General features: G+C 57.5%; 53 protein-coding genes and 1 pseudogene (2 of these 54 only partly in view). 31 read left to right on the top strand and 23 right to left on the bottom strand.

The window, feature by feature from the left end; all coding sequences use genetic code 11:
* A protein-coding gene (locus tag FHW74_RS14855; protein WP_183171173.1) for a Gfo/Idh/MocA family protein crosses the window boundary here: on the top strand, window positions 1–319 show its 3' end. The gene continues 803 nt to the left of window position 1, outside the view; only the last 319 of its 1,122 coding nucleotides appear in the window; its start codon lies off the left edge, out of view; it ends in the stop codon at window positions 317–319.
* Between the two features lie 51 nt (window positions 320–370).
* Here FHW74_RS14855 and FHW74_RS14850 read toward each other — a convergent pair whose 3' ends face one another.
* Genes FHW74_RS14850 through FHW74_RS14840 form a run of 3 tightly spaced genes read right to left on the bottom strand, consistent with a single transcriptional unit; the run spans window position 371 to window position 6,859 of the window.
* Window positions 371–2,530, bottom strand: a complete 2,160-nt coding sequence (locus FHW74_RS14850) for a virulence factor SrfC family protein (protein ID WP_183171172.1) — start codon at window positions 2,528–2,530, stop codon at window positions 371–373.
* Complete coding sequence (locus FHW74_RS14845) at window positions 2,521–5,508, bottom strand: virulence factor SrfB (protein WP_183171171.1); 2,988 nt, start codon at window positions 5,506–5,508, stop codon at window positions 2,521–2,523. The genes FHW74_RS14850 and FHW74_RS14845 overlap by 10 nt, the downstream gene beginning before the upstream one ends.
* A gap of 4 nt (window positions 5,509–5,512) precedes the next feature.
* The gene (locus FHW74_RS14840) at window positions 5,513–6,859 is read right to left on the bottom strand and encodes an SrfA family protein (protein WP_183171170.1); all 1,347 of its coding nucleotides are present in this window, start codon (window positions 6,857–6,859) and stop codon (window positions 5,513–5,515) included.
* Window positions 6,860–7,038: 179 nt separating this feature from the next.
* Here FHW74_RS14840 and FHW74_RS14835 point away from each other — a divergent pair, with 179 nt between their 5' ends.
* A complete protein-coding gene (locus tag FHW74_RS14835; protein ID WP_183171169.1) occupies window positions 7,039–7,284 on the top strand; it encodes a DUF2526 family protein in 246 nt (81 codons plus the stop codon).
* Here FHW74_RS14835 and FHW74_RS14830 read toward each other — a convergent pair.
* Window positions 7,281–7,730, bottom strand: coding sequence for a DMT family transporter (locus FHW74_RS14830; RefSeq protein ID WP_183171168.1), 450 nt, complete (start codon window positions 7,728–7,730; stop codon window positions 7,281–7,283). The genes FHW74_RS14835 and FHW74_RS14830 overlap by 4 nt on opposite strands.
* Entirely contained in the window at window positions 7,727–8,245 is a 519-nt protein-coding gene (locus FHW74_RS14825; RefSeq protein WP_183171167.1) for a GNAT family N-acetyltransferase, read from the bottom strand. The genes FHW74_RS14830 and FHW74_RS14825 overlap by 4 nt, the downstream gene beginning before the upstream one ends.
* Window positions 8,246–8,284: 39 nt before the next feature.
* Between FHW74_RS14825 and FHW74_RS14820 the strand changes: the two genes are divergently transcribed.
* From FHW74_RS14820 to FHW74_RS14810, 3 genes are all read left to right on the top strand, one after another.
* Window positions 8,285–8,869: a helix-turn-helix domain-containing protein gene (locus FHW74_RS14820; RefSeq protein ID WP_183171166.1), complete on the top strand. Its 585-nt coding sequence runs from the start codon at window positions 8,285–8,287 to the stop codon at window positions 8,867–8,869.
* Between the two features lie 146 nt (window positions 8,870–9,015).
* The gene (locus FHW74_RS14815; protein WP_183171165.1) at window positions 9,016–9,684 is read left to right on the top strand and encodes a GntR family transcriptional regulator; all 669 of its coding nucleotides are present in this window, start codon (window positions 9,016–9,018) and stop codon (window positions 9,682–9,684) included.
* A gap of 96 nt (window positions 9,685–9,780) precedes the next feature.
* A complete protein-coding gene (locus FHW74_RS14810) occupies window positions 9,781–9,954 on the top strand; it encodes a hypothetical protein (protein WP_183171164.1) in 174 nt (57 codons plus the stop codon).
* A 115-nt stretch (window positions 9,955–10,069) separates the two neighbouring features.
* Here the strand turns inward: FHW74_RS14810 and pqqU are convergent, their stop codons facing one another.
* Complete coding sequence (gene pqqU, locus FHW74_RS14805; RefSeq protein ID WP_183171163.1) at window positions 10,070–12,187, bottom strand: TonB-dependent receptor PqqU; 2,118 nt, start codon at window positions 12,185–12,187, stop codon at window positions 10,070–10,072.
* A 246-nt stretch (window positions 12,188–12,433) separates the two neighbouring features.
* Here pqqU and FHW74_RS14800 point away from each other — a divergent pair, with 246 nt between their 5' ends.
* Window positions 12,434–13,492 (top strand): YncE family protein, encoded by a 1,059-nt coding sequence (locus FHW74_RS14800; RefSeq protein WP_183171162.1) that lies wholly within the window; start codon window positions 12,434–12,436, stop codon window positions 13,490–13,492.
* Between the two features lie 14 nt (window positions 13,493–13,506).
* Here FHW74_RS14800 and FHW74_RS14795 read toward each other — a convergent pair whose 3' ends face one another.
* The 4 genes from FHW74_RS14795 to ansP all read right to left on the bottom strand — a co-directional run bounded on the left by FHW74_RS14795 (window position 13,507) and on the right by ansP (window position 18,701).
* Window positions 13,507–14,640 carry an MFS transporter gene (locus tag FHW74_RS14795; RefSeq protein WP_183171161.1) on the bottom strand — a complete coding sequence of 378 codons (1,134 nt, stop codon included), beginning with the start codon at window positions 14,638–14,640 and terminating at the stop codon, window positions 13,507–13,509.
* Between the two features lie 144 nt (window positions 14,641–14,784).
* Window positions 14,785–15,885 carry a mechanosensitive ion channel family protein gene (locus tag FHW74_RS14790; protein WP_183171160.1) on the bottom strand — a complete coding sequence of 367 codons (1,101 nt, stop codon included), beginning with the start codon at window positions 15,883–15,885 and terminating at the stop codon, window positions 14,785–14,787.
* 130 nt (window positions 15,886–16,015) lie between these two features.
* The gene (locus FHW74_RS14785; RefSeq protein WP_183171159.1) at window positions 16,016–17,062 is read right to left on the bottom strand and encodes a DUF1176 domain-containing protein; all 1,047 of its coding nucleotides are present in this window, start codon (window positions 17,060–17,062) and stop codon (window positions 16,016–16,018) included.
* Between the two features lie 136 nt (window positions 17,063–17,198).
* Window positions 17,199–18,701, bottom strand: coding sequence for an L-asparagine permease (gene ansP, locus FHW74_RS14780; RefSeq protein ID WP_183171158.1), 1,503 nt, complete (start codon window positions 18,699–18,701; stop codon window positions 17,199–17,201).
* Window positions 18,702–18,961: 260 nt separating this feature from the next.
* On the opposite strand from ansP, the gene FHW74_RS14775 reads away from it, so the two are divergent.
* From FHW74_RS14775 to norR, 3 genes are all read left to right on the top strand, one after another.
* On the top strand, window positions 18,962–19,579 hold the full coding sequence (locus FHW74_RS14775) for a glutathione S-transferase family protein (protein ID WP_183171157.1): 618 nt from the start codon (window positions 18,962–18,964) through the stop codon (window positions 19,577–19,579).
* A gap of 49 nt (window positions 19,580–19,628) precedes the next feature.
* Complete coding sequence (gene pptA / locus FHW74_RS14770; RefSeq protein ID WP_183171156.1) at window positions 19,629–19,859, top strand: tautomerase PptA; 231 nt, start codon at window positions 19,629–19,631, stop codon at window positions 19,857–19,859.
* A 99-nt stretch (window positions 19,860–19,958) separates the two neighbouring features.
* Complete coding sequence (gene norR / locus FHW74_RS14765; protein WP_183171155.1) at window positions 19,959–21,512, top strand: nitric oxide reductase transcriptional regulator NorR; 1,554 nt, start codon at window positions 19,959–19,961, stop codon at window positions 21,510–21,512.
* On the opposite strand, the gene FHW74_RS14760 is transcribed toward norR, so the two are convergent.
* On the bottom strand, window positions 21,469–22,389 hold the full coding sequence (locus FHW74_RS14760) for a LysR family transcriptional regulator (protein WP_183171154.1): 921 nt from the start codon (window positions 22,387–22,389) through the stop codon (window positions 21,469–21,471). The genes norR and FHW74_RS14760 overlap by 44 nt on opposite strands.
* Window positions 22,390–22,520: 131 nt before the next feature.
* On the opposite strand from FHW74_RS14760, the gene FHW74_RS14755 reads away from it, so the two are divergent.
* The 6 genes from FHW74_RS14755 to umuD all read left to right on the top strand — a co-directional run bounded on the left by FHW74_RS14755 (window position 22,521) and on the right by umuD (window position 28,633).
* A complete protein-coding gene (locus tag FHW74_RS14755) occupies window positions 22,521–23,822 on the top strand; it encodes an MFS transporter (protein WP_183171153.1) in 1,302 nt (433 codons plus the stop codon).
* 24 nt (window positions 23,823–23,846) lie between these two features.
* Window positions 23,847–24,914 (top strand): tartrate dehydrogenase, encoded by a 1,068-nt coding sequence (locus FHW74_RS14750; RefSeq protein ID WP_183171152.1) that lies wholly within the window; start codon window positions 23,847–23,849, stop codon window positions 24,912–24,914.
* An 11-nt stretch (window positions 24,915–24,925) separates the two neighbouring features.
* Window positions 24,926–26,197 carry a glycerate kinase gene (locus FHW74_RS14745; RefSeq protein ID WP_183171151.1) on the top strand — a complete coding sequence of 424 codons (1,272 nt, stop codon included), beginning with the start codon at window positions 24,926–24,928 and terminating at the stop codon, window positions 26,195–26,197.
* A 72-nt stretch (window positions 26,198–26,269) separates the two neighbouring features.
* A complete protein-coding gene (locus tag FHW74_RS14740) occupies window positions 26,270–27,097 on the top strand; it encodes an arylamine N-acetyltransferase (protein ID WP_183171150.1) in 828 nt (275 codons plus the stop codon).
* Between the two features lie 100 nt (window positions 27,098–27,197).
* On the top strand, window positions 27,198–28,007 hold the full coding sequence (locus tag FHW74_RS14735) for a Cof-type HAD-IIB family hydrolase (RefSeq protein ID WP_183171149.1): 810 nt from the start codon (window positions 27,198–27,200) through the stop codon (window positions 28,005–28,007).
* 200 nt (window positions 28,008–28,207) lie between these two features.
* Window positions 28,208–28,633 carry a translesion error-prone DNA polymerase V autoproteolytic subunit gene (gene umuD, locus FHW74_RS14730; protein WP_183171148.1) on the top strand — a complete coding sequence of 142 codons (426 nt, stop codon included), beginning with the start codon at window positions 28,208–28,210 and terminating at the stop codon, window positions 28,631–28,633.
* A gap of 32 nt (window positions 28,634–28,665) precedes the next feature.
* Here umuD and FHW74_RS14725 read toward each other — a convergent pair.
* Window positions 28,666–29,447 (bottom strand): annotated as a pseudogene (locus tag FHW74_RS14725) (glutamine amidotransferase).
* A gap of 243 nt (window positions 29,448–29,690) precedes the next feature.
* On the opposite strand from FHW74_RS14725, the gene umuC reads away from it, so the two are divergent.
* The 6 genes from umuC (at window position 29,691) to FHW74_RS14695 (ending at window position 34,740) form a co-directional block, all read left to right on the top strand.
* Window positions 29,691–30,953, top strand: a complete 1,263-nt coding sequence (gene umuC, locus FHW74_RS14720; RefSeq protein WP_183171146.1) for a translesion error-prone DNA polymerase V subunit UmuC — start codon at window positions 29,691–29,693, stop codon at window positions 30,951–30,953.
* A 236-nt stretch (window positions 30,954–31,189) separates the two neighbouring features.
* Window positions 31,190–31,966 (top strand): EAL domain-containing protein, encoded by a 777-nt coding sequence (locus tag FHW74_RS14715; RefSeq protein ID WP_183171145.1) that lies wholly within the window; start codon window positions 31,190–31,192, stop codon window positions 31,964–31,966.
* A 48-nt stretch (window positions 31,967–32,014) separates the two neighbouring features.
* On the top strand, window positions 32,015–32,287 hold the full coding sequence (locus FHW74_RS14710; protein ID WP_183171144.1) for a hypothetical protein: 273 nt from the start codon (window positions 32,015–32,017) through the stop codon (window positions 32,285–32,287).
* Entirely contained in the window at window positions 32,281–33,546 is a 1,266-nt protein-coding gene (locus FHW74_RS14705) for a sensor domain-containing diguanylate cyclase (protein ID WP_183171143.1), read from the top strand. Before FHW74_RS14710 ends, FHW74_RS14705 begins: the two co-directional genes overlap by 7 nt.
* A 133-nt stretch (window positions 33,547–33,679) precedes the next feature.
* The gene (locus FHW74_RS14700; RefSeq protein ID WP_183171142.1) at window positions 33,680–34,165 is read left to right on the top strand and encodes a cold-shock protein; all 486 of its coding nucleotides are present in this window, start codon (window positions 33,680–33,682) and stop codon (window positions 34,163–34,165) included.
* A 35-nt stretch (window positions 34,166–34,200) separates the two neighbouring features.
* A complete protein-coding gene (locus FHW74_RS14695; protein WP_183171141.1) occupies window positions 34,201–34,740 on the top strand; it encodes a DUF2058 domain-containing protein in 540 nt (179 codons plus the stop codon).
* Between the two features lie 85 nt (window positions 34,741–34,825).
* On the opposite strand, the gene pmrB is transcribed toward FHW74_RS14695, so the two are convergent.
* Genes pmrB through eptA form a run of 3 tightly spaced genes read right to left on the bottom strand, consistent with a single transcriptional unit; the run spans window position 34,826 to window position 38,207 of the window.
* Complete coding sequence (gene pmrB / locus FHW74_RS14690) at window positions 34,826–35,899, bottom strand: two-component system sensor histidine kinase PmrB (RefSeq protein WP_183171140.1); 1,074 nt, start codon at window positions 35,897–35,899, stop codon at window positions 34,826–34,828.
* The gene (gene pmrA / locus FHW74_RS14685) at window positions 35,896–36,576 is read right to left on the bottom strand and encodes a two-component system response regulator PmrA (protein ID WP_183171139.1); all 681 of its coding nucleotides are present in this window, start codon (window positions 36,574–36,576) and stop codon (window positions 35,896–35,898) included. Before pmrA ends, pmrB begins: the two co-directional genes overlap by 4 nt.
* A complete protein-coding gene (eptA, locus tag FHW74_RS14680; protein ID WP_183171138.1) occupies window positions 36,573–38,207 on the bottom strand; it encodes a phosphoethanolamine transferase EptA in 1,635 nt (544 codons plus the stop codon). The genes pmrA and eptA overlap by 4 nt, the downstream gene beginning before the upstream one ends.
* A gap of 150 nt (window positions 38,208–38,357) precedes the next feature.
* Between eptA and FHW74_RS14675 the strand changes: the two genes are divergently transcribed.
* Entirely contained in the window at window positions 38,358–38,762 is a 405-nt protein-coding gene (locus FHW74_RS14675; protein WP_183171137.1) for an NUDIX hydrolase, read from the top strand.
* On the opposite strand, the gene FHW74_RS14670 is transcribed toward FHW74_RS14675, so the two are convergent.
* Window positions 38,759–39,166: an ASCH domain-containing protein gene (locus tag FHW74_RS14670; protein WP_183171136.1), complete on the bottom strand. Its 408-nt coding sequence runs from the start codon at window positions 39,164–39,166 to the stop codon at window positions 38,759–38,761. The two genes, FHW74_RS14675 and FHW74_RS14670, sit on opposite strands and share 4 nt — an antisense overlap.
* A gap of 472 nt (window positions 39,167–39,638) precedes the next feature.
* Between FHW74_RS14670 and mdtJ the strand changes: the two genes are divergently transcribed.
* Both mdtJ and mdtI read left to right on the top strand, forming a co-directional pair.
* Window positions 39,639–40,001 carry a multidrug/spermidine efflux SMR transporter subunit MdtJ gene (mdtJ, locus tag FHW74_RS14665; RefSeq protein WP_183171135.1) on the top strand — a complete coding sequence of 121 codons (363 nt, stop codon included), beginning with the start codon at window positions 39,639–39,641 and terminating at the stop codon, window positions 39,999–40,001.
* Entirely contained in the window at window positions 39,988–40,317 is a 330-nt protein-coding gene (mdtI, locus tag FHW74_RS14660; RefSeq protein WP_183171134.1) for a multidrug/spermidine efflux SMR transporter subunit MdtI, read from the top strand. The genes mdtJ and mdtI overlap by 14 nt, the downstream gene beginning before the upstream one ends.
* Before the next feature lie 26 nt (window positions 40,318–40,343).
* Here the strand turns inward: mdtI and FHW74_RS14655 are convergent, their stop codons facing one another.
* The 3 genes from FHW74_RS14655 to FHW74_RS14645 all read right to left on the bottom strand — a co-directional run bounded on the left by FHW74_RS14655 (window position 40,344) and on the right by FHW74_RS14645 (window position 44,226).
* Window positions 40,344–41,162 (bottom strand): serine protease, encoded by an 819-nt coding sequence (locus tag FHW74_RS14655; protein WP_183171133.1) that lies wholly within the window; start codon window positions 41,160–41,162, stop codon window positions 40,344–40,346.
* A 308-nt stretch (window positions 41,163–41,470) separates the two neighbouring features.
* Window positions 41,471–42,955 carry a carboxypeptidase M32 gene (locus FHW74_RS14650; protein WP_183171132.1) on the bottom strand — a complete coding sequence of 495 codons (1,485 nt, stop codon included), beginning with the start codon at window positions 42,953–42,955 and terminating at the stop codon, window positions 41,471–41,473.
* Between the two features lie 71 nt (window positions 42,956–43,026).
* Window positions 43,027–44,226, bottom strand: coding sequence for an MFS transporter (locus FHW74_RS14645; protein ID WP_370528040.1), 1,200 nt, complete (start codon window positions 44,224–44,226; stop codon window positions 43,027–43,029).
* 150 nt (window positions 44,227–44,376) lie between these two features.
* Here FHW74_RS14645 and FHW74_RS14640 point away from each other — a divergent pair, with 150 nt between their 5' ends.
* From FHW74_RS14640 to bioD, 3 genes are all read left to right on the top strand, one after another.
* The gene (locus FHW74_RS14640) at window positions 44,377–45,297 is read left to right on the top strand and encodes a LysR family transcriptional regulator (protein WP_183171130.1); all 921 of its coding nucleotides are present in this window, start codon (window positions 44,377–44,379) and stop codon (window positions 45,295–45,297) included.
* Window positions 45,298–45,403: 106 nt separating this feature from the next.
* Window positions 45,404–46,621, top strand: a complete 1,218-nt coding sequence (gene mlc / locus FHW74_RS14635; protein ID WP_183171129.1) for a sugar metabolism global transcriptional regulator Mlc — start codon at window positions 45,404–45,406, stop codon at window positions 46,619–46,621.
* A gap of 123 nt (window positions 46,622–46,744) precedes the next feature.
* The gene (gene bioD, locus FHW74_RS14630) at window positions 46,745–47,425 is read left to right on the top strand and encodes a dethiobiotin synthase (protein WP_183171128.1); all 681 of its coding nucleotides are present in this window, start codon (window positions 46,745–46,747) and stop codon (window positions 47,423–47,425) included.
* A gap of 35 nt (window positions 47,426–47,460) precedes the next feature.
* Here bioD and osmV read toward each other — a convergent pair whose 3' ends face one another.
* From osmV to osmY, 4 genes are read right to left on the bottom strand one after another with little or no spacing between them, the layout of a single operon-like run.
* A complete protein-coding gene (gene osmV / locus FHW74_RS14625; RefSeq protein ID WP_183171127.1) occupies window positions 47,461–48,606 on the bottom strand; it encodes an osmoprotectant ABC transporter ATP-binding protein OsmV in 1,146 nt (381 codons plus the stop codon).
* Window positions 48,606–49,253: an osmoprotectant ABC transporter permease OsmW gene (osmW, locus tag FHW74_RS14620; RefSeq protein ID WP_183171126.1), complete on the bottom strand. Its 648-nt coding sequence runs from the start codon at window positions 49,251–49,253 to the stop codon at window positions 48,606–48,608. The genes osmV and osmW overlap by 1 nt, the downstream gene beginning before the upstream one ends.
* Before the next feature lie 12 nt (window positions 49,254–49,265).
* Complete coding sequence (gene osmX / locus FHW74_RS14615) at window positions 49,266–50,168, bottom strand: osmoprotectant ABC transporter substrate-binding protein OsmX (protein WP_183171125.1); 903 nt, start codon at window positions 50,166–50,168, stop codon at window positions 49,266–49,268.
* Between the two features lie 22 nt (window positions 50,169–50,190).
* Window positions 50,191–50,871 (bottom strand): osmoprotectant ABC transporter permease OsmY, encoded by a 681-nt coding sequence (gene osmY / locus FHW74_RS14610; protein ID WP_370528039.1) that lies wholly within the window; start codon window positions 50,869–50,871, stop codon window positions 50,191–50,193.
* A gap of 524 nt (window positions 50,872–51,395) precedes the next feature.
* On the opposite strand from osmY, the gene FHW74_RS14605 reads away from it, so the two are divergent.
* From FHW74_RS14605 to murP, 4 genes are all read left to right on the top strand, one after another.
* On the top strand, window positions 51,396–53,288 hold the full coding sequence (locus FHW74_RS14605) for an FAD/NAD(P)-binding protein (RefSeq protein WP_183171123.1): 1,893 nt from the start codon (window positions 51,396–51,398) through the stop codon (window positions 53,286–53,288).
* A gap of 4 nt (window positions 53,289–53,292) precedes the next feature.
* Entirely contained in the window at window positions 53,293–54,441 is a 1,149-nt protein-coding gene (locus FHW74_RS14600; RefSeq protein WP_183171122.1) for a cytochrome c, read from the top strand.
* Window positions 54,442–54,717: 276 nt separating this feature from the next.
* Window positions 54,718–55,620 (top strand): N-acetylmuramic acid 6-phosphate etherase, encoded by a 903-nt coding sequence (gene murQ, locus FHW74_RS14595; RefSeq protein WP_183171121.1) that lies wholly within the window; start codon window positions 54,718–54,720, stop codon window positions 55,618–55,620.
* Window positions 55,621–55,638: 18 nt separating this feature from the next.
* Window positions 55,639–56,808, top strand: the 5' portion of a protein-coding gene (gene murP / locus FHW74_RS14590; RefSeq protein WP_183171120.1) for a PTS N-acetylmuramic acid transporter subunit IIBC. The gene runs 276 nt beyond the window's last position; the window shows 1,170 of its 1,446 coding nt (coding positions 1–1,170); it begins with the start codon at window positions 55,639–55,641; the stop codon falls past the right edge of the window.

Here is a 56,808-nt window from a genome sequence, read left to right as displayed (position 1 = left end):
TAGCCTCGCCAGCCTGAGCTTCCATCAGCAACACCCCGAACAGCTGGTGATCCATCCGCAAGGCGCCAGTAGTTACACTGTCACGCGTAACGGACCGGACAACCGCGATGAAACCCGCGCGCTGTGCCGCACGCCTGCCGGGCATCCGGAAGGGTATCTGGAAGGTTTCGCGCAAATCTATCGCGAAGCGGCGCAGTTGATTCGCGGCGAGAACGACGCGCCACTGCTGCCTGGCATAGACGCCGGTATCGCCGGGATGAAGTTCATTGAGACGGTAAAAGCCAGCAGCGCCAGAGGGGGCGAATGGTTGGCGTGGTAGTCGCCTGAGAGAGACAGAAAAGCCAGGCGCTGCCGCGTCTGGCTTTTTTGATTAAACGAGTGGTGAAAGCAACGTTGCTAACCTTTCCTGATCCTGAGCTTTCAGCGCTTCGGGGTGCTGATAACCCTGATTCCCACGCGCCTGATGGTACAACATCACCAGCCAGTCATAGACATAGCCGGTCGCGGCATGCGCCGGTTGTTCGCTGAGTTTGGTCAAACGCGTATTACAGCCAGGCTGTGGCGCGAATACCGGTTTGCCGGCGTTCACGCGGCTGGCCGGGCGCGCGTCCGGCGGTAGATCGTTGACGCCGAGCCATGTAATAAAGTTGCCCAGCCCCGCATACAGCAGCGCGCCGCAGACGCCTTCTTCACGGGCGATGGCATCCAGCTGCGCGTCCAGCCGCAGCCGATAGCTGGTGACAATCAGGGTTTCCCCCAGCCAGGCCAGCACTGCCGGCTCCAGATCCAGCAGGCGCGCCTGCTCCGGCTGTTGGCTCCACAGGCGGACATGATTAATCCACAGCTGATGCGTCCGGGTGGCAAGCGTCCCCTGAGTCGCGGTTGCGGATGAATCGCCCGACTGCGGCTCAGCGAACAGATCGATATGCTGATCGAACAACCCCTGCGTATGGGTAACCGGCGCGCTATCCGGCGTGTCGCACAGCGCCTGTAGCGTGGCGACCGGCGGCAGCAGCGCCGCCAGGATATCGCCGTGCCGAGCCGCCTGGCGTTGCAGCGCGCGGATCGCCTGCTCGGCATCGACGGCGGCGGTGTTGTCGTCATGATAAGGAGCGAAGGCATCCTTCAGCGCCTGGCGCAAACGCTGTTGCTGCGCCGCGAGACGCTTCGCGCGCCGTTGTTCGCTCAGCGCTTCCTGCATCCACTCAATCAGGCGCGGCAGGCTGCGATTATCCAGCGCCTGTAGCGTGCCCCAGCGCTGCCCCGGTTTACCCAGCAACCGCTGCACGCCGTCATCCAGATGCTGTTCGCCGCTGAACCGCGCATCGCCAGGGGTGATCGCCCACACCAGGCCCGGTAGCGTATCGTCCTGTACTGGATGGGTTTCCTGCGCCCAGCGCAGCAGCGTGCGAGCAATGGCGGGCGTCGAGACTCGGTCCGGCGTCGCGCCGCACATCACCAGCAGATCGATAGCCGCCTGCTGGCGGTAGCAGTCCAGTAAAAATGCGCGTTTGGTCTGCCACAGCGGCGCGCCGGCAGAAAATGCCGGAGCCGGCAGGTCGAGCAGGTCCACATCCCCCAGTGCGCACGGGCTTTCCAGCGGCAGCGTCAGCTCAGCGCACAGTAGCGCCAACTGGTTCACCGCTACGCTGAGCGCGGGTTGCAGCGCGTCGCCGTTGATGGCGCACACCAGCACGTCCCGGGCGCTGGCGTTGTCCTGGTGTTCGCACAGTAAGAAGCCTTCTTCAGGCAGGGAAAAGTTGTCCACCAGCAGGCTGAGCGGCGCGGCGACGCTGCGGTGATAACCCAACAGTTGCAGCGTTTCCGCGAGACTCAGCCACTGCGCGGTGAACTCGCGCTGATCGCCCCACAGCAGCGCGTACAGCTGGCTGCGTTCGCTAAGGCCCAGGTGCGGGATCAGCGACGCAAAGCGGTGCCAGGTTTCCATCTGGACGCTGCGGGCGCGCGTTCCGGCACGACGAGTAAAAGTGTCGATCACCACAGCCAGGCTGGCGGTGGTGATGGCGCTGTCTGCCAGCGGCTGGCGCAGCGCCTGTAGCTCATCCAGACGCTTACGCAGCAGCGCATCGTCCACGCCGCGCGGATTCGGCTTGTGATGATAATGTTCGATAAACAGCGTCACCAGTTCCGCTTCGCTCAGCAGGCGTAAGGTCAGCGGAAACGCCTCGCTCAGCGATGCGCCCGCACTAAAACGCAGCGCCATGGCGCAGGGGTTATGGCCAGGGTTGATATGCGCAAGGTAATCAAGATGCTTGCCCGGCGTGACCGGTAACCGGCCCTGTTCGCCGCCGCAAAACGCGCTCAGCAAAAACGCTTTACTGGCCTGGCCTGCGCCGCACAGCGCGAGGGTGCGTGTTGATTCGGCCTGATTGTTCTGGGCCTCGGCACGGGCGTTCAGCCGGGCGAGGGCGAGTTGCAGTACGCTAGCCTGCGCGTCCAGTAGCGCCGAACGCTGACGCGCCTGCGCCAGCCAGTTTTCCAGCGCCGGAAGTGAGGAAGTTACAGACATTTGAGGTACACACTCCCGCTATCAATCCAGTAGTGGCTGCCGCTGCTGCGACGGTCCGCCAGGGTATTCAGTTTGAACGTCAGTTGATCCACCGGCACTTTGCTGCCATCGGAAAGCCAGGCTTCCGCCAGGGTAAAACCTTCCGGCGGGCGCGATTTTTCGCCGTGCAGCGCCAGGCGGACGTTGAGCACGCCATCCCCGGCGATGGCTTTCGCCAGCGAGGTCGAGTTGACCGCCACGGTATACAACGGCGTGGCGGGCCAGCGGGCGTTATCCAGTTGGCGGAAACCGAGCGTGACGTTGCCGCGCAGCGGGAAATGCAGTTTGGCATTGAGCTTCTCGCCCGGGTTATCGAGGTCGATATCCCGGTACCAGATATTCTCGTCGCGCAGCGTATTGGCTTCATTGTCCAGTACGCCGAGGTAGCGCACCGTGGAATAGGCACCGATATCGGCTGCTTTGAAGTTGAAGCGCGGCAGGCGCAGATCCAGGGCCAGGGCGCACAGCATCGCCCCCACGGCGGCGGTGGATTTGGGATTGCCAACGCGCCCCTGTTTGCTGAACGGATACCATTCGTGTACTTCGTAATTTTCCAGCCACACCATGCGGCTAACCGGCACCGGTTGCAAATGGCGGATCAGCGCCTGGACGCCCGGCAAACAGCCCGGACGCCCGGTAACCAGCAGCACGTCGCAGCGGTAATGGGAAATCACTTCGCACAGCGCGTGCAGCGGGGCGCACAGCGAGAATTTACCGGCAAAAATCTGCTCCTGAAGTTCGCTGAAGCGGATTTGCAGCGGCGCGGCGAACAGGTCGTAACCGCTGGCATCGGCGGGCAGCGCCAGGGCGATCGCCTGATTCAGATAGTTCAGAACGTTGACGCTCGGGCGTTTGCTCAGCAGATCGCCGACGCTGGCGTACAGCCCGGCCAGCTCGTCGGCCGGATCGCTTTGCTCCCAGGCCTGCAATATCGCATGGCCCAGCGGCATCAGCAGTTGCAGGGTGGTTTGCTGGCGCAGGATCGCCTGGGTGTCCATGCGTCCGGAATCGCCAAACAGCGAACCCAGCAGCGCGGCGGCGTCGGCCACGCCCGCTTTTTGCAGATCGGCTTGCAGCGCGGGCAATACGCAGCGCTGGATAATATCCAGCAGCAAATCGTCGCCGGCGACTTTAAAACCTTCGCGGAACAGCAGCGTCGGGGAAATTTTGACGTTGCTGCCGACGCCGTCGTCGAGGCTGTAGCGGGTAATCGCCATATCGGTGGTGCCGCCGCCGATATCAATCGAGGCGACGCGCAGGGTGCGGCCCGGCGCTTCGCCGGGTTCCGGCAGGCGGTCATTGCGGGCAAAGCTGTTAAAGCAGGCTTCGGTCTGCCCGCGAAAATGCACCATGGCTTCGTTATACAGCCATACCAGTTGGCCGCAGCTGGCCTCATCCCACTCCATATGGATATGTGGCACCGGAATGCGGCTCTGGCGTTTGCCCTGTTCGCTGGCAAAGTCTTCATCCTGCGGATGCCAGCCCAGCGCTTTCCACACCAGGGCGATGGCTTCCTGCATCCGGCGGCGGAAAATCTCCCGCTCCTGGCCTGGCATCGCGGAGGGCAGGGTCAGGATCAGGTTGCGCAGGTGGCGCGGCGAATTGCTGAACCCCATACGCTGGCGGCTGGCGACGCTGTTGATCTGCACCAGCGCCTGGGCCAGCAGTTCGCACAGCATCTGGGTCATTAGCGAGCTGCGGCTGTACTGCGGCGAGAATACCGGCAGGCGCTCGTCGGCGGGCAGCTTCCACAGCGGTTCGCCGTCGTCGTTCATCAGGTTCATCAGCGGCCAGGCGGTAGCCAGCGGTTCACGCTGGGTTTTCGGCGTCAGCAAGCTGAAGCGCCACGCCTGGCTGGACGGGGTTTCGTCCCATAAGTAGCGGCGCGGGCTGGAGATGCCGCTGTGGCCCTCGCTGCCCAGACGTTCGGTGGCGAGCTTGCGGGCTTCATCGCCGACACGCACGATGGAGGGCCAGACAAAAGCGTCGTCGCGGCCGCTTTCCACCGAGAAGTGCTGTTTGCCGAAGCGTGCCTGAGAGAACTCAAGGCGGCTGGTAAACAGCGGCGAGTTAAGAAACTGCGGTTCGCTCAGCGAACGCACCTGGAGCTCCATAGTCTGGCGCAGGCCGTCATTGGCTTCGCCATGATCCTCGATAATCACGCCGCAGGTATGGGTGTTGCCCACATCCAGGATCAGGTCGACGTTAATGGCGGCGGTGCCCAGGGTTTCGGTGACGATTTTGATCTCCGGCACCTGTAACTGTTCGCCCAGCATGGTCAGCAGGTTCAGCCAGTGCGCCTGATATTCAAAGTTTTTTAGCGCTTTCGCGCTGTCGCCCTGGGTGCGGTTTTCATGGGTGGCGAGGTAATGGGTAAAACTCTCCCGCAGCCAGCCGTCAACCCAGGTGTGATCGAGGAAATCACCCACTTCATCATCGCGCCAGGCGAGGGCGAAACGGCTGCCGTTGCGCACGTCATACTGCGAAGGTGCCAGCAGCGAAGCGCTATCGTCGTCGCTGAGATGGGTATCGAACGCGAAGGTGACGCGGTGGGTATTTCCGGCGCTGTCAGGCTCCGCCAGGCGGCGAATTTGCACCCGCGCCCAGTTATCCGGGCCGGTGGTGAAGGTGCGCGGCGGATTGAAACGTAGCACCGGCACCGGCAGCCAGACGCCATCCAGCACGCTCAGCGAATAGCTCAGCAGATGGGCGCTTTCCGGTTTCACCACTTCCGCCACGCCGCCGTCGCGGGCGGGGAGCGCGTATTTATCGCTGGCGGCCAGATAGTCGAGGCGCAGCAGCGGGCCGTTAGCGGTTTTACGCACAAAGCGGCCGCCGTGTAGCGGCTCTTGCGGCGTCAGGCCGAAATCAAGGAACTGGACGCCGCTGTTTTCAATCAGGGCTACGTTCTGTTGGTAATCGCACAGGTTTGCCAGCATAGGATCAGGCGCTCGCTTTCTTAAACGTCAGGGGAAGCAGGGTGTTCGCGTCATAACGCGCCGTACACTGAGCGACGCTTCCCTCTCCCGATTTACAGGTGATTTCCGGCAGCGGGAAGCGCGAGCCGTCGGTACAGCGCGCGCTGCCGCGGGTTTTGATCATCAATTCACCGCTGCTGTGCAGGCCGGAGAACACCTCGCCGCGGCAGACGATGTTGTCGCCATGGGTGACGCGCACGCTGCCTTTGTTGTTTTTGATGTCGTAACGCAGCGACGGCGGTTTGCCGGTAATGGGATCGCGGGATTCCACCTGAATCCGCCAACTGCCGTTCAGGAAGCGGGTGGAACCGATTTTGACCTGATCGGCATCCATTATCATGGCGTTACGGGTCTCTTCTGGCGGCACGGAGGCGGGCGGCGGCGTAACTACCGGTTCTGGCTGCGCAATACTCGCCTGGGCCAGCGGTAGCGGCGGGGCTTCAACCATCGGCGCGGGTTTCACTTCCGCCGCCACCGGCGTTGGGTTTTCCAGCGCACGTACCGCAGCGATTTTGTCTGCGGCGGCTTGCGGCGCGGCGGCAACGGTCGGGTTTTGCAGATGAGTCCACAGCACCGGGCCAGCAATGGCGGCAATCACCGCTGCGGCGACCGGCAGCAGCCAGACGGATTTGCGTCGGGTTGGCGCAGGCGCTGGCGCGGCGGGGGCAGGTTGAATTTGTGGAGCCGGTTCACTGACGGGCGCGATAACCGGCATCGCCGCGGGCTCCGGCGCGGGCATCAGCAGCGGCGCGTCGGGTTCGCTCAACTGCGGTTTGATAACGGGCGCTTCAGGCTCGTCGACAGGCAGGGTGTCAATCACCGGCGGCGCGGGTTCCACGTCATTCAGGCAGGCCAGAATATCGTCGCGTAGGCCTTCATTAATACTGACGAAGCCCCAGAACGTGATCACCGGTTTGCCGTCCACCAGCCAGACGTGGTTGGCGGCCGGGAACTGGAGCGCTTTTTCCAGCAGCGCGCCAAAGTGGGCCAGCGCGGTTTTATCGCTCTGGCGGCAGCGCTGGCTTAATGCGCTGGCGCTGGCAAGGGCGCTCTCCAGCAGGCGGCGCGCCTGTTTGCGCTGGGCATCGCTGGCGGCCAGCCAGGAGGTCGCTTTACCCTCTAACGGCGCATACCAGTCCACCCGATCGCCATCGTCATTACGCTGCGGAATAGCGAGATAGTCCACCAGCGGCTGCTTGCGCAGGCGCAGGGTTTCACGAATTTGCAGCGCAGAGTCAAAAACGGATTGCCCGTTATCGCCGACAGCCTGGAAGTCATCCAGATTTCCGCTGCGTAAGAGAGTTTTTGCCACGTGTTGTTCCTGCCCATCTTCTTTTACCTGTCTACTTTACCGCGCCGGGCGGCAAGCAAACGGCAGAAGAAAAGCGAAATCCTATGAATTATCGGGGCATTGACACGCCAGAGGCCATTAGCCTGGTTTGTGGTGTGCGGGCGCGCTAAGATTGAACAAAACCACATTAAGGAGGGGCGATGTCTCATCTGGATGAAGTGATAAGCCGCGTCGATGCGGCGATTGCGCAAAGCGTCATAGCGCCAATGAATGAATTGCTGATTGAGCTGAGCGACGATAACGAACTGAGCCGCGAGGAGCGATATCAGCAGCAGCAACGGTTACGCACCGCCATCGCCCATCACGGGCATCACCAGGCGCAGGAGCGCCAACAGGCGGAAAAAGCGCGGCTGGATCAGTTGACGCGCGGCGGCAGTATTCTCTAAAACTGCCTTTTTGCCACCAGCCAGGCGCCGATCACCAGCAGCACCGCGCCAATGGCTGGCCCAATCATCGCCCGCAGCGGGACGCCGTGGCTGCGGGCGATATCCATCACCAGCCCGCCGATTAACTGGCTGGCCACCAGCACTGCGATAGTAGTGGCCGCGCCGACGTTCTGATAGCCGGTAATACTGGCGAACACGAAAAACGAACCCAGCAGGCCGGGGATTAACGTCCACCAGCGCACGGTGGCGACCAGTTCCTGAACCCCGGCGAGGCCGTTGCGCGCCAGCAGGATGCCGGTAAACAGCACAATCCCCACCAGCGAATTTAGCAGCATGGCGATCAGGATGGTCGAGGCGGACTGGGTAATGCGCACCATAATGGTGTTTTGCACCACCAGGCCGATCCCTGCGGCGGTCAAAAATAGCAGGGTGAGGGAACTGTTCATGCCGGGAGATCCGGCTCGCTGCGGTCGTCGAGCTGGAGCTGCATAAAGGTCAGATCCAGCCAGCGGCCAAACTTGGTGCCAACCTGAGGCATTTTTGCGCTAATAGTAAAGCCCAGCTTATGATGCAACGCGATGGACGCCGCGTTTTCTGATTCAATTCCCGCCACCATCACATGCTTATGGCAGGCGCGCGCTTCATCAATCAACGCCAGCATCAGGGCTTTGCCGATGCCTTTGCCGTGGTGGTCCGGGTGGACATACACCGAATGCTCTACCGTGTGGCGAAAGCCTTCAAACGCCCGCCAGTCGCCAAACGAGGCGTAACCGATAATCTCGCCGTTCTCTTCGGCCACCAGTACCGGGTAGCCCGCATTGCCGCGCTGATAGAACCAGGCGAGGCGATTGTCGGTGTCTACGGTGCGATCGTTCCAGATAGCCGCAGTATGCAAAACGGCGTAGTTGTAGATACCCGCAATGGCTTCACAGTCTTCTGCGCGGGCGCGGCGAATCTTCATGGTTGAACCTCGGAGGGGTGTTTACTATATTGATACGCTATGAATAATATAATCGACACATTAAATCAACGGATCAGTGGCAGAATCCGCCTTGAGCGCGAATCACGCGGCTGGTCGTTAAGCGATTTGGCCCAGCGAGCCGGAGTTTCCCGCGCCATGATCCACAAAATTGAACGCGGCGAGAGCAGCCCGACGGCGACGCTGCTGGCGCGGCTTTCCGGCGCGTTTGGTATCAGCATGTCGACGCTGATTGCCCGGGCGGAAGCGCCGTCCGGGCGGCTGCTGCGTTATGCCGATCAGCCGCTGTGGCGCGACCCGCAGAGCCACTATTTGCGCCGCCATATCTCACCGCAAAATGATTTTCCACTCGATTTAGTCCAGGTCGAACTGCCTGCCGGCAGCAATGTCCCCATGCCCGCCTCGGCCTACGCGTTTACCCGCCAGCTCATCTGGCTGCAGCAGGGCGAACTGGTGTTTTTAGAAGGCGATGTGCGCCACGAAATGCATCAGGGCGATTGCCTGGAGCTTGGACCGCCCAACGATTGTCACTTTATTAATGAAAGTGATGCATTGTGCGTGTATTTAGTCGTGCTTATTAACAAGAATTCGATTAGCATTTCTTAACGATTTTGCTGGCATCTTATCCAAATATCGCTATTTTCTTAAGTGCACCTGAAAACTATAAGGCTATTAATTATACAGGCCTGAGTAGACGGTGCCTGAAGGACAGTAACAGGAATATGACATCATTGAGTGAGGCAGGAAATACCATGCTTGATCTGGAAAGGGCGCAACGGATGAGTTTAACCACGCAAGTGGAGGTAAGATTAAAAAATGCGTTGATCATTGGTAGTTTGAAGCCTGGTTCGCGTCTTGTCACGAAAGACCTCGCTGAGCAGTTGGGGACCAGTATTACCCCGGTGCGTGAAGCCTTGTTAAGGCTGGTTTCATCCGGTGCGCTGGTGGCGACGCCAGCCCAGGCGTTTTTGGTGCCGGAAATAAGCGAGGAACGCTTTAGGGAAATTAATCTGATTCGTCAGGGCCTTGAGGGGCTGGCTGTCGAAAAAGCGCTGGAAAAAATGACCGCAGAGGATGTCATCACCTTACGTAAACTCTGGGAAAATTTTGCTCAGGCAAAAGAGAGTGGCGAAGTGGAGCAAACGCTGGTGGCAAACCGGATCTTCCGCTTTGAACTCTATAAGCTGGCGCAAATGCCCACGCTTAATAACCTGATTGAACAACTTTGGGTGCAGGTTGGGCCTTGCTTTAATTTCCTCTATCCGCAACTGCCCAAAATCGAGCAATGCCAGTATGACTACCATGAATTAATGAATGCCCTTGAAGCACGGGATGCGCAACGCTGCGTGCGCGCCGTTCATCAAGTGATTGAAGATGCTAATGATTTGGTGGGCCGTTATTACTATCACTCGATGAATTAGCGAATTTTCAACTAACCAAAGAAAACCTTTTTATTTCCCCTCCAGCGCAGACGGCGTTTTACTGAGTTTAGTAGACGCCGTTTCCTGTGAGGTCATATGCAAACATTTCTGAACCGCCTCGGGCGCGCGCTGAAAGCCGCCTTTGTTCCCGCCGTTGTTGCATCACACGCCCCCGATAGCGGACGCGTGATGGAATCCTTTATCCCAACCGGACACCTGTATGGCATTGATTTCGGCAATATCGACCCTGCCTGGTATCGCAAGCCGTAACGCGTTTCGCCGCACGATACGTCTGCGTTACTGGAATGAACTGTGCGCGCTTTTTTGATGGCCCTTACCGGTGAGCTTGTGAGCAGGCTTCCAGGTTAAGGGCCATTTTTTCTGCTTACTCGAACTGATAACTGACCGACATCCCCACGCCATAATTCCTGCCCGGCGCGGGCTCGTAGTAGCGCCCGTTGCTCTCGTTGACGATCACCGAGCCGACATAGCGCTTATCAAACAGGTTATCCACCCGGCCAAACAGGTCGAGCGCCCAGCGTTGATAGAGGAATTTATAGCCGGTATTCAGCCCGGCGACCGTGTAAGAAGGCGCTTTGGCGCTGTTCTCGTCATCCGCCATGATATCCCCCATATAACGCACGTCCGCGCCCGCGTACCAGCCCTGTTCCGGCTGATAGCCGAACGAGGCGTAGCCCATATTGCGTGCGATGCCCGGCATCCGGTTGCCGTTGCAGTCCGTTGCGCCGCAGGCGTTGCTGCGGTAGGTGGCGTCCAGCCAGGTCCAGGCCATCTTCAGCTTCCAGTCGTAAGCGAACTGCTGATCGAGGGCCAGTTCCAGCCCCTGGCGACGGGTTTTTCCGGCGTTTTTATAGGTGGTGCGCCCGCCGCTGCTGGCATCCACCACGATCTCGTTATCGGTATCGGTCTGGAACAGGGCGGCGCTGAACAGGCCGTTGCCGAGACGGGTTTTACTGCCCAGTTCCAGGGTGTCGCTGGTAGAGGGTTTCAGCGCCAGATTTAGCCCGTTCTGCCCGCCGGAGCGGTAGGAGAGCTCGTTGATGGTCGGCGTTTCGAAGCCGCGGCCCGCTGACAGGTAGACATTCCACGCGTCGGTAACGCGGTATTTCAGCGCCCCCGCCGGCAGCCATTTGTGATAACTGGCATCGCCGCTGTCATCGCCGTTGGTGGCAGTAATGTAGTGGTCGTTGGCATCAAACCAGATGGAGCTATAGCGCACCCCGGCGTCCAGCGTCAGTTTGTCGGTTAATTGCCAGCTCGACTGCAAATAGGGATCGAGGTTCCACATCAGGTTGCGCTCGTCGCGGCGGGTATCGCCTTTTTCGCCATACACCGGCGCGCCGTTTTCCAGCACGAAGTTCTCGTAACCTTTGCGCTTTTCACTCATGTTTTCGTAGTTAAGCCCGAGGGTAACGTTCACCGGCAGCGTCCACAGCGTGTCGCGGTGGGTCCAGCGGCTGTCGATGCCCTGATAGTGACGGCTAAGCTGGATCACGCCGCCTGGGTGGGTCGGGTTTAACTGCGGCCCCATGGGGATCGACTGGTACTGGGTGGTTTCCCGTTCGCCCGCGTAAGCCGTGACGCTGAGATCGTCGCTGGCGCTCATCGCCCGCTGGTAGTTGAGGCCGGCCTGGGTCTGCCTGATGGATTTGCGGGTGTTGTACTGATCGCCGCGCGGCGACTGGCGCGGGTTATCCTGCCATTCGCTGTAGGAGAGCCCGCCAGGATCGTTGGCGTGGATATCCACGCTGTTCAGCAGCAGCGTCAGGGTGCTGGCGTCGTCAACCCGCACGCCCAGTTTGGCGTTGGCGAGGTTTTTACGCGCGCCGCTGTGATCGCGATAGCCATGGGTGGTGAAGCGGGTGGAGGAGACGGTGTAGTTCACGTCCCCTGGCTGGGTGCCGTCGCCCACCGCGCCGCTGGCTTTCAGGCCGTAGCGCCAGGTGCCGAAACTGCCGTAATAGCTGCTGGCTTCCAGCGTCGGCGGCGCTTCGCCGGTTGCGGTTTTCACGTCAATCACGCCGCCGGAGGCGTTGCCATATAGTGCCGAAAACGGCCCGCGCAGCACTTCCACGCTCGCCACGCTGTTTAAATCGATGTTTGAGGTTTGGCCCTGACCGTCCGGCATGGTGGCCGGGATGCCGTCCACGTACAGGCGAATGCCGCGCACGCCGTAGGTGGAGCGCGAGCCAAAACCGCGAATCGACAGTTGTAAATCCTGGGCGTAGTTCTGGCGGTTTTGGATCTGTAAACCCGGCACGCTGCCGAGGTTTTCCGACAGGTTGATCTGCGGCGCGGCGTGGCGCAGATCGTCGCCCGTCACCACGCTGACCGCCGCCGGGGTATCCAGTTCAGAGACCGGGCCGGGGGAGGCGGTGACCACCATCGTTTGTTCATTTTCTGCGGCAAGGGCCGTCAGGGGAGTAAAAATCACCGGCAGTAACGCCACCGGCAGGGGAAATAACGCGCGAAAAATAATCATGCCTGAACCAATTTTATGTAAATGCGCCAAAATGTTAGGTTATCTGGAAATAAGTTGAAAACATTAACAGCACTTATCGTTAACAATTGAAGTGTAGTGGGCAATTGCCAGGCAGTTACGCAAAATTGTTCCCTTTTTCTAAAAATAATGATTATTATTCTCACCAAAATCAGAGCCGTGAAAACATCATGGCCGCTTTCTGGATGCAATGTGACGCCGCCATTTCTACGTAAAAAGGGAGTTGTTATGGAATTTCGTCATCTGTCTGCACGCCGCGCACTGCTCGGCGCGCTGCTGTTTAGCTCATCGTTCGCCACGTTCACCAGCCACGCCGCAGACCAACTGCTGCGTAAGCCAGTCGACAAGGGGGCGTATGAAATGGCCTACAGTCCGGCAGAGCAGGCGCTGTATGTGGCGACATCCCAGAGTCGTTCGCTGGATAAAGGCGGCGTGGTCTATAAACTGGATCCGGCGACCCTGGAAGTGAAACAGCGCATTCACAACGATCTCAAGCCGTTTGGTGCCGCCATTAACACCAAAACCGACACCCTGTGGTTCGGCAATACCGTGAACAGCGCGGTAACGGCGATTGACGCTAAAACCGGTGAAGTGAAAGGCCGCATTGTGCTGGATAACCGCCAGCGCAGCGAAAAGGTCAAGCCGATGCACACCCGCCAACTGGTGGTGGATGAAGCGACCAACACCGTTTATGTCACCGGGCTGAGCGAAGACAGCGTGATTTGGGTGATTGACGGCGCGACCATGAAACTGCGCACCACGCTGACCGGCACCGGTAAGTTCAGCACCGGCCTGGCGCTGGATAGCGATGCGAAACGCGTCTATACCACCAACGCCGACGGCGAGCTGATTGCCTTCGACACCGCTACCAATAAGCAAGTGCTGCGTAAGAAAGTGCTGGATGACGGAAAAGAGCACTTCTTCCTGAACATCAGCCTGGATCCGGCAAACCACCGCGCGTTTATTACCGATTCCAAACAGCCGCAGGTGCTGGCGGTCGATACCCGCGACGGGAAAGTGCTGGCGCAAATCGATGCGCCTGCGTCGCTGGCGGTGCTGTTTAACCCGGCGCGCAACGAAGCTTACGTGACCCACCGTCAGGCGGGCACGGTTAGCGTGATCGACGCGAAAAGCTACAAAGTAGTGAAAACTATCGACACCCCGGTCCATCCCAACAGCCTGGCGCTGTCACCGGATGGCAAAACCCTGTACGTCAGCGTCAAACAGCCTTCCAGTCGCAAGCAGGAAGCCACCAGTCCGGACGATGTGATCCGCATCGCCCTGTAAGCCGAGCGGTGGGGTCAGGCCCCACCGTTTTCTTGTTTATGTACCCACAGCGCCCAGAGAAAAAACAGCCCGCACAGCAGCGCCGCCAGATAGGGCAGGCCGTGGGTAAAGGCGCTCATGGCGATCCCGCCGAGGCTCGGACCAATCAGTGCGCCCACGCCCCACATAATCGACATCGCCGCGTAAACACCCGCCAGATGCGTGCCGGTAAAGCGCGACCCCACCTGGGTGATAATCAGCGTATAGATGGCGACAAACACGCCGCCCCAGAAAAACATCAGCAGCCAGGCGAGGAACGGCACATTCAGCGCCAGCGGCCATAGCAGCGCGCCGACGGTAGACAGCGCGGCGCAGCCCAGCAGCAGCTTATGACGATCGTATTTATCCGCCAGCCAGCCCACCGGCAATTGCAGCACAATCGCGCCGACCATCAGTACCGCCAGCAGCTCGGTGGCAGCCTGTTCGCTCCAGCCCATTTGCATGGCATACACCACCAGCAGATTCAGCCCGGCAGCTTCCAGCGCGGCATTCAGCGCGGTGGCCGCCATCGCCAGCGGCGCCATCCAGACGTAGCGTAAAATCCCGCTGACTTTGTCTTCTGCCAGCGGCGGGCTGGGCGGGGCGCTGGTCCAGAGAATCAACGCGCTGAGCAGCGCCAGGCCGCCGCCGAGGTAAAACGGGATATCGCCCGGCGCAATCAACAACAACAGCGGCCCGATGGCATAACCCAGCGACAGGCTGGCGGTATACCAGGCGAGGGTTTTGGCCCGCGCCTGTTCTACGGTGGTGTGATTCAGCCAGGTTTCGGTGACCACCAGAATAATCTCGCTGAATACGCCCAGTAAAAAGCGCAGCGCAAACCAGCCGAGCAGCGGCACGAAGGGAAACAGGCACAGCAAAATCAGGATCGCGAACAGCGAGCGGGTGATTAACGCGCCAGGGGTGTAGCGCTGGCACAGCGCCGGAAGAAACGGAGCCACGGCAAATACGCCCACGGCATGCATCGCGGCGTTAAGGCCGATAAACCACTCGTCGTAGCCTTCCGTATGCAGACGTAAAGAAATCAGGGGGGCGCTCAGGCCATAGGTCAGGCCAAAAATCATTACCGCGCCAATGACTACCGCTTGCCCTAAACGTTGAGTCGTCATAACGATCCTTAAACTATTTTTATATAACGCTTAGCATTCATAAGACGAAACGACAAGCTATGACAACGGCGCGGGCAGCACAAGCGAAACCGCCTGCGGGAATGGGGAAACGCCGCCCGAACCACGGGCGGCGTGAAGGTGGGCTTACGCCGCGTTCTGCGCCGGCGCGGCGCGCTTGACCTGTACCGGCGCACGCATCACCAGGCTTGGCAGCGCCAGTTCGATATCATTTTCATTCAACTGTTCAATGATACGAATGTTAATCTCCTGCTGGATATCCATATACTTGTTATAGTCGGCGGTCGCCACGATATGGACCACCTCAAAGGTCAGCCGATCCTGATCGAACGACAAAAAGTGGGCGCGGTCGAAGCGGGTATTGCCGACGTCGTTAATAATCTCTTTCACCAACTCACCGATAATACGCAGCTTTTCCGGCGGCGTAGTGCTGGCGACGCCAAAGGTAAACACGATGCGGCGGGTCTGCATCCGCTTATAGTTGTGGATGGTCTGCTGTAGCAGATTGGCGTTGGCGCAGACGATCTGCTCGCCGCTCAGGCTGCGGATACGGGTGGTTTTCAGGCCGATATGCTCAATATTGCCCGCCACGTCGTTAAACACCACGAAGTCGCCGATTTCAAACGGCTTATCAAAGCCGATGGACAGCGAGGCGAACACATCGCTTAAGACGGTTTGTACCGCCAGGGCGATGGCGATACCGCCCACCCCAAGGCTGGCGACCAGCGCGGTGATATCAACGCCTGCGTTTGCCAGGATCGACAGAAACATCATTGACCACACCAGCACCCGCAGGATCATCCCAAGGATCACCAGCGTCACCGGGTTGCGGTGGGTGTCCGGCGCGCGCAACAAATGGCGCATCCACGACTGGACGCCCTGGTCCAGCCAGATTGCCATCTGGATAGCAATCACCAGGAACCAGGCCTGGGAAATGGTTGAGAACAGCCGGTCCGGCAGGGCGGCGAAACGCAGGCTGAACAAAAAGGCGGTAACCAGGATCAGGATTTTGCTGGTTTTTTGCAGCATGTCGAACACGATAAACCGCAGATCGCCGCTACCGGGATGGCCGTTACGCCAGTTTTGAATGGTTTTATAGGCGAATGCCAGTAACCGGTTAATGATCCAGTAAACAATCAACGTGACGGCCACGACGATGGCCAGGTTGATCCAGAACGCCGTCGACATCAAAACGGTGACGAAATTGAGTTGTGCCAGATACGCCATTTCTCCTCCCATAAATCAGGCATAAGCACCAAGTATAGACACCCTGCGTGGCGGGTCGGATGTCAGCGGATTTCTGGGAGGATTCGCAGTGAAGCGGGCGCGGCGGTGGGGCCGCGCCCGCATGGGGGCGTTACAGCGCGTTATCGGCTTTTTTTACGTCTGTCACTAATGTGGGCAGAACCCAGGTGCCGCCAGCGCGTAAATAGCGGCACATGCCGGTGGTGTAACTGCTGCTGAGCTGGAAGCTTTTACCGTCCCAGACCCAGCTTTCGTTGCTCCAGCAATCACCCAAGCCACGGCCTTTCTGGGCCATATCGATAATGCCTTTCAGGTAGCTGGTGCCGGAGTTGGTAACCCGTTGCGGTTTGCCCTTCAACGCCGCATCCATCACCCAGTAGCCGTAGCCCTCGTTGTAAGCGGCGCGCCAGCACAGGGTGGAAAGCAACACGTGCTTCTCGTCCAGCGGCGTGAGGGAAATGGCTTCCGGCGGATTTTGCTGGTCGGGGTAGAGCCGCTCACAATCATCCGCGCTGACGCTGGCTTGCAGCAGCGGGCGAAGGGTGGCGCTTTGCGCATCATCGAGCGGCTTTTCCGGGGCGTCGAGCGTGGCCGCCGCCACAATCACCGGCATCGCCGGGGCGGCAGGCACGCTGTTTTCCGCTTTGCTGCCTTTTTTGATCAGCGCCGCTGGCGTATTCACGCGTTTTTGCACATCGTCGATTTTCAGCAATACCGCGTTTGCGCCTTCGCCGGAAAGGGTAAACGGCGCTTTGCCGCCACGAAATTCCACTACGCCGCTGCCTTTTACCGCGCCGATCAGGGCATCGGTTTGCTGTTGGGTAAGCTCCCAGTCGCCGTCCGGCCCGGGTGCGACCGTTCCCATCGTCTGGTTATCGATAAACAGGGTTAATTCCACGGTCTCCGGCGAGTCGTTTTCTTCGATATCCGCCAGCATCACACGCCCCTGTACCGCCGTGCCGGGGCCTGCTTCTCGGGTGAGCAGCACCGAGCCGCCGCTGCCTTCTTCCGGGCCATAGCCCGCCGCTCGGCAGGTCAGGATGTTATCGCACACCACTTCCCAGTTCTTATGGCTAAACGATACGCCATCCGCGGCCAAAACCCCGGCGCTCCCGGTGCACAGTGCCAACGCGGTTATCGATATCCCCAATGGTTTCATCGATTCCTCCTGAATACGTTATTAAAATAATGCGGCTATCGTGACCTGGATTATGAAGGGCAGGCAATGGAATCAGCAGATTTTTTTTATCATTTGAGAGGGAGAAACGCCGGGCGAGAACCCGGCGCGCAGTAGATTAACGAGAGGTTTGCTCAATCAGCGGATTTTCCGCGGGCGCATCATGGGCGCCAGGCTCAACGGGCGCGGTGCTGTGGATCTGGTTCACGCGCTTACGCACCGCGTACCAACCGGCGATCAGCAGCAGGCAGAGCACTGGAATCGAGCCGATGGTCCAGGTGCCGTTCGGGTAATCAAACGCCATCAGCACCAGTACGCTGAGCAGGAACAGCAGGGTCAACCAGGAGGTGACTGGCGCGCCCGGCATTCTGAAGCTGACTTTCTCGGCTTTCCCTTCGCGGATGGCTTTACGCAGGCGCATCTGGCACACCACGATAAACGCCCACGAGGCGATGATGCCCAGCGACGCCATATTCAGCACGATTTCAAACACCTGGCTGGGCACCAGATAGTTCAGCACCACGCCGAACACATAGATGCACAGGGTGGCGAGGATCCCGGCGTAGGGCACCTGCTGTTTGCTCATCTTCGACATAAAGCGCGGCGCGGAACCGCCCATCGACATCGAGCGCAGAATACGGCCCGTGGAATAGAGCCCGGAGTTGAGGCTGGAGAGCGCCGCCGTCAGCACCACGATATTCATCACGCTGCCAATATACGGCACGCCCAGTTTAGAGAAGAAAGTCACGAACGGGCTCTGGCCCGGCTGGTAGGCCATCCACGGCAGCAGCAGCACCAGCAGCACTACCGAGCCGACGTAAAACAGGCCAATACGCCAGATCACGCTGTTAATCGCCTTCGGCACGGTTTTTTCAGGATCTTTACACTCGCCCGCCGCTGTACCCACCAGTTCGATAGAGGCGAAGGCAAACACCACGCCCTGGACCAGCACCAGCGCGGGCAGCAGGCCGTGCGGGAAGAAGCCGCCGTTATCGGTGATCAAATGGAAGCCGGTGGCGTTGCCGTCCAGCGGTTTACCGGTGCCGAGAAAAATCGTGCCGACCACCAGGAACGCCACAATCGCCAGCACCTTAACCAGCGCGAACCAGAACTCCATTTCAGCGAACCATTTCACGCCGATCATGTTCATGGTGCCGACAATCGCCAGCGCCGCCAGCGCGAACACCCACTGTGGAACGTCGCCAAACGCGCCCCAGTAGTGCATATACAGCGCCACTGCGGTGATATCGACAATCCCGGTCATCGCCCAGTTAATGAAGTACATCCAGCCTGCGACGAACGCGGCTTTCTCGCCGAGAAATTCACGGGCGTAGGAGACAAAGCTGCCGCTGGAAGGGCGGTGCAGGACCAGTTCGCCCAGCGCGCGCAAAATGAAAAACGAGAAAATCCCGCATACCAGATAAACCAGCGCCAGCGACGGCCCGGCCATCTGCAGGCGCGCGCCCGCGCCTAAAAACAGCCCGGTGCCGATAGCGCCGCCGATGGCGATCATCTGGAGCTGACGGTTGCCCATCGCCTTGTGGTAGCCCTCTTCATGGGAATTGAGCCAGCGTCGTTTAGCGGCCCGATGTTCGGCCGCATGATCGTTGTTGGTGGTCATGTTTTCCTGTGTTCCTGTCCTGAAAAAATAAGGGACGCCTCTGTTTTATTTTTGGTGAGGCGACTTTCCGGCGCAGCATCCTACCCGAATTCCTCGTGGCGGCAAATCCGCGCAGTGGGCTGAGTGTGACGAAGATTAAAAAAGCCCAAAAAGTGCAGATGGCGCGAGGTAATCTACCACTGACTCGTTTCAGGCCAGAGCAATCATCCGGGTGAGTATTTGAATAGTTATTACACTAAAAGAGAACTCAGGAGGTGACGATGAAGCTTTACGGCGCGCCGGGCTGGGGCTCGGCAATCAGTGAAATCATGCTGACGATGGTAGGGGAACCTTACCAGTTTATTGATATTGAGGGCTTCGACCAGCCCGGCCCGCAGCGGGACAGGCTTGCGCGGCTAAATCCGCTGTGCCAGGTGCCGACGCTGGAACTGGACGACGGCGAGATCATGACCGAGAGCGCCGCCATTGCCCTGTGGCTGCTGGACCGGCATCCGCACTTTGCGCCGGAACCCGGCAGTAAACCGCGTCAACAGTTCTGGCGGCTGCTGGTCTGGCTGGTGGCGAACGTCTATCCCACTTTTACCTACGGCGATTACCCGGAACGCTGGGTGACGGAAAGCCCGGCGTCGCTGACCGACAGCACTAACCGCTATCGCGAAACGCTGTGGCGCTGGCTGGAAACTCAACTGCATCACGCGCCTTACGCGTTTGGCGAGCGGCTGACCCTAATTGACGCCTACTGGCCGGCGATCCGCATCTGGCGGCCACGGCCGAACTGGTTCGCCGCCGAAACGCCGAAGCTTAACGCGCTGGCTGACCGGGTCTGCGAGCGGCCCGAGTTACAGAACGTGCTGCGGGCAAATAAGCTTTTGTCATAGCGGATAAAACAGGGCAGGATAATTGCTCCCTTTCCTCAGGAGTGCTCCCATGCCGCATGTAGACATTAAATTTTTCCCGCGTGATCTCACCGAAGCGCAGCGCCAGGCGTTTGCCGAAGATATCGCTAATGTGGTGATTAAACATCTCGACAGCAAACCGGCCTCGGTGAGCGTGGCGCTGGAACAAGTCCAGCCGGATAACTGGAAAGCGCAGGTGTGGGATACGGAGATCGCGCCGAATCTGGATACGCTGGCGAAGAAGCCGGGCTACAGTATGTAACCCGTTGCCCGCGACAGTGGGCCATTACCCTCACGCCTTTCATAAATGCAGTCAATATGACAAAATTCAGTCATATTGACTATTTATGAGACGTTCGCGATGAGCCTGTCCATCAACCTTCTCGCCACTATCGCCATTCAACTTCAGCAGGGCATCAGCCATCAGGATCGTTTCCAGCGCTTAATCAGCACCTTACGGGATGTGTTGCAGTGCGATGCCTCGGCGCTGCTGCGCTATGAAGCCCAGCACTTCCGCCCGCTGGCGATTGATGGATTGTCCCCGGATGTACCCGGCAGACGCTTCGCCCTTAACGAGCATCCGCGACTGGAAGCCATCGCCCGCGCCGGAGACATTGTGCGCTTCCCGGCGGACAGCACCCTGCCGGACCCGTACGATGGCCTGATCCCCGGTCATGAAAGCCTGAAAGTCCACGCCTGCATCGGCCTGCCGCTGTTCGCCGGGCAAAACCTGATTGGCGCGCTCACCCTCGACGGCATGGACCCTACCCAGTTTGATAACTTCAGCGATGAAGAGCTGCGGCTGATTGCAGTGCTTGCCGCCGGGGCGCTGGATAATGCGTTGCTGATCGAACAGCTGGAGAAAAATAACCCGCTGCCCGCCGCCGCTGCCGCCCATACCGGCCACGCCTCAGGCAGCGAGATGATCGGCCTTTGCGCGCCAATGGTGGCGTTGAAAAAGGCGATTGATATTGTCGCGCCCTCGGATCTCAACGTGCTGATCAGCGGCGAAACCGGTACCGGTAAAGAGCTGGTGGCGCGCGCTATCCATGAAGGATCGGCCCGCGCCGCCAATCCGCTGGTGTATCTCAACTGCGCGGCGCTGCCGGAAACGGTGGCGGAAAGCGAGCTGTTCGGCCATGTCAAAGGCGCGTTTACCGGAGCGATCAGCAACCGCAGCGGGAAGTTCGAAATGGCCGATCACGGTACGCTGTTTTTAGATGAGATCGGCGAGCTTTCTCTGCCGTTGCAGGCAAAATTGCTGCGCGTTTTGCAGTATGGCGATATTCAGCGCGTGGGTGACGATCGCAGTTTGCGGGTTGACGTGCGCGTGTTAGCGGCCACTAACCGCGACCTGAAAGAAGAGGTTATGGAAGGACGTTTTCGTGCCGACTTGTATCATCGGCTAAGCGTGTTTCCGCTGGCGGTTCCGGCACTGCGCGAGCGCGGGGACGATAAAGTGGTGCTGGCGGGCTTCTTCTGTGAGCAGTCCCGAGCGCGGCTGGGGCTGGGCAGCGTGGTGCTGAGCGCCAGCGCGCTGGCGCATATCCGCGCTTACGACTGGCCGGGCAACGTGCGTGAGCTGGAACACGCCATTCACCGGGCGATTTTGCTGGCGGGTGCGACGCAAAACAGTGATGAACTGATCCTCGAAGCCAGCCATTTCGCCTTAACGCCAGGCCTGGAAACCTCTTCGCCAGCCCCGGTGGAACTCCCGCCAGAAAACCTGGCGCTGCGCAGCGCCACTGATGCATTCCAGAGCCAGCTTATTCGCCGCACCCTGGCGGAAAATAACCATAACTGGGCCGCCAGCGCCCGGGCGCTGGACATCGATGTGGCGAACCTGCACCGCCTGGCGAAACGCCTGGGGCTTAAACCGTCCCGGGCCGGGAATAAAACTCGCGATGGGCATTGAGCACCTCCAGCATCGCATCGCGTAACGGGTCGCTTGCCGAACGCAGCCAGACGGCGGCAAGCGGCAAGCCCTGGCGCGTTGAGCCGGCGTCAACGTTCAGCGGTACAAACGACACGTCCGGCAGCGAAATCCGGCTGCTCCACTGCGGGACAATCGCCAGCCCCAGCTCTGCTGATACCAGGTTGATGATGGTCTGCTTCTCATCGGCCACCTGTGAAATATGCACCGTTAACCCGGCATCGTGGAACAGATTCATGGTGAGATCATAACTGTGCGGGCGCGAGCGGCGCTCAGGGACGATCATCGGTTCGTTGGCTAAATCCTCAATCTTCAGCGACTGGCGCAGCGCAAACGGGTGCCGCGACGGCACCGCCACCACAATATCCTCATACAGCAAAAACTGCTGGGCAAACTCCTCATCCAGCCGCGCGGGCGGCCTGATAAAAATCAGATCCAGCCGTCCGCTTTTCAGCTTCGGCAGCAGATGAACCGTTTTGTCTTCCATCAACTGCACTTCGGCATCGGGATGCGCTTTGCGAAACGCGTGCAACAGCGGCGGCAGCAGCCCGGTGGCGGCGCTATCAATCGTGCCGATGCGCAGCAGCGTGGCTCTGTGCCGGGCGCGATGGCGAAACTGCATAGCGATAGCGTCGGCCTGCGCCAGCAGCTTTCTGGCGTCGTCGCGTAGCTGCGCGCCGTCCGGCGTCAGCGCCACTTTGCGGGTCGAGCGAGTAAACAGCCGGGTGCCGAGCGATTCCTCCAGTAAACGGATATGACGACCCAGCGCCGAGGGCAGCATATCCAGACGCTGTGCCGCCTGCCCGAAGTGCAGCGTTTCCGCCACCACTAAAAAGCACCGTAGTTGATGCAGATCCATGTCGATCCCCGCAGCGATTATTGCATTTTTTTGTATAAACCCATGTGAATGATACATCAACAAAAGTTTGCATAATCGTTAACAGCAGTCACGAACTGCGTACCCTACATAACGAAAGAGGATGACCTCACATGACCTGCAAACTCGAACAACGGGTGTTGCGCAAAATCACCTGGCGCATCGTACCCTTCATCATGCTGCTCTATTTCATTGCCTTTCTCGACCGCGTTAATATCGGTTTCGCGGCGCTGACCATGAACGACGATCTCGGCTTTTCCCCCACGGTGTTTGGCCTCGGGGCAGGGATTTTCTTCCTCGGCTATTTTCTGTTTGAAGTCCCGTCCAACCTGATCCTGCATAAAGTCGGCGCGCGCATCTGGATCGCCAGAGTGATGATCACCTGGGGACTGGTCTCCGGCGCGATGGCGTTTGTACAGGGCACCACCAGCTTCTACACCCTGCGTTTCCTGCTCGGCGTGGCGGAAGCGGGCTTCTTCCCCGGCATTATTCTTTATCTCAGCTACTGGTTCCCGGCCCAGCGCCGCGCCCAGGTGACGGCGATTTTTATGGCCGCCGCGCCGATTTCTACCGCTCTCGGTTCGCCGATCTCCGCCGCGCTGCTGGAAATGCACGGTTTGATGGGCTTTAAAGGCTGGCAGTGGATGTTCGTGCTTGAAGCCGTTCCCGCCGTGGTGTTCGGCGTCGTCGTGCTGTTCTGGCTGACCGATAAACCCGAAAAAGCCAAATGGCTGGATGACGAAGAGCGCAACTGGCTGATGGCGACTCTCGCCGCCGAACAGTCCCGCAAGCAGGCCACTGCCCAGCACAGCGTGCTGAAAGGGCTGCTCGACCCACGCGTGCTGGCCCTGGCGCTGGTCTACTTCGGGACCTCCGCCGGGCTGTATACCCTCGGCATCTGGTCGCCGCAGATCATCAAAACCCTGGGGATTTCCTCCATGGCCGTCGGCCTGCTGAACGCCGTTCCTGCGGTGATTGCGGTAATGGCGATGGTGGTCTGGGCGCGTCATTCCGACCGCACCAACGAACGCCCGTGGCATGTGATCGGTGCCTGCCTGCTGGCGGCCTGCGGTCTGCTGTATGCCGGAACCGCCACCACAGTGGTCACCGTGATCCTGGCGCTGACCATCGTCAACTGTGGCATCAGCGCCTCCAAACCGCCGCTGTGGAGTATGCCGACGCTGTTTCTCTCCGGCCCGGCAGCGGCGGCGGGCATCGCCACGATTAACTCCATCGGTAATCTGGGCGGCTTCGTCGGTCCGTTCATGATTGGCCTCATCAAAGAACACAGCGGCAGTTACACCTGGGGCCTGTGGTTTGTCGCCGGTCTGCTGGTGCTCTCTTCGCTCACGGTATTACTGCTCTCATCCATGAACAAAAAGAGTGCCGCCGCCGCTCCGGCGACGCACGTTTAACCTCTCTTCTACAAGGAACTGATCATGAAAAATTATTCAATCGCCGCTATTCCCGCTGACGGTATCGGCCCGGAAGTGATCTCCGCCGGGATCGATGTGTTAAAAGCGCTGGAAAAACGCCTCGGCACGCTGCGTTTCTCCTTCCAGACCTTTGAGTGGGGCTCGGATTATTACAAAGCCCACGGCGTGATGATGCCGGAAGACGGCCTGGCGCAGCTTAAGGCGTTTGACGCCATCTACTTCGGTGCGGTGGGCGCGCCGGACGTGCCGGACCATATCACCCTTTGGGGCCTGCGTCTGCCGATCTGCCAGGGATTCGACCAGTACGCCAACGTGCGCCCGACCCGCATTCTGCCGGGGATTGAGTCGCCGCTGCGCCACGCCGGGCCGGGCGCGCTGGACTGGGTGATCGTGCGGGAAAACTCGGAAGGGGAATATTCCGGCAACGGCGGCAGGGCGCACCGGGGATTACCGGAGGAAGTCGGCACCGAAGTGGCGATTTTCACCCGCGTCGGCGTAACCCGTATTATGCGCTATGCCTTCCGTCTGGCGCAGTCGCGTCCGCGCAAGCTGCTGACCGTGGTGACCAAATCCAACGCCCAGCGTCACGGCATGGTGATGTGGGACGAAATCGCCGCGGAAGTGGCGGCGGAATTCCCGGACGTCAGTTGGGACAAAATGCTGGTGGACGCCATGACGGTGCGTATGACGCTGCATCCGCAGTCTCTGGATACCATCGTCGCCACTAACCTGCACGCCGATATCCTGTCGGATCTGGCGGGGGCGCTGGCTGGCAGCCTGGGCGTTGCGCCGACCGCCAATATCGACCCGGAGCGCCGTTTCCCGTCGATGTTCGAACCGATCCACGGCTCGGCGTTTGACATCACCGGCAAGGGTATCGCTAACCCGGTAGCCAGCTTCTGGACCGCGGCGCAAATGCTGGAGCACCTCGGCGAAGCGGACGCGGCGGCGCTGTTGCTGAGCGCGGTAGATAAAGTCTGCGCGGCGGGCATTAAGACGCCGGACGTCGGCGGCAGCGCTAACACCCGTCAGGTGACTGACGCGGTGATCGGCGCCATTCTGGAAAGCTAACGGAGGGGGCGATGACGATCTCTCAGGATGCACAATACCGTGGTGAACTGCGGGAGATTTTCCAGGCCGCGATCCAGCGGGCCGACCCGAGCGACGCGCTGCGTCAGGCGCTGCCGGAAAAGCCCGGCGGGCGCTGCGTGGTCGTCGGCGCGGGTAAGGCCAGCGCCGCCATGGCGGCAGTGCTGGAATCCGCCTGGCCGGACGTGACGCTGAGCGGCGTGGTGGTGACGCGTTACGGCCATGCGGTGGCGTGCCAACGTATCCGGATTATTGAAGCGGCCCATCCGGTGTCGGACTGCATGAGCGAAATGGCGTCGATGCTGGCGCTGGAAAGCGTGAAGGATCTGGGACCGGACGACTGCGTGATTGCGCTGATGTCCGGCGGCGGATCGGCGCTGCTGGCGCTGCCCCGGCCAGGCATCAGCCTGGCGGATAAGCAGGCGCTCACCAAATCGCTGTTGCGCAGCGGGGCGACCATCCACGAAATCAACGTGGTGCGCAAGCAGTTATCGGATATCAAGGGCGGGCGGCTGGCGAAAGCGGCGTATCCGGCGCGGGTGGTGACGCTTGCGATCAGCGATGTGCCGGGGGATGACCCCGGCGATATCGCCTCCGGCCCGACGGTTGCGGATAACAGTTCGGCGGCGCAGGCGCAGGCGATTCTGGCGCGCTATCACATCCCGGTGCCGGAGGCGGTGCGGCGCGTGCTGAACGCGCCGCGTGAGCCGGTGCGGGAAAGCGATATCCGCAGCGAGGTGCGAACCATCGCCACGCCGCACTCGGCATTGCAGGCGGCGGCGCAGATGGCTGAAAAGCTCGGCTATACGCCGCTGATCCTCGGCGATGCGCTGGAGGGCGAAAGCGTCCAGATGGGTATCATGATGGCCGGCATCGCCCGTTCGGTGAAGCGCCACGGCTTACCGGTGAAGCCGCCCGCGATCCTGCTGAGCGGCGGAGAAACCACCGTGACGCTGGGCAACAGCGAGGGCGGGCGAGGCGGGCGCAATAGCGAGTTTTTGCTCAGCCTGGCGGTGGCGCTAAAAGGCGAGGCGGGGATTTGGGCCATCGCCGGGGACAGCGACGGTATTGACGGCACCGAGGACGCCGCCGGTGCGGTTATCGGGCCAGATACTCTGACGCGCGGGCCGGATGCCGCGGCGTTCCTCGACGCCCATGACAGCTACAGCTACTTTGCCGCGCAGCAGGCGCTGGTGATCACCGGCCCGACGCTGACCAACGTTAACGATATCCGCGCGATCCTGATCGCGCCGGAGAATCCCTGAAATCGCACAAACCGAAACAGGTCAGGGTGATTAAAGGCTATAACTGTAGGGTGTTTTTACAGGAACCCGGTTATGGCCTTTATTGATGATTACTTTGCGCGCATCGGCTTTAGCGGTGAGGCGCGCGCGGATTACGCGACGTTAAAACAGCTTCATTTACTGCACACCTGTCATATCCCCTTTGAAAACCTCGACGTGCTGCTGGAGCGGCCCATTTTGCTGGATGACGCGCATCTCTCTGACAAGCTGCTTAGCGCCCGACGCGGCGGCTATTGTTACGAGCAGAATGGCGTTTTTACGCGTGCGCTGCGCGAACTGGGGTTCGCGGTACAGGATCTGGGGGCGCGGGTGGTGCTGGCAAACCCGCCGGAGATGCCGCCGCGCACCCATCGGTTGTCGCTGATTACCCTTGACGATACCCGCTGGCTGGCGGATGTGGGATTCGGCGGCCAGACGCTGTCGACGCCGATAGCCTTTATTCCGGACGCGGTGCAGCACACACCGCACGGCAGCTACCGGATCAGGCAGCATGCCGACGATTACAGCCTGGAAACGTGCAATGACGAGGGCTGGCAGGCGCTGTACCGCTTCGATCTGGCGCACCAGTATCCGGCGGATTATCTGATGGCGAATCATTTTGTCTCCCGCTGGCCGGACTCCCATTTCCGCCATCATTTTCTGCTGGCGCTAATGCGCCCTGACGGCGGCAAAATCACGCTGCTTAACCGGCGCGTCACCCGGCGTACGCCCGGTTATCCTGCCGCAACGGAAGAATTACCCCATGCCGATGCGCTGTATGATTGTCTGGTGGAGGAGTGCGGGCTCTGTTTATCGCACCCGGTGCATGGCATCAGTCGTGAGGCGTTACGGTCGGCGATGACGCGACTGGAACAGCCGTAAATTCATTGGCGATAAAGATGAAGAGGCTCATTCCATATGGTTCTTCAATTAAAGGGTGGTAGCATACCGCCCCTGAGTTGTACTGATTTAATGAGGTTGTATGAAGATTAAGCTCATCGCGGTGGATATGGATGGCACCTTTCTCAACGAGAAAAAGGACTATGATCGGGAAAGGTTTCAACGGCAGTACCACGCGCTGAAGGAGAAGGGCATCAAGTTTGTGGTCGCCAGCGGCAACCAGTACTACCAGCTTATTTCATTTTTCCCGGAGATTTGTCACGACATCTCTTTCGTGGCGGAAAACGGCGCGCTGGTTTATGACCAGGGACAACGCGTTCATCACGGCGAGCTGACCACCGCGCAGTTCCATAAAGTGGTGGATGAACTCGGCGAATTCGAGGGCATTAACTTTGTGGTTTGCGGGCTGGAGAGCGCGTATTACCGCGCCGGCGCGCCGCAGGCGTTTATTGATTTAATGTCCAAACACTACCACCGCCTGAAGCCGGTGGACGATCTCTACGCCATCGACGATGTGATCTTTAAGTTCTCACTTAACCTGCACGACGACGCGATCCCGGCGTTGGTGGACAGCCTGCACCATTCGCTGGACGGCATCGTCAAACCAGTGACCAGCGGTTTCGGTTTTGTGGATTTGATTATCCCCGGCTCACACAAAGCCAGCGGTTTGCAGCGCCTGATGGCGCGCTGGAATATTGATCCCAGCGAATGCGTGGCGGTGGGCGATAGCGGCAACGACATTGAAATGCTGCAACTGGTGGGCCACTCCTTTGCCATGGACAACGCCGCGCCGGAAGTGAAAAAGATCGCTAAATATGCCACCGCCTCGTTGAACCACAGCGGCGCGCTGGAGGTGATTGACGCGGTGCTGGGGCAGCGTTTGCCTGGCTGATCCTGCTCTCTGACCGACCGCCTGTCCGTGCAGGCGGTTATTTTTTATTCTTCTGTCACGCTGTCACGTTTCCTGCCGGTTAAAAAATAAAATCTTTCTATTTTTCAACGCATTGTGGCGAAGCGGCCAAAATGGCGTTGTCGGCTGCGCAAAAACAATAATACTGTATATAAACACAGTGATGTTGGGCATGACTAAAAATGAACAGATTAATTCCCTTAAGCGAAGCGACTCGCCCCGAATATTTACCGCTCTTTCTTGAGTACGTGCCGTGCGGCTTTCCCTCTCCGGCGCAGGATTACGTAGAAACCCGTATTGATATTGCGGCTTTATGCATTCAGCACCCCAGTGCGACCTATTTTCTTAAGGCCTCGGGGGATTCAATGACAGGAGAGGGCATCTCCGATGGCGATTTACTGGTGGTGGACAGCGCGTTAACCCCGCAGCATGGCGATGTGGTTGTCGCCGCCGTGGATGGCGATTTTACCGTGAAGCTGCTGCGTCTGCGCCCGGTGCCGCAACTGGTGCCGACCAATCCGGCGTATCGACCCATCACCTTTAGCGATGATTCGCAGTTGCAGATCTTTGGCGTGGTGAGCTGGGTATTAAAGAAAAAGCGAAGTTGAATAAAAAACGCGCTGTCGGTACAGCGCGTTTTTTATTGTCGGAAGGGTGTTAATAATGCAGCACGCTCGGTTGGTCGAAAATATCCTGGCTGTGGTGGCCGCAGGTCTGCTGGATGAAAAAGCGCAGCACGTTGCGGGCCTCCGGGGCGTCGCGGACTTCACTGAGCATGGCATCCAGATCGCGGCCTTCGCCACGCAGGATCTCGGCGCGGAACTGCAACAGCGCCGACGAAATGGCCGGCGTAAATTCCGGATGAAACTGCGTGGACACCGCATTTGGCCCGTAGCGCACAATCTGGTGCGGATCATGGCTGGAGTAGGCCAGCGCAGACGCGCCCGGCGGCAGCTCTACCACGGTCTGCATATGGGTTAAGTGCGCGGTAAAGGTCTGCGGAAAGGTGTTGAGCAGCGGATCGTGTTGGGCTTCCGGCGTCAGGGTGATTTGCTGGTTGCCTGCCTCACGCCCCTGAGGATGGTAATCCACGCGCCCGCCGAGGGCATAGGCCATGAGCTGGTGGCCATAGCAGACGCCGAACAGCGGCATATGGACGCGCATCGCCTCGCGGATCCACGCCGCCATGGTCTCACTCCACGGCAGGCGTTCCGTCACCATCGCCCAGGAACCGGTGATAATCGCCATCCGGCGCGGATCGGGTTCCTGCAGCGGCTCGCCCTCAAACACGCGCACCACTTCAACGGCACCCACAGGCACCTGCAACGCATGGCAAAACCATACCGGGACATCATCATGGACTGCGAGCATCTCCTCCGGCGGCGTACCCACCTGAAGGATGATGATTGGACTGACTTGCATCAATAAAGACTCCGCCTGATTAACAGTAATACGTAACGCCTGACGTTACTTTGCGCTCTTTAGTACAAAAAATCATCAGAAACATCCTCAAGATAACGATTTTTATTTCTGATGTCTTGAGCCTTCGGCAGAATTAATCATACTGTATATAAATACAGTTAATTTATATATTCATCATGCAATTGATTGATGACACACATAGCCTTCTCGCTGCGACGCGAGTCGATTTAAGAGCCGACGACCATGTTTGCGCTGGTTGACGTCAACAGTTTTTACGCCTCCTGCGAAGTCGTGTTTCGCCCGGATTTATGGGCGCGGCCAGTGGTGGTGCTGAGTAACAACGATGGCTGCGTTATCGCGCGCAACGCTCAGGCGAAGGCGATAGGGGTCTCTATGGCCGCGCCGTACTTTAAACAGAAAGCGCTGTTTGAGCGCCATAACGTGGCGGTATTCAGCTCTAACTATGCGCTGTATGCCGACATGAGCCATCGGGTGATGAGTATTCTGGAGGAGATGGCGCCCGCCACGGAAGTGTATTCCATTGATGAAGCCTTTCTGGATGTGCGGGGCATCGCCAGTTATCAGTCGCTGGAGTCATTTGGCCAACAGATCCAACAGCGCATCCGCCAGGAGGCGCATCTTCAGGTGGGCGTGGGAATAGGGCGCACCAAGACGCTGGCGAAACTGGCGAACTATGCCGCCAAGCGCTGGAAAAGCACCGGCGGCGTGCTGGATATTTCCAGTCCTGAACGCCAGCACAACGCGCTGGCGCATATTCCCGTTGAAGAAGTCTGGGGCGTGGGGCGGCGCTTAAGCAAGCAGCTACGCGCCATGGACATCACCACCGCCCGGGATTTAGCTGAATGCCCCGCCTGGCTTATCCGCAAACATTTCAGCGTGGTACTGGAGCGCACCGTGCGGGAACTGCGCGGTGAGTCCTGTCTCGCCATGGAGGAGTTTGTTCCGGCGAAACAACAGATTATTTGCAGCCGCTCGTTCGGCTACCGGGTGACGGAGTATGAAGAGATGCGCCAGGCGGTGTGTTCGTACGCGGAACGCGCGGCGCAAAAACTGCGCGAAGAGCACCAGTTTTGCCGCCAGGTTTCGGTATTTATCCGTACCAGCCCGCACGCCATTGAAGAAGAGTATTACGCCAACCAGGCGCTCAGCGTGCTGTCAACGCCGAGTAACGACACCCGCGACATCATCAAAATGGCGGTGAGTGCGCTGGAGCGTATCTGGCGCAGCAACTGCCGGTATCTGAAAGCGGGCGTGATGCTGAGTGATTTTTACAGTCTCGGCGTAGCGCAGTTAAATTTGTTTGATGAGCATACGCCGTGGGAAAACAGCGCCGCGCTGATGTCGGTGATTGATAAAATCCATGAGCAAGGAACAGGCAAACTGTGGTTCGCCGGGCAGGGGATCCAGAAAAGCTGGGCAATGAAGCGTGAAATGCTGTCGCCGGCGTACACCACGCGGTTATCGGATTTGCGGGTGGTGGGCTAAGTGAGGGGAAATAATAACCAGTCAGGTGTCAATTGCTCGTTCAGCAATTTCCTGTATCAACATTAATATTATTGTGGTTATTTTATTAGGGCAACTGTAATATGGCGCCTACAAATATATCGAGTGCGCCCCAGATAATTGCCAGTGTGATTATTATCTGGCTGATGTTGAGCAGGGATATTAGCTTCAACACAGCATTAATAAAAATACACAGTGCCCATTTTAAGAACAATTAAATGATAAATGATTTTAAAGTTAATTGGTTAATGAAGAAGATCGCAGAAGGTCACTTGCAGGATTGTCTGGACATTGTTTTTCAACCCCTTATGGAAATTGGTGGTTCTCACTGTGTCGGGGCGGAAATTTTGATACGCGGAATATATGCTAATGAAACGATCACTCCGGATAAATTCATAAATTTATCTGAAGGGAATGGATCGATTTCAGACATAGATTTATTTTGTTTCCGAAGCGGGGTGCAATTTATTTGTGATAATCATCTCCTTGCGCAGCGTCAATTTCGGTTTAGTTTTAACTTTTCTCCTTGCTCATTTAATCGCCCCGACTTTGCCGCTTTGATTTGCAAGGATATTAGCCGTGACATTGCGCGCAGTATCATTCTTGAAATCACCGAAAGCAACATTCCATTAAACAACCATGCCATCAGGAACGCTGTCAGATTGCGTGAGTATGGATTCCGTATCGCATGGGATGACATTGATAGTCTGGGCTATGCATTCAGAACGCTACAGTATTTTAAGTTTGATTTCGCTAAGTTAGACAAGAGCTTACTGGCTAATAACCGGCCATCGTTAATAAAAAACATCATCAGTGTTTATCATGACTTCAATACTGAAGTTATCGTTGAAGGCGTGGAGGAGCCGGCACAGCTATCACTGCTGCGGCAGATGAACGTCAAGTATGTCCAGGGGTTTCTGTTCTCTGCGCCAGTCAGTAAAAGTGAGTTCATTGATAAGTACCTCTTTACGCCATTAAAAGTGACGTTGCGTTGACATAAATGCAAACGATAACCCGTCTATAATATAAAATGTAACTATTGAATGAAAACTGATCGTGTTAAGTTAAAACAAAACGGTATTTATGTATTGCTTATGTGCATTACGTTATTGCCATTCACCATTCTTTCATTATGGAATCTGAACCATATAAAAGAAGAAAGGATTCGCGCATTTAATGAGAGCCTTACGCAATTTACCCATAATACGACCACTGAGAATATTAACCGGCAGATAGAAGATATCGAAATGGTTTTTACCATCCTGACCGGTCGGTTGACGCCTGGGGGCGTTCGTGAATATATAAAGATATGGTAGGGACCATTATCTCATCCATGGTTTCCTCTTTACCCTTCTTTAACGCGGCGATTCTGTCTGATGTCGAAGGTGATTACATTATTTATCCGCCCGTCAGGCTGAATAATTATGATGTGCTGACCAGGCCCTGGTATCCGGATATCAAACAGCATAGCGAAACATACTATTCTGAACCCTATAAAGATGGTCTTACCGAAACGCATCGCAATAGCGTGATGCGCACTATCACCGTGAGCAAAAATCTGTTCGATGAAGAAATGAACAAATACGGGAACATTGCTTTCGACCTGGATTTAAAGTCCATGAGCAAAACGCTTAATTCCATCATCGCGCCGTTTGAAGGCCGGTTCATGGTCGCGACAAATAATGGCACCGTTATCATGCGGTCAAATGCCAAAGATAACCTAAACATGGCGGTGCCTCATGAATGGATCACCCGATCCGTCGAGGACGAAGGCCATTTCTATGACGAGAAATCGCGTCAGTATATTTTCTACAAAACCTTTTCAAATCCATCCTGGACGACATTTACGGTGGTGGATAAGGCCCGCTATGACTCATGGGTAGACGAGGTGCCGCATTCACTGATTTACATGATGATCATCTCCTTCGCCATCTATCTGGTGCTGATATTCATTGCACGCTTCTATGTTCGTGACCTGATACGCAGCCTGTATCTGCTCTCCAATGGCATTGATTACAACGAAAAGAGCAAGGATTTTGAAAATCTGTACGAGAACATAAAGAAGAAGAATAGCGATCTTAAAGAAGCCTTTCGTAACGCCACGGAAGACACGCTAATGCACATTGGAAACCGACGTAAATTAGATGAACAGTTGGATCACATGATTAAGGAAGGCCACATCTTCTGGCTGGCGATTATTGATTTGGATAACTTCAAGATGATCAATGACACCTATGGCCATGATGTGGGTGATAGCGTACTTCAGTATGTGGGCAAAACCGGCAAATCTCTCCTCGATGAAAAGCACGCTTCGCTTTATCGTTTTGGCGGAGAAGAACTGATTGTGCTGTTTAACGGTAGCGATGTTGACACTTATCTGGAAGCTCTGGAAACCTGGCGTATTGTGGTTTCCCGGCGGCAATGGCGCGAAAAAAATCTGCGCGTCACATTCAGTTGCGGCATGGCGGAGCATCATCCTGGAGAGACAGGGCAGGCCGTACTGAAACGGGCCGATCAAGCTCTGTATCAGGCCAAGTCGGCAGGGAAAAACCAAATCCTGCGAGCCGGTATGTAGGGCCAGCTTACGCTGCGCGCCTTCAGCGATTGAGCAACCTGCGTTGATATCGTACCCACGTAGACGGTGCAGACATTGTGCTTTACACTTCGCGCTGCAAAAATTAAGTAGCTAACAGATTAATCAGGCGGTAATGGCGATGAACGGAAAGATCACAACGTGGTTTAAAGATAAAGGTTTTGGATTTATCAAAGATGAGAACGGCGACAACCGCTATTTTCATGTGATTAAGGTCGCCAATCCGGAGCTGATTAAAAAAGACGCCGCGGTGACGTTCGAACCCACCACCAATAATAAGGGCCTGTCAGCCTATGCGGTGAAAGTGGTCCCGGAAAGCAAATACATCTTTATCGCGGGCGAGCGGCTGAAGCTCACGTCGATCAAATCTTATCTGGTTTACAGCGAAGAAGTGCCTGCCGATGCCCGCATCGATAAAGAGAATGCGGTGCTGTCTGTCGGCGCATTAATGAGCAGCATCCGACCTAAGTCCGCCGCAAAGCCGGGTGAAATGCGTACGCTGAAAAAGCTGGCGATTACCACCTTCCAGGGCTCGACGCTTATCTTTTCTGAAGATGAGATCGATATCGATGCCACGGTGAAAATGCTTAAATTAAAATAATCTGGACTGGATAACGGGCGAGCGTAGAGACGACGATGACAAAACTTACCTTACAAGAGCAGATGCTGAAAGCGGGCTTAGTGACCAGCAAAAAAATGGCAAAGGTCCAGCGCACGGCAAAAAAATCACGCGTTCAGGCGCGTGAAGCCCGCGAGGCCGTTGAAGAGAATAAGAAAGCGCAGCTTGAGCGGGACAAACAGCTCAGCGAACAGCAAAAGCAGGCGGCGTTATCGAAAGAATATAAAGCGCAGGTGAAACAGCTGATTGAAATGAACCGGATCACCGTGTCAAAAGGCGATATTGAGTTTAATTTCACCGATAACAACCTGATTAAAAAAGTCGTGGTGGATAAGACGACGCAGGCGCAGTTGATCAATGGTCGTCTTGCCATTGCGCGTTTAGCCGTAGAGGGTAAGGGCACCTTTGAATACGCGATTATCCCTGCCAGCGTGGCCGATAAAATCGCCCAGCGCGACGCGGACAGCATCGTACTCAATAGCGCGTTAAGCCAGGAACAGCAGGATGAAGACGATCCGTATGCCGATTTTAAAGTGCCCGATGATTTGATGTGGTGATGAGGGGCCAGCGCCACACGAAAGAGCAGTTTTTGGGAAGCTGTGTGGGTTGAGTCTGGTTCCGGCAACGCCAATTAGCGCCGCCTCACAGAAACTGCACCCGCGCCCGGCATCCCGGCCCGGGGTTGCGGTTATCGAGAATAAACCGCGCCTGGTGCAGTTGAACGATACGGGTGACGATGCTTAACCCCAGGCCAATCCCGCCATAGCGGCGGTCCATCCGCACAAAGGCTTTGCTGAGTTCGCCGCTTTGGGTTTCATCAATGCCCGGCCCTTCATCTTCCACCACCAGCAGCGGATGCGGGGCGGTTTCCACACGAATAAATACGGTGGTATTTTCCGGGCTGTAGCGATGGGCGTTTTCCACCAGATTACGCAGCATGGCGCGCAGCAGCGTCGCGTCGCCGCGCACTGTGACGTCCTGAGGAGCGTAAACGTGCAGCCTTTGATGGCGCGCGTGCAGCATGGCTTCAAATTCTGCCTGCATGGGTTCGATCACCTCCGCCAGTAACGGCACCTGTTGATACTCCCCGGAGGCGAAAGATTGCCCGACCCGCGCCAGTTGCAGCAGTTGGGATACGCTTTGGGTCATTTGATCGAGCCGCTGCAACAGCGGTTTCACCTCCACATGATGCGCCTTTTCGATCAGCTCCAGATGCAGCCTCAGCCCGGCTAACGGGGTGCGGAGTTCATGGGCGACATCGGCAGTGAACAGCCGCTCGCGCTCCAGCGTGACGGTCAGCCGCGACACCAGATGATTGATGGCGTGGGTGACCGCATCAATTTCCCGTACCGAACTCACGTAGCCGATGGGTTCAAGGTTATCTTCACTGCGGTTGTCGAGATGGCGCTGGAGTTCGAGCAGTGGTCGAGTGATCCATTTCACCGCCTGGAAACAGAGCAGCAGCGCCAGCGAAATCATCACCAGGCTGGGCAACGCCAGGCTGGCCACCGCTTCGACAATCTCTTTTTCGATGTGCCGCTGGTTATTACGGTTATGCAGCGCCTCGTCCACCAGAAAGGAAATCTGCTCTTTGCTTTCATGCCACAACCACACCACGCTGATGGCCTGGCACACCACCAGAATCAGGCCGATGGCCAGCAGCAGGCGAAAACGTAGCGTGCGGTGGCTTATCATCCGGGTGATCCATGCCCTCATAATGGTTCGTTTTCCTCGCCAGGCTTGATAAGCGCATAGCCAAAGCCGCGCACGGTGCGGATCGCCGCTTTGCCGATTTTGTCGCGCAGATTGTGGATATGCACTTCAAGGGTGTTAGTCGCGGGTTCATTGTCCCAGTTATAGATATCGTTATAGAGGATTTCCCGGTGTACCGGGTGGCCCGCTTTGAGCATCAAACGGCACAGAATGGCGTACTCTTTTGGCGTAAGCTCCACCTGCATGCCGTCGAGTTTGGCGATTCGGTGGGTCATATCCAGCGTCAGATTCCCCACTTCCAGGGTATTGTCCGCCTGGTTGGCGTGGCGGCGGATCAGGGCGCGAATGCGCGCCAGCAATTCGTCCAGCGCAAAGGGCTTGATCAGGTAATCATCGGCACCGGCATCCAGCCCGGCGATACGCTCATTCACCGAGTCGCGCGCGGTCAAAATTAACACTGGCAGCATCATTTTCTGGCGACGCAGGCGCAACAGCACGTGCAGACCGTCCTCATCGGGCAGACCTAAATCGAGGATCAGCAAGCTGTATTGCCCGGCCAGCAGGCTGGCCTGCGCCGCCTGGGCGGTAGAGACGCCGTCGCAGGCGTAACCTTCGCCCTGAAGCGCCATTACCAGCCCCTGCAATAGCAGCGCATCATCTTCTACAACCAATATTTTCATCGCGTTGTTCCCCTGCACGCCGCCACCAGATCGTCGGACGCAATATACTCTTTAGTTTGGGTACCCGTCAGTCCCAGCATGGTTGAAAACAAATTATCCTGTGAAGCATCCTGTGCGGCGCGTTTATTCAGGCAATCCCGATCCACAGCATAACGTTTTTGATAGTCATCGGATAACCATACCAGCATCGGGACATGTTTTTGGGTGGCCGGCGCGATGTGGTAAGGCAGCCCATGTAAATAGACGCCATCTTCGCCCAGCGACTCGCCGTGATCGGAGAGATAAACCAGGCTGGTGGTGAATTTATCCTGGTGCGCTTTCAGCGTATCGATCGCTTTCGACACGATGTAGTCCACATACAGCAGCGTGTTGTCATACGTGTTGGTCAACTGCTGCGCCGTACAGGTCTGGATCTGATTGGTGTCGCAAGTGGGGGTAAATTTACGGAACTGCGGCGGATAGCGGTTAAAGTAGGTCGGCCCGTGACTGCCGATGGTATGCAGGACAATCACGCCGTCGCCGGTAAGCTTATCGATGTACTCATCCAGCCCGTGGAACAGCACATCGTCATAGCATTCGCCGTCAATACACTGACCGGGCAGGTTCAGTTTGGTCATATCCTGATGGGGAACGCGATCGCACGCGCCCTTACAGCCGCCGTCGTTTTCGTTCCACAGTACCTGAATACCGGCGCGTTGAATAATATCCAGCATACCTTCCTGATGATGGGCCAGCGCCTCGTCGTAACGGGCGCGCGGCATATTGGAGAACATGCACGGAACAGAGACGGCGGTGGCGGTGCCGCAGGAGGTGGTATGCGGAAAGTACACCACGTCGCGCTGCGCCAGTTGCGGGTTAGTGTCTCGCGCGTAGCCGCCTAACGAGAAGTTATCCGCCCGGGAGGTTTCGCCGACGATTAAGATCGTCAGGTTTTTCTTGCCCTGGCGCATCAGCGGATTTTGCTTCGCGTCTTCGCCGATTTTTATCAGCGGCAGGTTGTCTTCCCGGTTATGCACATACCACGACCAGCCGGCGGTAACGGTATTGGAAGGGTTGATCGCTTTTACCAGCTCTTTGTTATTGCGAAACAGCGAGGCGTAATCTTTATAAAACAGCAGCGCCACCACGACCACGACGGCGGCGCAGGCGATCAGGCTCAGGGCGCGATGGGCAAATCGCCGCCAGGACGCGGCCTCTTTTATCCGTACCCAGAACGCCAGCATCGCCATCAGCACCCCGGAAAATACCAGCGTCAGCGCGAGTTGCGGCGTAAGCAGAGCGAAAGTTTCGGAGGCGGTGGTATCGAGCATATTCACGATCATTGACCGATCCATCACGATGCCATAGGTCAGGATAAAATATTGCGCCGAGGCGCTGACCAGAATAAACAGCGCGATCACCACCCGGTCCAGCTTCACCAGCGAGGCCAGCATCGCCACACTGCTGACCACGCAAAAAATCACCACCGGCATGGTGATAAACACCAGAATATTGCGCGGTGAGGTCAACGGAAACACGCTCAGCACCTGATGGTAAAAAGCGAAATTTAAAAACAGTGCGATATAGGCTGAAAACAGGCTGATAAACGCAATCCGACTCAGTGTCGGTCTTTTCAGGCGAGGAAACGGCATAAAAAGGACATCCAGTGATTTCAATGCGGGCAGGATGCCAAAGCAAAATTAGGAAAACCTTAAGGTGCTTAAGGTTGGCCGCGCGACTTGAAGCGTCGTCAAAAACCTTTTACTGTGCGGGCGGTCTGGGGCAGCAACAAAGGAGCATTTATGTCACCGCAAATTGGCGTTGGGGTACTGATTTTTCGTGATGGGAAGCTGCTGTTAGGACGGCGCAAAGGCAGCCACGGCGCGGCGACCTGGTCCGCGCCCGGCGGGCATCTGGAATATGGCGAAACGCCGGAAGCCTGCGCGAGCCGGGAAACAGAAGAAGAAACCGGGCTGATGCTGAACAGCCTGGAGGCAGGGCGGTTTGTCAGCGATGTGTTTCACGATGTGGGCAAACACTACATCACGCTGTTTATGGTGAGCCGCGACGCGCAGGGCGAGCCTGAATGCCGCGAGCCGGAAAAATGCGACGGCTGGGAATGGTTTTCCCCGGACGCGCTGCCGTCGCCACTGTTCGCCCCGCTGCAAACGCTGATTGCGCGTTACGGCCTGGACGCGCTGCGTTAAATCACTTCCACCAGTTCGAACTCCTCGAACACCAGTTCCATCTCTGGCGACCAGGTGCCTTCACGCTCGAAGAAGGCCTGGTGTGACGCCTGCCAGTAGCTCAGGCTGAGGTCGCCTTCGCCTTCGCGGCTTGCCAGCTCGGCGGTGACGTCGCAGTAGCGCACCACCCGTAGTACGGTGGTGCGGATCACGCATACCGGCTCGTCGCGTCCGTTAAGAATGATGTTGTAGCTGCCGGGCAGTATCGGCTCTTTAAGATAGGAGACCAGCGCACCGCAGCTGGCCCGCTTGCGTCCTTGTATCACCAGTGCGGCGAGCTCGTCGGCCATCTGTGGCGAATCGCCAAATCCCCAAATCGCTGCCAGGGGGTAACGTTGTTGAAGCCTGTGCAGGGTGGTTGTCATTTTTATTCCTTATTATTTACTGATTGCGAAAAAATCTCCGGCGGTATCAATAGCAGGGCGCGCTGAAAAAAGAAAATAAAATGTAGCTATGGCGCTAAAATAGCGCAATAACCGCATCTTCAGTAAAGAATTGCAAAGGCATTGAGTAAACCCAACGGCTATGGTTTAATTCCTGCGTGTTTAACTACCGAGGACAATTTTCATCCGCAACGAAGAGAAGCAATACCGCGGATAAGTTGGAAAATTATGGACAATCTGTTCAGGACGTTATTGTTATCCCCGCAAGTATTCTCCCTTTCTTATCATCAGTTTGGTGAACAGCACTGGCGCAACGCGCTTTAGTCCCTGCATGTGAATTCTGGCGTCTGCGCTGCGCGTAGCCACGCTCTCACTGTTATTTTTTCGGTTTGCCGTCATGAAATTATGGCGCGGCAGGCTGTGGCGAATTATTTTCTCATGCAGGAGAAAAAACATGTTTTATTGGGCTTTATTAGGTCTGGCGATTATTGCCGAAATTACCGGGACGCTGTCGCTAAAATGGGCCAGCCAGAGTGGAAGTTCCGGCGCGTTTATTTTTATGCTGGTGATGATCAGCCTGTCTTATATTTTCCTGTCGTTTTCCATTAAGCGTATCGCCCTTGGGGTGGCCTACGCGCTGTGGGAAGGGATCGGCATTTTAATTATTACCGTGTTCAGCGTTTGGTTATTTGATGAAAGCCTGTCGATGGGGAAAGTGGCCGGGTTGGCCACGCTGGTTGCGGGGATCGTGTTGATTAAATCGGGCACCCGCAAAGTGAAAAAGCCGCAGGTCGGGGGTTCCCATGTCGCAGTTTGAATGGATCCACGGCGCGTGGCTGGTACTGGCGATTGTGCTGGAAATCGCCGCTAACATCTTTCTGAAATTCTCCGACGGTTTTCGCCGCCCGCTGTATGGTGTGTTTTCGCTGGTGGCGGTGCTGGCCGCGTTCAGCGCACTCGGGCAGGCGGTGAAGGGCATCGAGCTTTCCGTGGCTTACGCCTTGTGGGGCGGGTTCGGTATCGCCGCCACCGTTGCGGCGGGCTGGGTCCTGTTCGGCCAGCGCCTTAACCGCAAAGGTTGGGCCGGTTTAGCCCTGCTGCTGGTGGGGATGGTATTGATTAAACTCGCCTGACGCTCTGAACCGCGCCGTCGCGATCGCTATTGGGCCAGCTGTTCCAGCTTCTCCCTGAATCCGGTGACCGAGATGGCGCGGTTATCCGCGCGCCAGCGGTCTTTGGCCGCAGGCGCCGAGCTTTGTACGCCAATCAACTGCCAGCCGTTTTCGGTATGGAGCATCAGTGGGGAACCGCTATCGCCGGGCAGGGTATCGCACTGATGTGATAACACCGATTTCTGCGCCCACCCCGTGACGATGCAATCCTGATGGCTGTAGAGATTATCCAGATGATCTTCCGGATAACCCGCCTGGGTGACTTTGCGGTCAGCAGTTTTTAATGCGGCGGTAAGATCTGCCCGGTCGCCGGTAAACAGCGGCAGCGGGGTAATCGCTGACGGCGGATTACGCAGCACAATCAAACCAAAATCATCCGGGGCGGCGGAGGGCGGGACGATCCAACCGTCGCCGTCGGGCTTAAGCCGTCTGCCCAGGTTCCATTCCACGCGGCCTTCAATGCCGTGAATTTCATAACGCCATTTGCCCTTAAGCGACACAAAACGCAGCGCCACCGGTTTATCGAGCTTGCCGCGCGGCGGGGCCAGCAGGCAGTGCCCGGCGGTGAGCGCCAGATGCGAGGAGATCAGCGTCGCGGTGCACAGATTGCCGCTTTCGGTCTCCAGTTGGCCGATGGCGTCCCACGGCGCTTGCGTTGGATTGGTGATGCGCTGGCGGTCATCATGACCGAAAAACAGCGTCTTTACCTCGTTAGCTGTCGCTTCCGGCGGCTCGCCGACGTCCGCATGGGCAGGACAAATGCTCAGAAAAACGGTTCCCAGAATTAACACAACGGTTTTGCGCATATCACTCTCTGGTGGGGCAATTATGATTATTAAAGTAAACCCATTGATGTAGATTATAGACGGGCTGGTGATAAAGAGGGAACAAAATCAGCATGCTACGGGGCTTTACCAGTAGAACGAGGCCGATACGACGGCGCACAAAATGAGAGAGACAAAAAGGATCTCGAACAGATAACGACGCATCTGACCCTGCCTTTTGCGATAAGCGATGGGGGCACTATAGTGCTGATACTGAAGGGGTTCCGTGAGGCAGTGGTTACGGCGTGTAACGCAATGTACAGCGCCGGGCGTTAACCCGGCGCGGCGTTTTACAAATAGCGGGTTTCCAGATGCTTTCTGAAGTAGTGCGGATTCAGATCTTCGCCGGTGGCGTTCACCACCAACTGCGCCGTGGTAAAGCGGCTGCCGTGCTGCCAGATGTTCTGGCGCAGCCAGTCGAACAGGGCCGTGAAGTCGCCGTTGGCGATATCCCGCTCAAGGGACGGCAACGCCCGGCGGGCGGCGTGGAACAGTTGGGCGGCGTACATCGCGCCTAACGTATAAGACGGGAAGTAGCCGAATCCGCCGTCGGTCCAGTGAATATCCTGCATACAGCCGTTACGGTAATCGCCTTTGGTCGATAGCCCCAGCCAGGCCTGCATCTTCTCATCCCATAGCGCCGGAATATCTTCCACCTCGATTTCGCCTTCAATCAGCGCCCGCTCAATTTCATAACGCAGCACCACATGCGCGGGATAACTCACCTCATCGGCATCTACCCGAATATAGCCCGGCTTAACGCGCTGGTTCCAGGCGATGTAGTTATCACGCTCAAACGCAAGCTGATCGCCAAAACGCGCGGTGATGTGCGGCAACAGGCGGGTAAGGAACGCTTCGCTGCGCCCCAACTGCATTTCGAAAAACAGGCTTTGCGATTCATGCAGCGCCGTCGAACGCGCCAGGGCCACCGGCTGACCCAGCCACTCGCGCGGCAGGTTTTGCTCGTAGCGGGCGTGGCCGGTTTCATGGATCACGCCGAACAGCGCGCTGAACAGTTCGTTTTCGTTATAGCGCGTGGTGATGCGCACGTCTTCCGGTACGCCGCCGCAGAACGGATGGGCGCTGACGTCCAGCCGTCCGCCGTCAAAATCAAATCCCAGCAGTTTCATGGCATCCAGCCCTAACTCGCGCTGCTGCGCGGTGGGGAACGGGCCCTGCGGGGCAATCAACGTTTTCCGCGCCTGTTTCTCGCTGGCCTGAGCCAGTAAATCCGGTAGCCAGCTTTTCAGATCGCCGAACAGGACGTCGAGACGCGCGCTGGTCATATCCGGCTCGTAGATATCCAGCAGAGCGTCATAGCGTGAACCACCACGCTGTGCGGCACGCAGCGCCGCCTCTTCGCGGCTGTACTTCACCACCTGTTTGAGGTTCTCCGCAAAGCCTTGCCAGTCATTATTGGGGCGCTGGGTGCGCCAGGCGTGTTCGCAGCGGCTGCCCGCCAGAGACTTCGCTTCGACCAGCGATTCCGGCAGCAGCGCCGCCTGCTGGTACTGGCGGGTCATTTCACGCAGGTTGGCACGTTCCAGATCGTTTAAATCTTCCTGCTCTGCGTCGGCCAGCGCCCGCGCCACCTCCTGGCTGGTGAGGATTTGGTGGCACAGCACGCTCATTTCCGCCAGCGCTTCGGAACGCGCCTTGCTGCCGTTGGGCGGCATCATGGCGAACATGTCCCAACCGGCAATGGCGGAAAGGTGGGAGAAGCGCGACAGGCGAGCAAAGGTTTTGGTAAGTTTTTGATAATGAGTGTTTTCCATAAAGCCTCGTGTGCAGGTAGTGCGTAGTGTGAAAAGTAACACTACCGGGGCGGAAACACGAGGCCCGGAAATCAGCGCGCGCGGTGGTGCAACCGCCAGCCGGTGAGGATCGCCAGCAACAGCAGCAGGGCGATAAAGCCGCCGACGCCGTTCCAGCCGTAGCGGTGCCAGAACACCCCGCCGAGCGTACCGGCCACGCTGGAGCCCGCGTAGTAGCTAAACAGGTACAGCGACGAGGCCTGGCCTTTGGCGCGTTTCGCGCGGTGGCCGATCCAACTGCTGGCGACGGAATGCGCGCCAAAGAACCCCGCCGAAAACAGCAGCATCCCGGCAAATATTACCCACAGCGACGGCAGCAGGGTTAACAGCAGCCCCAGCAGCATAATGCCGGTAAAACTGACCATCACCGGGCCGCGCCCGTAGCGCACCGACAGCGCGCCGGCTTTCGGCGAACTCCAGGTGCCGGTGAGATAGGCCACGGACAGCAGGCCCACCACCGCCTGGCTGAGATGCCACGGCGACAGCATCAGGCGGTAGCCGATGTAGTTAAACAGCGTGACGAACGCGCCCATCAGCAGGAAACCCACCGCGAACAGCAGCGGCAGGCCGTCGTCCCGGCAGTGCAGGCGGAAGTTGATAAACAGGCTTTTGGGCCGCAGCGAGGCGGGCCGAAAATGACGTGATGCGGGCAGGATTTTCCAGAACATCAGCGCCGCCGCCAGCGCAAAACAGCCGATCGCGCCTACCGCCACACGCCAGTCGAAGAAATCGGTGATCACGCCGCTCAGCAGCCGTCCACTCATCCCGCCGATGGAGTTACCGCTGATGTACAGGCCCATGGAGAACGCCACAAAGCTCGGGTGGATCTCTTCGCTTAAATAGGTCATGCCCACCGCCGCCACGCCGCTCAGCGCCAGGCCAATCAGCGCGCGCATGATCAAAATGCCGTGCCAGCTGGTCATCTGGGTGGAGAGCAGCGTACAGCAGGAGGCCAGGAGCAACGCGGTGACCATGACATTTTTACGCCCGATCGCATCGGAAAGCGGCCCGGTAAACAACAGCCCCAGCGCCATGAGTCCGGTGGCGATAGAGAGCGAAATACTGCTGCTGGCCGGGGAGACGCCAAACTCATGGGATAACACCGGCAGGATCGGCTGCACGCAGTAGAGCAGGGCAAACGTCGCCAGACCGGCGGAAAATAGCGCCAGCGTTACGCGCATAAACTGCGGCGTACCGCGGGTAATAAATGAAGCGGGCTGAGGGGCGTTAATAACGTCTGGCTGAACAGCCGAATCAGGCGAGACGGTGGATGTACGGCTCAAAACAGATCCTTGTGGATAACGGAACAGGCTACAAACAGAGTAGAAAGCGCCAAATATTCTGTCTAATATATTAATAATCTCAAATGATATGTTTTAGATATGAATATCGAACTGCGGCATTTGCGTTATTTCGTGGCGGTGGCGGAAGAACTCCACTTTGGCCGGGCGGCGGCGCGGCTGAATATTTCCCAGCCGCCGCTCAGCCAGCAAATTCAAATCCTGGAAGCCCAGGTCGGGGCGAAGCTGCTGGCGCGCACCAATCGCAGCGTCAGCCTGACGGCGGCGGGGGCGCAGTTTCTCAGCGACAGCCGCCAGATTTTAAACCAGGTGGAGGCGGCGGCGGTGCGCGCGGCGCGCCTGCATCAGGGGGAAACCGGCGAGTTGCGCATTGGCTTCACGTCTTCCGCGCCGTTTATTAAACCGATTTCCGATAGCCTGTCGCGGTTTCGCAGGGGGTATCCGGATGTGCATTTACAGACCCTGGAAATCAATACCCGGGCGCAAATCGCGCCGCTGAATGAGGGGAAGCTGGAATTAGGGTTGATGCGCAATACCCCGTTGCCTGACACCCTCGACTGGCAGCTCATTTTACGTGAACCCCTGATGGCGATGGCGCACCGCGATAACCCACTGGCGGCGAAGCCCGCCATTTCGCTGCGTGAGCTGGCAGATCAGCCGTTTGTGTTTTTTGATCCCCACGTCGGCACCGGGCTGTATGACGATATTCTCGGCTTACTGCACCGTTATGAGGTCCAGCCGCAGATTGCCCAGGAGGTGGGCGAGGCAATGACCATTATCGGTCTGGTGGCCGCCGGTCTGGGGGTGTCGATCCTTCCGGCATCATTCCAGCGCATTCAACTGAATGAAATGCGTTGGGTGCCGATAACCGAAGCGGACGCGGTTTCAGAAATGTGGCTGGTTTGGTCGAAACATCACGAGAAAAGCGCCGCCGCCCTGCGGTTTATGCAGCTGTTGAACGATGCGCTCAGCGTGCAAAAAAACAGCGCAACGCCACGCTAAAATGTGCTGTAAATCACAACCATGACTAAAAATTTGACGGCTCGTGTTGATGTGCTTCACCATAGCGTAAATTTATTTCGAAGCCCGAAAATAAAGGGAGATTGCAGTGGTTGCTGATAGTCAACCGGGCCATATTGATCAGATTAAACAGACGAATGCCGGTGTGGTCTATCGTCTGATAGACCAACTTGGCCCGGTGTCACGTATAGATCTTTCGCGTCTGGCGCAGCTGGCTCCGGCCAGTATCACTAAAATCGTCCGCGAAATGATTGAAGCGCACCTGGTGCAGGAAACCGAAATCCAGGAGCCGGGCAGCCGTGGCCGTCCGGCGGTGGGGTTGATGGTGGAAACCGAAGCCTGGCACTATCTGTCGGTGCGTATTAATCGTGGGGAAATCAACCTTGCGCTACGCGATCTCAGCAGCAAACTGGTAGTCGAAGAGCAACTGGCGCTGGCGCAGCAGGATAGCCATCCGCTGCTTGAGCGCATCATCACCCATATCGATCAGTTCTTTATTCGCCATCAGCAAAAGCTTGAGCGGCTGACGGCCATCGCCATTACGCTACCGGGCATTATCGATACCGAAAACGGCGTCGTGCATCGCATGCCGTTTTATGACGTGCAGGAAATGCCGCTCGGCCCGGCGCTGGAAAACCGCACCGGGGTGCCGGTGTTTATTCAGCACGACATCAGCGCCTGGACCATGGCGGAATCGCTGTTTGGCGCATCGCGCGGCGCGCGGGATGTGATTCAGGTGGTGATCGACCACAACGTCGGCGCGGGCGTGGTCACCGATGGCCGCCTGTTACACGCCGGTAGCAGCAGCCTGGTGGAAATCGGCCATACCCAGGTCGATCCCTACGGTAAACGCTGCTACTGCGGCAACCACGGCTGCCTGGAAACCATCGCCAGCATTGACAGCGTGCTGGAGCTGGCGCAGCAACGTATGAACCAATCCATGGGATCGATGCTGCACGGCCAGCCGCTGAATGTGGATACCCTGTGCGAGGCGGCGCTGAAAGGCGATTTACTGGCGCGGGATATTATCGTCGGGGTAGGGACAAACGTCGGCCGCATTCTGGCGATTATGGTTAACCTGTTTAATCCGCAGAAAATCTTGATTGGTTCGCCGCTCAACCGGGCGTCGGATATTTTGTTTCCGGCAATCGCCGATTGTATCCGCCAGCAGGCGCTGCCCGCTTACAGTCGCAATACGGTGGTGGAGAGCACCCAGTTTACCAATCAGGGCACGATGGCGGGGGCAGCGCTGGTCAAAGACGCGATGTATACGGGATCGCTGCTGATTCGTCTGTTGCAGGGTTAACAACCTTTCATAATCCACTAAAAATTGCGCTATCTCAAACTGACTCCAGACATCTTCTCTTAGACTTTCGCTATTGAATTATTCCGAATCAATAGATTTTAAGAGCATAACCTGGAGTTTGTGATGTTTAAGCGTTTCTTTGTTACGGGTACAGATACAGCTGTTGGTAAAACGGTCGTTTCCCGTGCGCTGCTTCAGGCCCTGGCGGCGGAAGGGAAAAGCGTAGTGGGTTTCAAACCGGTCGCCAAAAGCAGTAAAGAGACGCCGGAGGGGTTACGCAATAAAGACGCCCTGGTGTTGCAAAGCGTGTCCACTCTGGCACTGCCTTATTCCATGATCAATCCGATTGCGCTGAGCGAAGATGAAAGCAGCGTGGCGCACAGTTTCCCCATCAATTATCCGTTATTGACCGATACGCTGAGCCAGCTCAGCGCTAAGGCCGATCACGTGGTGGTGGAGGGCACCGGCGGCTGGCGCAGCCTGATGAACGATTTGCGTCCGCTGTCGGAGTGGGTGGTTCAGGAGCAGTTGCCGGTGGTGATGGTGGTGGGGATCCAGGAGGGGTGCATCAACCACGCCCTGCTGACTGCCCAGGCGATTGCCAGCGATGGGTTGCCGCTGGTGGGTTGGGTGGCGAACCGTATCAATCCCGGCCTGGCGCACTACGCGGAAATCATTGAGGTGCTGAGTAAAAAAATCCCGGCGCCGTTAATGGGGGAATTGCCGTATTTGCCGCGCGCCGAGCAGCGCGAGCTGGCCCAGTACATTCAACTGCCTGTCAATCCCGTCAAACTGAGCGCCTGATTATCAAAAGGGATACTGTCGTATCCCTTTTTGCTTTATTCCCCGTGAATATTCAACGCCCGGCGGGTTCGCCCTGAACTTAAATAGTCGGCGATATAGTCCTGGGAAATTTCCCCGCTGTAGCGCCCGTCTTCGTCGACAATCGGCATCCATACCGTGTTGTGCTCATACAAGCGCGACAACACCACGCGCAGGTTGTCCTCCGCCTTGCCGGTGATACGGAACGGATGCAGGATATCGCCGCACACGCCCGTCGCGCCGCGCGCTTCCCGGCGCTTCACGAAGCCAATCGGTTTGGACGCGTTATCTACCACGGTAACCGAGCGCTGATCGTTATCATCCATAATCGCGAAGGCTTCTGATAACGGCGTCGATGCCTGCACCGTGATGGTCGGCTGCTGGTCGGTAACGTCGCCGGCCTGTACCAGCAGCAGGCGCTTCAGGGTACGGTCCTGGCCCACAAACGAACCGACAAACTCATTGGCCGGTTTCGCCAGCAGTTCATCCGGACTGGCGCACTGGACGATGCGACCCTGGCGGAACACCGCGATACGGTCGCCGAGCTTGAGCGCTTCATCAATATCATGGCTCACCAACATCACGGTCTTTTTAAGCTGGCGCTGCATTTCCAGGAACTGGTTCTGGATCACTTCGCGGTTGATCGGGTCGACCGCGCCGAAAGGCTCATCCATCAGCAGCACCGGCGGATCCGCCGCCAGGGCGCGAATCACGCCGATACGCTGCTGCTGCCCGCCGGACATCTCTTTAGGGTAGCGGTGGAGAAATTTTTTCGGGTCCAGCGCCACCATGTCCATCAGTTCCGCCGCCCGCGCCTGATAGCGGGCTTTATCCCAGCCCAGCATACGCGGCACCACGGTAATGTTCTCCTCAATGGTCATATTGGGGAACAGACCGATTTGCTGGATCACATAGCCAATGTTGCGGCGCAGCGTCACGGTATCCATCTCTTTGGTGTCTTTACCGTTGATCATAATCGTGCCGCTGCTGGGGGCGATAAGCCGGTTAATCATTTTCAGCGTGGTGGTTTTGCCGCAGCCGGAGGGGCCGAGCAGCACGCACATTTCACCTTCCGGCACGTTAAGATTAACGTTATCCACGGCTTTAAAGGTCTGGCCGTTTTTCTGCGTGAACTGTTTGGTGAGGTTTTCCAGTTTTATCATTATCGTATCCCCTTGGGAGTCAGCAGCACCTGTAAGCGGTGCAGCATCCAGTCAAGTACAATCGCCAACAGGCAAATCATTACCGCACCTGCGATCAGCATACGGATGTCGCTGCCGCCGATGCCGTTAAGCAATAACAACCCCAGGCCGCCTGCGCCGATCACCGCCGCAATCGCCATCACGCCGATATTCATCACCACCGCGGTGCGAATACCGCCGAAGATCACCGGCAGGGCAATCGGGATTTCCACCCAGCGCAGACGCTGCCAGAACGTCATGCCGATGCCGCGCCCGGCTTCGCGCAGCCCCGGCGGCAGGCTCTCCAGCGCGGTGTGGGTGTTGCGCACAATCGGCAGCAGCGAGTAGAGAAACACCGCCGTAACGGCAGGCACCGCGCCAATACCCTGACCGATCAGCGAAAACAGCGGGATCATCAGGCCGAACAATGCGATGGACGGGATAGTCAGCATCACAGTGGCGATGCCGAGAACCGGCGTCGCCAGCCATTTATGGCGCACAATCAGCACGCCGAGCGGAACGCCAATCACAATCGCCATACCAACCGCCAGACCAACCAGCCACAGATGCTGGAAGGTCAGCTCGCCGATATACCCGGCGTTATCCATCATGTAATGAATCGTCTCCATCGGGTCGCCTCCTTAAAGCAGCTTGTGCTGTTGCAGAAATTCGCGCGCCACTTTCTGGGGCGATTCATGGTCGATATCCACCCTGGCGTTGAGGGTAGAGATCACATCGTTATTCAACAGGCCGGAAAGGGTATTCAGCGCATCGTCCAGACCCGGGTTGGCATCAAGGATCGGTTTACGCACCACCGGGGTAACCGCGTAGCTGGGGAAGAAGCCTTTGTCATCTTCCAGTACCTTCAGGTCAAAGCCTTTGACGCGCCCGTCGGTGGTGTAGATCAGCCCGGCATCGACAAACCCGTCGCGGATGGCGTTGTACACCAGGCCCGGGTCCATCTGGCGGATTTGCGGGCGGTCCAGATGCATGTTGTAAGCCTGCTGCAACGGCTTCATGCCATCGCTACGCCCGGCGAATTCCAGGTCGAGACCCAGCAGCCAGTTGTTTTTCGGGTCATGCTCGCGCAAGTCGTCCATCCGTTGCACCATCTGCGACAGGGTCGTGATCCCTTCTTTTTCGGCCCGCTTACGCTGCATGGCAAAGGCATAGGTGTTGTTCATATCCGCCGGTTTCAGCCACACCAGCCCGAGTTTTGCGTCGAGGCGTTTGACCGTGTCATAGGACTCCTGCGGGGTCATGCGCTTATCGATTTTGTTAAAGATAATCAGCGACGTGCCGGTGTATTCCCAGGTGATATCAATCTGGTTATTGACCATCGCATTACGGGAGATAACCGCCGCAATATTGGTTTTCGGCTGGACCTGGAAGCCTTTCTTTTGCAGATACATCGTGGTCATGGCGGAAAGGATATGCTGCTCAGTAAAGCCTTTGGTCGCCAGCACAATCGGCGCGGCCTGCGCCGCGCTGGCGAACAGGGCTGTTGCCGTGAGGGCGGCAAGCAGGCGGGACAATAATTTCATGGTTCGCTCCTTGTTATTATTATCAGGCGGTGTGCGGGCTCATCAGGCGGCCAAGCCCCGCCAGCGCTAAATCCAGAATCATAGCGAACAGCGCCGTGGCGGCCGCGCCGAGAATCAGCGTTGGGAAATCGTTCAGATAGATGCCGGGGAAAATCAGTTCGCCGTAGCTGCTGGCGCCAATCAGAAATGCCAGCGGCGCGGTTCCGACGTTAATCGCCGTGGCGATACGGATACCGGACAGCATCACCGGCCACGCATTGGGCAGCTCGACCTGGCGCAACTGTTGCCAGCGCGTCATGCCGATGCCTTTGGCGGCTTCAATCAACGAGGCGGGGACCGAGCACAACCCGGCGTAGGTGTTACGCACGATGGGCAGCAGCGACGCGAGGAATAACGCGATGATCGCCGGACGGTCGCCGATGCCGATAATCACCATTGCCAGCGCCAGTACCGCCAGCGGCGGTAACGTATTACCAATATTAAAGATTTGCATCACGTATTCAGCAAACCGCCGGGCGGCGGGGCGGCTGAGCAAAATTCCGCTGGGAATACCCACGGCCAGCGCCAGCGCCATTGAAGTGAACACGAGGATCAAGTGCTGTTTCCCGAGATAAAGTAAATCGACCTGACGAGCTCTGACGGTCTCCATGCCGACGCCCCAGACGATTAAGCCTGCCACGACGATCAGTGCAACCAGCGCCATCACGGCGCGAAGTGCGAGGTTTTTATGCATTGCGGTGTGTCTCCCTGAGCACGCTTTATCGAATTGTTATGCCTTGTGTTGGCAGGGTGTTAAGAGCTATAGCAATGCGTCGGGAATGATTCCAGTTTGTTAACCATCAACCGGGTGATGGTTTTTCGGTGAATCATTAGTTTTACCTTATGGCGACTGGTAGATGCGCCGCTGGCAGGAATTATCTTAAAACCGGGTGGTAGTAGTGACGTTGTCACAAATTCCGGTGTGTTCAGATGGCGCGTAAGATCTAATTTTTAAATATTTGTTGCGCAAACGAAGCGGTAATGCGCTAAATATATTAAATATCAGTGTTTATGAGGTTGTTGCGTTAGCCTGTTAGTGACGCTTCGTTACCGCATTTCGTCTGTCCTTTCTTTCATCCCCTTTGCGAAAGCCGTCGCGCCAGGGCGATACCGTTTAAGAAAAATAACAACACCGCAAAACTGTATTGCGGTTTTGCGCTGAATACTGAAAGCAAAACAGGGTGTTATATGGCAATTACCAGACGTGATTTTCTCAATGGCGTGGCGATCACTATCGCTGCGGGGTTGACGCCGCTTGACTGGGTACGGGCTACCGGTAAATCCAGCGCGTTTATCCAGGAGGATTATTATCCGCCGGGCCTGACCGGCCTGCGCGGCAACCATCCCGGCTCTTTTGAAACAGCCCATGCGCTGGGTCGCGAACATCAACGATTTAAGCTGGACAGTTTACCCGTGGAGGAGAGCTGGGATCTGGTGATCGTCGGTGGCGGGATCAGCGGCCTGGCCGCCGCCTGCTTTTGGCAGCAGCAGATGGGCAGGCAGAGTAAAATCCTGGTGCTGGATAACCACGACGATTTTGGCGGCCATGCCAAACGTAATGAATTCACGGTTGATGGCAAATCGCTGATTGCCTATGGCGGCAGCGAATCGTTCCAGTCGCCTGCGAATAACTTCAGTGAAGAGGCGAATAAATTACTGGCCGATGTGGGTATTAGCGTCACCCGGATGAAACAGGGGTTTGACGTTAATTTTTACCCCGACCATAAACTGAGCCGCGGCGTCTTTTTTGATAAAAAGAACTTTGGCGAGACGAAAATCGTCAGCGGCGACCCCGGACGGGCGGTCTCTGACGATATTCCTCACGATCGGCTGAATGGCCGGCCCATTGACGAATTTATCAATGACTTTCCCCTGAGCGAATCCGACCGCAAGGCGCTGATCGACCTGCACGTGAAACCTGCGGATTATCTGGCGGGCATGACGGTGGAAGAGAAAAGCGAATGGCTGGACAACCACAGCTACCGTGAATTTCTGTTAACCAAAGTAGGGTTGAGCAAAATGGCGGTGCTCTATTTCCAGCAGCGCTCGAATGACTTTTTCGCCATCGGGATTGAGGGGATCACCTGTAGCGATGCCCGCGCCTGCGCATTACCGGGAATGGAAGCGATGGGGCTGCCGCCGTTAGATGGCGAAGCGCTCGCCGACCTGGAAGAGCCTTATGTGTACCATTTTCCTGATGGCAATGCCGGGCTGGCGCGCCTGCTGGTCAAGTATTTGATCTCGGATGCTCTGCCTGGCACCACCATGGAAGACTCCATCAAGGCGCGTCTCAACTATGCCGCGCTGGACCGGCCGGAAAACCCGGCGCGTATCCGTCTGAGTAGCGTGGTGGTGAATGCCGCTAACACCCCTGACGGCGTGCTGGTGACCTATTTGCGCGACGGGAAACCTCATCGCGTGCTGGGGCGCAAAGCAGTGATGGCGGGCTATAACATGATGATCCCGTACCTGGTGCCGGAAATGCCAGAGCAGCAGAAGGCCGATCTGCGTTTGAACGTCAAAGCGCCGCTGGTGTATACCAACGTGGTGATCAAAAACTGGCGCGCGTTCCAACAGCTCGGTATTCATGAATTTTATTCGCCCGCCGCGCCCTACAGCCGCGTCAAGCTTGATTACCCGGTCAGCCTCGGCGGTTATCAGCATCCCGCATCGCCTGACGACCCGATGGTGCTGCATATGGTCTATGTGCCGACCTATCCCGGCAGCAATATGAGCGCGCGCGAGCAGTTCCACAAAGGGCGCGCTTTTTTGCTGGGTACCGCGTTTGAAGAGCACGAAAAGATGGTCCGTGAGCAATTACAGGAGATGCTGGGCGGGGCTGGCTTCGACCACCAGCGGGATATCGCCGGGATCACCGTTAACCGTTGGGCGCACGGCTATGCCTATTACGCGACGGCGCTGTTTGATGATATGGATGAAATGCCGACCATCATTGAGCGGGCGCGTAAGCCTGTTGGGCGCATCGCCATCGCGAATTCCGATGCCGCCTGGGATGCCTATGCCCATGCCGCTATCGATCAGGCCTGGCTGGCCGTTAACGAACTTAAGGCGATGGGGTGAAGCGATGCGTAACTTACTGATTGCAGCCGGGATATTTTGGTCTGCCGCAAGCCTGGCGGCCCATCCTGAGGGTGAGTATGTGGCGCGCGTGGCGGATTGTATGGCCTGCCACACCACCGCAAACGGCGCGCCAATGGCGGGAGGCAAAGCCTTCCCGACACCGCTGGGCGATATTTACTCAACCAATATTACCCCCGATAAAACGCATGGCATTGGCCGTTACAGCTATGCGGATTTCGAAAAAGCGTTGCGCCAGGGGATCGCTAAAGACGGGCATCCGCTCTATCCGGCGATGCCGTATCCTTCTTATGCGAAGCTTTCCGATGCGGATCTGCGTGCGCTGTATGACTACATGATGCAGGATGTGCCGCCGTCGGCGACCGCCAACAAAGAGTCTGAGATACCCTGGCTGCTTTCCGCGCGCTGGCCATTACATCTCTGGAATGCGTTTTTTACCGATTCGCCGCAACCTGCGCCTGCGAACGCGTCTGACGCCCTGAAACGCGGCGCTTATCTGGTCGCTGGCCCTGGGCACTGCGGCGCCTGTCATACCCCGCGTGGTTTCGCCATGCAGGAGAAAGCCTATGACGACAGCGACGCCGCGTTTTTGAGCGGAGCAATGATTGACGGCTGGTACGCGCCGTCGTTGCGCGGTCTTAACCTGTCAGCAGAAGAATTAAAATCTCTGTTGTTAATTGGCCGCAGTAAGCACGCCGCGGTATCGGGTTCGATGAGCGAGGTGGTGACGCAAAGCACCCAGTATCTGAGCGAGACGGATGCCGACGCCATTGCGCAGTATCTTCTGAGCCTGAAGGGAGCCACGCCGCCGCGGCAGGCGCAAAGTAGTCAGCGCGCATCGTCGTCTGATGCCGGCAAGACAGTTTACCTGCGCTACTGTTCTACGTGCCATGGAGAGCAAGGCAAGGGAACGGACGACAATGTGCCGTCGTTGGTGAACAATCCGATGGTGCAGGCGGACGATCCCGGATCGCTGGTCAGAATTATTGTCGACGGCGCGGAAACGCCCACCACGCGTGGCAACGTTTCGTTCAAAATGCCTGCGTATCGCGGCACGCTCAGTGACCAGCAGATCCGCGATGTCACTGACTATGTGCGCGGCGCCTGGGGCAATGGTGCAGGCGCTGCACAGTAGTTCGTTAATGAGCGCGTAGCCGTTACTGGTTACGCGCTCTGATTGGATGCCGACATTCGATAGTAATAAAAAATTCCTTTGATCCGCTAAAAAAAATTACTCAATCTTTCCAGTTAAAACAGCTTGTTTTCAATTGATTATACTGATCTTCTTATTTCAACCTCTTTTTCTGTCCGATATGCTCATTCACCCTGAAACAAGGTAATGTGACAATATTCACATGCGTGGAATAAAATATTCCTTACACTCTGACCATATTGAAAAGAAGAGGCCATTATGAGTATCGATTTAAGCCAGTTATTGACCGAACGCCGCAACCCGGCAAGCGCCAACATTGATACGCTCTCCACCCTGGAGATGCTGACCGTGATCAATAACGAAGATCGCCGCGTGCCGGAGGCGATTACGCCCTATCTGCCGCAAATCGCCCAACTGGTGGATCGCGTGGCGCAGGCGTTTGCGCAGGGCGGGCGGTTGATTTATATCGGCGCGGGCACGTCGGGCCGTCTCGGCATTCTCGATGCCAGCGAATGCCCGCCAACGTTCGGCACCCGTCCTGAGCAGGTGGTCGGGATCATCGCGGGCGGCCATAAAGCCATTTTAAGCGCGGTGGAGAATGTGGAAGATAACCGCGAACAGGGCGCAGCGGATCTGCAAGCGCTGAATTTTAGCGCCAACGATGTGTTGGTGGGCCTCGCGGCCAGCGGCAGAACGCCTTACGTTTTAGGGGCGATGGTTTATGCAAAATCCCTGAACGCCTGCGTCGCGGTAGTGAGCTGCAACCCGCAGAGCGAAATGGCGGCGCTGGCGGATATCGCCATCACCCCGGCGGTCGGCCCCGAAGTGGTCACCGGCTCGACGCGTCTGAAAGCGGGCACCGCCCAGAAGCTGGTGCTGAATATGATCACCACCGGAGCCATGATCCGCAGCGGCAAGGTGTACAGCAATCTGATGGTGGATGTGGAAGCCACCAATGCCAAACTGATCGAACGGCAGATTTCCATCGTGATGGATGCCACCGATTGCGATCGCGATACGGCGCAGGCGGCGCTCCAGCAGTGCAACCGCCATTGTAAAACCGCCATTGTGATGGTGCTGTCGGGCCTTGACGCCGCGCAGGCTAAAGCAGTGCTGGAACAACATAACGGATTTATTCGCCTGGCGTTACACAACGCCTAACCGCCTTAAGGAAAAATAATGGCAAAAATAACCAGCGAGATGATAGCGCGTATTACGCAAGCGGTTGGCGGCGGGGCAAACGTGGCGCAATGCGGTAACTGTATGACGCGGCTGCGGCTGACATTGCGCGATGATACCCGCGCCGACGTCGCGGCAATCCGCCAAATCCCCGGCGTGCTGGGCGTGATTGAAAGCGACGAGCAGTTCCAGATCGTTCTCGGCCCCGGTAAAGCCCAGGCGGCGGCGGAAATGATGCATCACTATCTGGAAAGCGCGCCCGCCGACGCCGTGCACGAAAGCCAGACGTTGCAAGAAATCGCGGCGCAGAAAAAGCAGCAGCTGAAAGGCAAGCAGACCAGCAGCGTGCAGAAGTTCCTGGCGAAGTTCGCCACTATCTTTACGCCGCTGATCCCAGGGTTTATCGCCGTGGGGCTGCTGCTGGGGTTCGCGACGCTCGCCGAGCAACTCTTCGTGCTGGGCAAACCGTCACCCAACGGCGCGCTGGTGGAAACCATCAGCTATATGAAAGTGTTCAGCAAAGGGATGTTTACGTTTCTGAGCATCCTGATTGGCTACAACGCGCAAAAAGCGTTCGGCGGTTCGGGCGTCAACGGGGCGATCATCGCCGCGCTGTTCGTGCTTGGATATAACCCCGATGCCACCGTGGGCTTCTATTCCGGCATCTCTTCATTCTTTGGTCACACCATCGATCCGCGCGGCAACATTATCGGCGTGCTGATTGCTGCCATCCTTGGGGCGTGGGTTGAGAAGCGGGTGCGCAGTATTATGCCTGCCAATCTGGATATGATTTTAACCTCCGCCGTGACGCTGCTAATTATGGGCGCGGTGACCTTTATTGTGATTATGCCGGTGGGGGGTTACCTGTTTAGCGGCATGTCCTGGCTGTTCCTGCACCTTAACGGCAACCCGTTTGGTTCGGCGGTGCTGGCGGGGTTGTTTCTGCTGGCGGTGATGTTCGGTGTCCATCAGGGATTTGTGCCGGTCTATTTCGCGCTGATGGAAGCGCAGGGCTTCAACTCGCTGTTTACCATTCTGGCGATGGCCGGGGGCGGCCAGGTTGGGGCGGCGCTGGCATTGTATGTACGCGCCAGGGAAGAGGCGCTGCTGCGCACCCAGATCAAAGGGGCGATTATCCCGGGATTATTGGGCATCGGCGAGCCGCTGATT

Source organism: Atlantibacter sp. RC6, from assembly GCF_014193285.1.
Taxonomy (GTDB): Bacteria; Pseudomonadota; Gammaproteobacteria; order Enterobacterales; family Enterobacteriaceae; genus Atlantibacter.
This window is presented reverse-complemented; position numbering and strand designations above follow the sequence as displayed.

Excerpts from the sequence above, each read along its gene's own strand:
- FHW74_RS14600 (WP_183171122.1), top strand. The coding sequence starts at position 53,293 with ATGCGTAACTTACTGATTGCAGCCGGGATATTTTGGTCTGCCGCAAGC.
- FHW74_RS14800 (WP_183171162.1), top strand. The coding sequence starts at position 12,434 with ATGGAATTTCGTCATCTGTCTGCACGCCGCGCACTGCTCGGCGCGCTG.
- FHW74_RS14845 (WP_183171171.1), bottom strand. The coding sequence starts at position 5,508 with ATGCTGGCAAACCTGTGCGATTACCAACAGAACGTAGCCCTGATTGAA.
- FHW74_RS14815 (WP_183171165.1), top strand. The coding sequence starts at position 9,016 with ATGCTTGATCTGGAAAGGGCGCAACGGATGAGTTTAACCACGCAAGTG.
- umuC (WP_183171146.1), top strand. The coding sequence starts at position 29,691 with ATGTTTGCGCTGGTTGACGTCAACAGTTTTTACGCCTCCTGCGAAGTC.
- osmX (WP_183171125.1), bottom strand. The coding sequence starts at position 50,168 with ATGAAATTATTGTCCCGCCTGCTTGCCGCCCTCACGGCAACAGCCCTG.
- pmrA (WP_183171139.1), bottom strand. The coding sequence starts at position 36,576 with ATGAAAATATTGGTTGTAGAAGATGATGCGCTGCTATTGCAGGGGCTG.
- FHW74_RS14605 (WP_183171123.1), top strand. The coding sequence starts at position 51,396 with ATGGCAATTACCAGACGTGATTTTCTCAATGGCGTGGCGATCACTATC.
- FHW74_RS14745 (WP_183171151.1), top strand. The coding sequence starts at position 24,926 with ATGACGATCTCTCAGGATGCACAATACCGTGGTGAACTGCGGGAGATT.
- FHW74_RS14715 (WP_183171145.1), top strand. The coding sequence starts at position 31,190 with ATGATAAATGATTTTAAAGTTAATTGGTTAATGAAGAAGATCGCAGAA.
- norR (WP_183171155.1), top strand. The coding sequence starts at position 19,959 with ATGAGCCTGTCCATCAACCTTCTCGCCACTATCGCCATTCAACTTCAG.
- FHW74_RS14775 (WP_183171157.1), top strand. The coding sequence starts at position 18,962 with ATGAAGCTTTACGGCGCGCCGGGCTGGGGCTCGGCAATCAGTGAAATC.
- FHW74_RS14655 (WP_183171133.1), bottom strand. The coding sequence starts at position 41,162 with ATGCGCAAAACCGTTGTGTTAATTCTGGGAACCGTTTTTCTGAGCATT.
- mdtI (WP_183171134.1), top strand. The coding sequence starts at position 39,988 with ATGTCGCAGTTTGAATGGATCCACGGCGCGTGGCTGGTACTGGCGATT.
- FHW74_RS14795 (WP_183171161.1), bottom strand. The coding sequence starts at position 14,640 with ATGACGACTCAACGTTTAGGGCAAGCGGTAGTCATTGGCGCGGTAATG.
- murQ (WP_183171121.1), top strand. The coding sequence starts at position 54,718 with ATGAGTATCGATTTAAGCCAGTTATTGACCGAACGCCGCAACCCGGCA.
- bioD (WP_183171128.1), top strand. The coding sequence starts at position 46,745 with ATGTTTAAGCGTTTCTTTGTTACGGGTACAGATACAGCTGTTGGTAAA.
- FHW74_RS14640 (WP_183171130.1), top strand. The coding sequence starts at position 44,377 with ATGAATATCGAACTGCGGCATTTGCGTTATTTCGTGGCGGTGGCGGAA.
- pptA (WP_183171156.1), top strand. The coding sequence starts at position 19,629 with ATGCCGCATGTAGACATTAAATTTTTCCCGCGTGATCTCACCGAAGCG.
- eptA (WP_183171138.1), bottom strand. The coding sequence starts at position 38,207 with ATGCCGTTTCCTCGCCTGAAAAGACCGACACTGAGTCGGATTGCGTTT.
- ansP (WP_183171158.1), bottom strand. The coding sequence starts at position 18,701 with ATGACCACCAACAACGATCATGCGGCCGAACATCGGGCCGCTAAACGA.
- FHW74_RS14710 (WP_183171144.1), top strand. The coding sequence starts at position 32,015 with ATGAAAACTGATCGTGTTAAGTTAAAACAAAACGGTATTTATGTATTG.
- FHW74_RS14700 (WP_183171142.1), top strand. The coding sequence starts at position 33,680 with ATGGCGATGAACGGAAAGATCACAACGTGGTTTAAAGATAAAGGTTTT.
- osmY (WP_370528039.1), bottom strand. The coding sequence starts at position 50,871 with ATGGCGCTGGTTGCACTGATCGTCGTGGCAGGCTTAATCGTCTGGGGC.
- FHW74_RS14705 (WP_183171143.1), top strand. The coding sequence starts at position 32,281 with ATGGTAGGGACCATTATCTCATCCATGGTTTCCTCTTTACCCTTCTTT.
- FHW74_RS14790 (WP_183171160.1), bottom strand. The coding sequence starts at position 15,885 with ATGGCGTATCTGGCACAACTCAATTTCGTCACCGTTTTGATGTCGACG.
- FHW74_RS14695 (WP_183171141.1), top strand. The coding sequence starts at position 34,201 with ATGACAAAACTTACCTTACAAGAGCAGATGCTGAAAGCGGGCTTAGTG.
- FHW74_RS14755 (WP_183171153.1), top strand. The coding sequence starts at position 22,521 with ATGACCTGCAAACTCGAACAACGGGTGTTGCGCAAAATCACCTGGCGC.
- mdtJ (WP_183171135.1), top strand. The coding sequence starts at position 39,639 with ATGTTTTATTGGGCTTTATTAGGTCTGGCGATTATTGCCGAAATTACC.
- FHW74_RS14760 (WP_183171154.1), bottom strand. The coding sequence starts at position 22,389 with ATGGATCTGCATCAACTACGGTGCTTTTTAGTGGTGGCGGAAACGCTG.
- FHW74_RS14785 (WP_183171159.1), bottom strand. The coding sequence starts at position 17,062 with ATGAAACCATTGGGGATATCGATAACCGCGTTGGCACTGTGCACCGGG.
- pqqU (WP_183171163.1), bottom strand. The coding sequence starts at position 12,187 with ATGATTATTTTTCGCGCGTTATTTCCCCTGCCGGTGGCGTTACTGCCG.
- FHW74_RS14735 (WP_183171149.1), top strand. The coding sequence starts at position 27,198 with ATGAAGATTAAGCTCATCGCGGTGGATATGGATGGCACCTTTCTCAAC.
- FHW74_RS14850 (WP_183171172.1), bottom strand. The coding sequence starts at position 2,530 with ATGTCTGTAACTTCCTCACTTCCGGCGCTGGAAAACTGGCTGGCGCAG.
- pmrB (WP_183171140.1), bottom strand. The coding sequence starts at position 35,899 with ATGAGGGCATGGATCACCCGGATGATAAGCCACCGCACGCTACGTTTT.
- FHW74_RS14820 (WP_183171166.1), top strand. The coding sequence starts at position 8,285 with ATGAATAATATAATCGACACATTAAATCAACGGATCAGTGGCAGAATC.
- FHW74_RS14810 (WP_183171164.1), top strand. The coding sequence starts at position 9,781 with ATGCAAACATTTCTGAACCGCCTCGGGCGCGCGCTGAAAGCCGCCTTT.
- FHW74_RS14675 (WP_183171137.1), top strand. The coding sequence starts at position 38,358 with ATGTCACCGCAAATTGGCGTTGGGGTACTGATTTTTCGTGATGGGAAG.
- FHW74_RS14835 (WP_183171169.1), top strand. The coding sequence starts at position 7,039 with ATGTCTCATCTGGATGAAGTGATAAGCCGCGTCGATGCGGCGATTGCG.
- umuD (WP_183171148.1), top strand. The coding sequence starts at position 28,208 with ATGAACAGATTAATTCCCTTAAGCGAAGCGACTCGCCCCGAATATTTA.
- FHW74_RS14750 (WP_183171152.1), top strand. The coding sequence starts at position 23,847 with ATGAAAAATTATTCAATCGCCGCTATTCCCGCTGACGGTATCGGCCCG.
- FHW74_RS14740 (WP_183171150.1), top strand. The coding sequence starts at position 26,270 with ATGGCCTTTATTGATGATTACTTTGCGCGCATCGGCTTTAGCGGTGAG.
- FHW74_RS14670 (WP_183171136.1), bottom strand. The coding sequence starts at position 39,166 with ATGACAACCACCCTGCACAGGCTTCAACAACGTTACCCCCTGGCAGCG.
- osmW (WP_183171126.1), bottom strand. The coding sequence starts at position 49,253 with ATGGAGACGATTCATTACATGATGGATAACGCCGGGTATATCGGCGAG.
- osmV (WP_183171127.1), bottom strand. The coding sequence starts at position 48,606 with ATGATAAAACTGGAAAACCTCACCAAACAGTTCACGCAGAAAAACGGC.
- FHW74_RS14825 (WP_183171167.1), bottom strand. The coding sequence starts at position 8,245 with ATGAAGATTCGCCGCGCCCGCGCAGAAGACTGTGAAGCCATTGCGGGT.
- FHW74_RS14830 (WP_183171168.1), bottom strand. The coding sequence starts at position 7,730 with ATGAACAGTTCCCTCACCCTGCTATTTTTGACCGCCGCAGGGATCGGC.
- FHW74_RS14650 (WP_183171132.1), bottom strand. The coding sequence starts at position 42,955 with ATGGAAAACACTCATTATCAAAAACTTACCAAAACCTTTGCTCGCCTG.